Raw genomic sequence first — 56,459 nt, 5'->3', positions numbered from 1 at the left:
GCTGGATCCCTACATCAATGTGGATCCCGGCACCATGAGTCCCTACCAGCATGGAGAAGTGTTCGTCACCGACGACGGCGCCGAGACCGACCTGGACTTGGGCCACTACGAGCGCTTCACCGACACCAACATGTCTAAGCTCAACAACGTCACCACCGGCTCCATCTACCAGGCCGTGATCCACAAAGAGCGGCGCGGCGATTACCAGGGCAGCACGGTGCAGGTGATCCCCCACGTCACCCAAGAGATCAAAGAGCGGATCCGGCGAGTGGCCCGCGAGACCAACCCCGATGTGGTGCTGGTGGAGGTGGGGGGCACGGTGGGGGATATCGAGTCTCTGCCCTTTTTGGAGGCCATTCGCCAATTTCGCAAGGACGTGGGCCGCGCCAATGTCGCCTATGTGCATGTCACCCTGGTGCCCCTGATCAAAGCGGCAGGGGAGATGAAAACCAAGCCCACCCAGCACTCGGTGAAGGAGCTGCGCTCTATTGGTATCCAGCCGGACGTGTTGGTGTGCCGCTGCGAACAGCCATTGCCCCGCGGGATTAAGGAGAAGATCTCCGAGTTTTGCGATGTGCCGGTGGAATGTGTGATTCAGGCTCAGGATGCCCCCAGTATCTACGATGTGCCTTTGGTGCTCGAGCAGGAGGGGTTGGCGCAGCGGGTTTTGGAGATCCTCAACCTGGATCCCCAGCAGCCCGACCTGCGGGAGTGGGAGCTCTTGGTGAAGCGGCTGCACCACCCCCAAGAGCGGGTGGAGATTGCCATTGTCGGCAAATACGTGCGCCTTACGGATGCCTATCTTTCGGTGGCCGAGGCCCTGCGCCATGCCGGGTTGGCCCTCAATGCCGGCGTCACGCTGCGCTGGATCTCTTCTGAGGAGATCGAAGAGCGGGGACCAGAGGCATTGCTTTCCGGCGTGGATGGAGTGGTGGTGCCAGGGGGGTTTGGCAATCGCGGCATCGAGGGCAAAGTGGCCAGTATTTGCTACGTGAGGGAGCGGGGCATTCCCTTTCTGGGCCTGTGTCTGGGCATGCAATGCGCGGTGATCGACTGGGGATGTCACATTGCCCACCTGGAGCGGGCCAACAGCTACGAGTTTGATCCCGATACCCCCCACCCTGTCATCAGCCTGCTGCCGGAGCAGAAAGATGTAGAGGATCTGGGGGGAACCCTGCGGCTGGGCCTCTATCCCTGTCGCATCATGCCCAATACCCTGGCGGCCAAGCTGTATGGCGAGACCATCATCTACGAGCGCCACCGCCATCGCTATGAGTTTAACAATGCCTACCGCAGCCTTTTTCTGGACTCTGGTTATATCATCAGCGGAGTCTCGCCGGATAACCGCTTGGTGGAGATTATCGAGCTGCCCAGCCACCCCTTTTTCATCGCCACCCAGTTCCATCCGGAGTTTCGCTCCCGCCCCAACCGCCCCCACCCCCTCTTTTTGGGGTTGATCGAAGCTGCCCTGCGCAGCCGCCCTCAGCCTCACCCCCTGCAGTTGCAGAAGATGGGCTAGTTGACAGATCCCTTGTCCAAAAGTGGGGGCACGCCTCTGGTCCTGGTTCTGCAGAGCTTTGCTGAACATAAACTGCTGCGGAATCCTGGGTTTCGCCTGTGGAGCAGCCGTGGCCTACTGCCTAAAACGAGGTCATCCAATCTGCCAAAATTTCCTGTCGGCGTGGATGGCGCAGTTTGCGCATGGCTCGTGCTTGAATTTGTCGGACGCGCTCCCGAGAGAGGCCGAAAAGCTGACCAATTTCGGAGAGAGTGTGTAGGTGGCCATCTTTCAGCCCATAGCGGAGCTTGAGAATCTCTTGCTCTCGGGGGCTGAGCTGCTCCAGCATTTCTTCCAGTTGGGCAGACAGCAGGTGCAAGTCCATTTGCGATTCGGGAGTGAGGCTGTTGGCGTCCTCGATAAGCTGCATCAGCTCCGTATCTTCCTCTTTGCCGACCGGAGTATGCAGCGAAAGAGTTTGGCGACCGGCTTCCAAGAGGGTTAAGAGAGCGTCCAGCTTGTCGGGGGAAATCTCCAGAGCTTTGGCAATCTCTGCTTGGGTGGGGCGACGGTTTAGGGCTTCGGTCAGATCTCGCCGGATCCGCTTCACCTGGTTGAGCTTTTCTACCATGTGCACCGGGATCCGCACCAGGCGCCCCTGATTGGCAACGGCGCGGGTGATCCCTTGGCGAATCCACCAGTAGGCGTAGGTGGAAAACTTGTAGCCGCGTTCGTACTCAAATTTTTCTGCGGCTCGGATCAGGCCAATGGTGCCTTCTTGAATCAAATCCAGAAACGGCACACCGCGATTCAAATACTTTTTGGCAATCGAGACCACCAAGCGCAGGTTGGCCCTGACCAATTCCCGTTTCGCCCGTTCCCTGGCAGCTCCCCCCTCTGCGATCAGCCGCCCCAACTTCACCTCCTGCTCGGCATTGAGGAGTGGGTAGCGAGCCATTTCCCGCAAAAATACGCCCACTGAGTCTTCCGAAAGCGAGGCTTGGGTCGCTCGGTTGCCGGGTTTGCTGAGCCGTACCTCAACCCGCTTCAGTGGAGGAGGAGAGTTCTGAACAGCTACATTCGTCCCATTTGGTTGAGATTTCATACAAACTCAAGCTCAAGTTCACAAGCGGGTGTTAAGAACTTTACTCAGTACAGGATGGAGGCGGCTAACCTTTCAGCAAACCCAACTTCCTTCAGGGATCCCTGCAGACACAGGGCAGAGATCTCGCCGGATTTCAAGAGGCTACTCGATTTCTCTAGGTTCAGACTTCAGCTTTTGCTAAGGCGGGGCGCAGACTAAACACTTCCGTGATGGTAACGGTCAGCATCCGGTAGGATTGTTAAACTGACTACAGAGTTGACCTTGTTTTGCAGTGCACCATGCCACGCCAACGGAAGAAATCGGATTTGCCCAGCAAGATTTGTCTCACCTGTCAGCGACCCTTCACCTGGCGCAAAAAGTGGGCCGACTGTTGGTCGGAGGTGAAATACTGTTCTGAGCGGTGTCGCAATCATCGCCCCAAGGGATCCCTGCCTGCTTCCCGGCAAGACGGTTGGGACGGATAATGTTGTCTCAGGATCAGGACATAAGGGTTTGGATCTGTCGGGGTTGGCGATGCGGTTTCTCAAGTGGCTGTTGCACAATCCCCACGAGACGGAAGAGGAGGATCCCTTTTTGCGGGCCATTGCCCGCATCGAAAGCCTGATCTCGAAGCTGCTTTCAATTTTGATGATCGGGCTAATCGTAGTAGCAGTGGTGGACTTGGCCCGGTTCTTGGTGGCAGATTTGTTGACCGAGCCAACTGGGTTTTTCTCCACCACTTTAATCGAGATCTTCGGCCTCTTTTTAAATATTCTGATTGCGCTGGAAATTCTGGAGAACATTACCGCCTACTTGCAAAAGCAGGTGGTGCAGGTGGAGCTGGTGATCGTCACCTCTTTGATTGCGGTGGCCCGCAAGATCATCATTTTCGATTTCGAGAAGCTGGGGGGGTTGGAGCTCATTGGCTTGGGGGCAGCAACGTTGGCCCTCTCGGTAAGTTATTGGCTGGTGCGGCGAGCCAAGCCTCCATCCAAGTCCGGGGAAGATTAAGCTCGGACAGAATCCTGGTACGATGGGGATGGAGCTTTCCTGCAAGAATTGTGCGTGTGCGATCTAAGTTGGCCAGCCTGGTGAAGTTAGCTGTGCTGATGGTGGTGCTTTGGGTGGGGTTGAGTGCTCTCCCTGTTTTGGCCCGCCCGCATTCTTCTCGCGATTTGCTCCTGGCACAACAATTGGGCAAACCCGTGAAAACCTACAACAGTCCCCCGCCGATGGTGATCGACCCGGCCAAGTCCTACACGGCCACGATGGAGACCACCGCCGGCACAATGGTTCTGGAGCTGTTTCCTCAGGAAGCTCCCCTGGCCGTGAACAATTTCGTCTTTCTGGCCAACGATCACTTCTACGATGGTGTCATCTTTCACCGCGTGATCCGCGGCTTCATGATCCAGGGCGGGGATCCCACGGGTACAGGGCGGGGTGGGCCGGGCTACCGCTTTCCCGATGAGCCGGTGCAACGTCCCTACAGCCGTGGCACTTTGGCTATGGCCAACGCCGGCCCCAACACCAATGGCAGCCAGTTCTTCATCATGCATGCCGACTACCCGCTGCCGCCCAACTACACGATCTTCGGGCAATTGATCGAGGGAGAGGATGTGTTGGATAAAATTGCAACTGCGCCCACCGACCCTCAGGATCGCCCCCTGAAACCAGTGGAGATCAAGTCGGTTCGCATCTTGGAATCCAATTAGGTTGGGCCAATCGGGTGGAACAGTTTGGTTAAATTAACTTGGCCTCTGGCCCCATTTTTGCAACTTGCCCTCAGGGGGACTCAGGTATGGAGTTCGCTAGGCCCCGGCGAATGTCCCCCCGCATTCTGGTTCTGGATTTTGATGGTGTGCTCTGCGATGGGCGGGCGGAGTATTTTGCCTCTTCCTGCCGCGTTTGTGCTCAGGTGTGGGGCTTGGCTCCTGCTCAGCTAGAGCCGCTGCGTCCTGCCTTCGACCGTCTGCGCCCGCTGATCGAGACCGGCTGGGAGATGCCTCTGTTGTTGTGGGGGCTACAGGAAGGGATCCGGGAGGAGGACTTGCGCCAAGACTGGCCGGGCTGGCGTCAGCAGTTGTTGCAGCAGTCAGGGATCCCTGCCCTCTCTCTAATCCAAGCGTTGGATCGGGTGCGGGATCGTTGGATTGAAGAGGATCTGCAGGGGTGGCTGGGGCTACACCGCTTTTATCCGGGGGTGGCGGCTTGGCTACGCCAGGTTCAGGCTGCAGGGGAGCCGCGCTTGGCCATCCTCAGCACCAAAGAGGGACGGTTCATCCAGCAGCTCTTGGGCCGAGCAGGGATCCAACTGCCGCGCCACCGCATTCTGGGCAAGGAAGTGCGCGCCCCCAAGGCCACCACTTTACAGCGGCTACTGGCTGCCGCCCAACTGCCGGCTGAGGAGCTGTGGTTTGTGGAGGATCGCCTGCAAACGCTGCGCCAGGTGCAGAGGGTGCCGGAGCTGGAGCAGGTTCTCTTGTTTTTGGCCGACTGGGGCTACAACCTACCAGAGGAAAGGGAAGAGGCCGCTCGGGATCCCCGTCTCCATTTGCTCAGCCTGGAACAGCTTTGCCAGCCCTTTGACCGTTGGATTGCTTCTCCTCCCCCGCCGCGCCTTTCGATTAGTCCCGCCAGCTGGGAAGACTTGAGCCAGACTCGGCCCACCCCTGGCCGGAAACGCCCGGAAGCCGGTTTGGCCTCTCTGGTGCTGACCTTGGTGGAGCTGTTGCGGCAGTTGATGGAGGCGCAGGTGGTGCGGCAAATGGAGGCTGAGCGCCTTTCTGCAGAGCAGCTCGAGCGGGCCGGCAGCAGCCTACAAGCCTTGCGGGAGCAAATTCGACACATCTGCAGCCTGTTGGAGATTGACCCGGCGGATTTAAACCTGGATCTCGGAGATCTGGGCACCCTCCTGCCCCGCCAGGGGGACTACTACCCCGGACAACCCCACCGCGAGGGATCCGTGCTGGAACTCTTGGATCGCCTGATCCACACCGGCATCGTCATCGATGGGGAGATCGACCTGGGGCTGGCGGACTTGGATCTGATCCACGCCCGCCTGAAGTTGGTGCTCACCTCCAGCGCCAAGCTCTACTGAGCCTGTAGATTGAGAGCGCTGATGGAGACGATTGGGAGAAGAGATGCCTGAAGCGGGGAGAGAGACCAGAAATCGCGGTATGCTGGCTGTGGATCCCCTTAATCTCTCTTCATAGTCTTCTCCTATGGATGTCTTTGCCCCAACCGGAAACCTGTATGCCGGTGCCATTTGGCCGGAAGTGGTGGTTACCCTCACCCTCTTGCTCGTCTTGGTGGTGGATTTAATCGGCGGGTCGGCGGCACGCAAAAGTCTTCCGGCCCTCTCCATCTTTGGCTTGATTGGGGCTTTGGTGACCTTGGTGTTGCAGTGGCAGCAGCCCCAGTTGGAGAGCTTCTTGGGCAGCTTTGCGGCGGATCCCATCAGCATTCTCTTCCGTGGCCTGGTGGTGGGGACGGCGGTACTGACCGTGATGATGGCGGAGCGCTACATCTCTCAGTCCGGAGCGCCCACAGGCGAGTTTTATGTGTTGCTGCTCACGGCCACCTTGGGGGGCATGTTCCTCTCCGGGGCGACGGACTTGATCCTGGTGTTTGTATCTCTGGAAACCCTGGGCATTGCCAGCTACCTGATGGCCGGCTACACCAAGCGGGATCCCCGTTCTTCAGAGGCAGCCCTGAAATATCTCTTGATCGGGGCCAGCAGCACAGCCATTTTTCTCTACGGCATGTCGCTGCTCTACGGCCTTTCGGGTGGGCAAACGAAGCTGGAAGCCATTGCCTCCTCTATGGGGGATGCCGGCTTGGCAGGGATCATCGCTTTGGTGCTCTGCATTGGTGGTATCGGGTTTAAGTTGGCGGCAGTGCCCTTTCACCAGTGGACTCCTGATGTCTACGAGGGATCCCCAACGCCGGTGGTGGCCTTTTTGTCAGTGGGATCCAAAGCAGCAGGCTTTGCCTTGGCGGTGCGCTTTCTGGCCACCGTATTTCCGGCCATGACGGAAGAGTGGCGGGCGGTGCTCTCGGTGCTGGCCATTTTGACCATGGTGCTGGGGAATGTGGTGGCCATTGCCCAAACCCGCCTCAAACGGCTGCTGGCCTATTCTTCCATTGGACAGGCGGGCTTCGTTTTGATTGGCTTGGTGGCGGGCACCGAGGCCGGCTATGCCAGCTTGATCTTTTACTTGATGGTCTATTTGGCCATGAACCTGGGGGCCTTTTTGTGCATCACCCTGTTCAGCCTGAAGACCGGCACCGATGAAATTAGCGAGTACAGCGGCCTCTACCAAAAGGATCCCTTCCTCACCCTTTGCTTGAGCATTTGTCTGCTTTCGTTGGGTGGGTTGCCCCCTCTGGCAGGCTTCTTCGGCAAGTTGTACCTGTTCTGGGCCGGTTGGCAGGCAGGGGCCTATACCCTAGTGTTGGTGGGGTTGGTCACCAGCGTCATCTCCATCTACTACTACGTGCGGGTGGTGAAAACCATCGTGGTGAAAGAGCCGCAAGAGATGTCGGTTTCAGTGCAAAATTACCCTGAGACCAACTGGCAGGCGGAAGGCATGCAGGCTCTGCGGGTGGGCTTGGTGTTCACTTTGGTGGCTACCATCTTTGCCGGGATCCTCTCCAATCCCCTCTTTACCCTCTCCACCCAGGCGGTAGAGCAAAGCCCCTTCTTGGGGTTCCCGACTGCACAGGCATTCATTCCGGAGTCGGCGAGCCTTCAGGTGGCAGTCAAGGGATCCCTGGGTTCCTCTCCTCAAGCTGGCGAAGGCTAGTTTTTGAGATGCTCTCCATCCCGAGGTTTTAAAAAGCGACGCTCGGCAGCGCGCGCTTCAGTTGTGCAGATATGGTCATTTCTCCCTCTGGAAGAAGGGCTGCAGCGCGAAACACCTGGGGAGCGTCTCAACCTAGTCTCAATCTAATTTGAAAGGACTCTAATCCAGAAGAGGGTCTCCCCACCCCAAAGGGATCCGGGATCTCTTCAAGGCCTCCGCATTAGCGCCCACCGATTACAGCAATGTAGTTGGTCACCCATTCGTAGTAGGGCACACATCCCTCACGCGGCCATCAGGGTGCGATCACAGCGCATGATGCCCCAGGGAATCAAATGCCCTCTAAGCTGACGTTGAGAAAGCGGGCAATCTCGGCTGCCTGGTTTTCGATCTCCATCAGGGGGGGAGGCTGGCCCACTCCGGTGAGGGGGATGTCACCACGTCCTTTCACCCGCAAGTAAATGGCTCGGCGGGGGTTAAGCCCCTCTCTCAGCTCCACCCGCAGGCTTTGCACCTCGGCAAAGTCATACTCCAGACGAACTTCGCGGTTTTTGCCCGGAAAGCCCTGCCGCACCAGCGTTATCTTTTGGGTACAGCGGTTGAACTCGTTGTAGCCGCCCCCCAGGTTCCAATACAAACTCAGCCACTGGTATAGCCCCGCCAGGGATCCGAGCACCCCGTAAAAGAGCATGGCAATGCCCTGGGGAATAAACACCAGGCTGGCGGGATCGGAAAAGGGAAGCAAATTGCGGTGGAGATAGCTGGAAAGGCCGGCCAAGGTAAAGCCCAGCCCTCCCCCCGTCAGCGCCACCGCCCAAAAGTACACGCTGGGCCGCCGCGACCCAATCACGGTGTAGCGCAGCAGATCGGCAGAACGGATTTCAGGAACAATGGCGGACACAGTTGGGATCCCTGCAGGTTTTCCAAGGCTGGCTTCCCCCATTCTATAGGCTATGGGCGGCAAGGGTTTTCCCCAGCAGAGGGGCGCTCAGGGGACTGGCAAGAGCTAGAGCCGCCTGGGGAATGGGGGCGGAAGTCCTCTGCGCTGTACAGCCCCTCTCCCGAAGGGAGTTAGGGATAGTTTTTATTGTTATGGCTCCTTTTGCTCCTTGTAAGAGCCGTAGCAGGGATCCCTGCTGGGGTTCTGAGGCGTTCTATCTGCTGACAGAGCCCAACAGCATACGCCAATGGGATCCCTCTCACCTCAGGGTTGGGTTTGGCGTGGGGTAACGATCCTGCCCTCCCCTGGGGCAACTTCCGAGGAACGGGGGCGGGCCGGCGCAGAGGGCTCATCAACGGCATTCGAGGGAGAGGCAGGGGTGAGATCCGGCTCGGGAGAAGCCGTCTGCTCCGGTTCTGCGGCAGGGGGAGAAGGCTGAGGCTCAGGGGTTGGGTCTGGCAGGGCTGGCGGCTGGGGTAGGGCGTCTTGGGCCGTTCGTTCCCCAAAAGCCGATAAGGCAATGGCAGCTTCCCCGCGGCTGACCGGCTCGAAGGGGTTGAAGGTGCGGATGGGGCCAAAGGTGCGCAGCACGGTGGAGGCATTCTCCAGACTGCGATCCGCTACCAGAGCAGGAATGGCTTCAGGAGGAATTTGCGCCGCATCGGTGAACCCCCAGCGCTCCTCCAGCTCTGCTCGGGATCCCTTGATCTGGCCGGGAGGTAAGTCCAGAGGCACCTTCATGCGGATCAACTCTGCCCGCGACAGCAGGCTGTTGGGGCGAAACTCTCGATTGGCATCTCCGGCAATTATGCCGGCAGCTCCCAGGGCTTGAATGTAGCGAAAGTTGGGATCCTCTTCCGGCACATCCAAAAAGAGGGGGCGTTCCGAGGGGGATCCCAGGCGGATCTGCCGACTGGGCTCGTCGGCGTGGATGGCGTTGTTGGCCAGCACCAGCCAACGGGCAAATTCTCCGCGACGAACGCTGCGCTGCGGCTGAAATTCGCTGCCGGGGATATCGGCAAAAACTCCCAACCGATCCAGGTATCCCACCGAACGAGCCACCAGAGATCCCGGCTCCAGGTCTGCAAAGCGGCTGCTGTCCGGGCTGGGCAGGGGTGAGGAAGGGGTGGGAGCAGGGGGAGCGGAGATAGAGGGCGGGATGGATCCCGGCAAAGGTTGAGGCGAGGGAGATGCCGGCAGCTCAGGTTGGGCTGTGGGCAGACCTACTGGGCGTACAGCGCGCTCCAGCCGTTCTCCCCACTCGGTTCCCTGACAGGCCGACAACAGCCAGAGCAGCGGAATAAGGCTGCCGAGCTTGAGCCAGGGGCCAGGCCGCATAGGTTTAGACTGATGATGCACCGCTCTACCTTTCTCTATTGGTCTCTATTGGGCCCATTTGCGGCTGAACTCCTCCAGCACGTCCAGCAGGTTAAGCAGGCTTTGCATCGGCAGGAGATCGGCCAGGGACAATTCTTTGCGCCCACCCCCCACTTTCACCGGGATCCCTTGCAAGATCTCTGTGACGGCGTCCTCATCCACCTTGCCTGCCATCACCTGGGGTGCCAGTCGCTCCGCCAAAAGGGTATGCAGGTGGGCATCGCGCAGGTAAAGATGCCAGCGGGCTACATCGATGTAAACTTCCTTGCCAATGGCAGCAGCTAATTGCTCAATGTCTGGGTTGCTGGGCACTTTGGCCATCGCTCAGCTCCGTTGGGGGTTGCGTCTGCCCTTGCTCAATCATAGCCTGAACCCAAGGGATCCTCAGGGAGAGCTGGCAGCCGAGCGGTCGGGTAGAGGTAGGGCGAAGTTCTCTTGCAACTGCCGCAGCATCAACAGGTGCTCTAGGGCCAAGCGATCCCGTTCTGTCCGCAGCCGGCTCAGTTGGGCCTGAATTTGACGAATATCGGCCTCATCGGAGTCCCAGCTTTGCAAGAGGCGGTAGAGGCGCTCTTGTTGGTCGGCAATTTGCCGGTTTAGGCGGGCTAGGCGGCGGCTGAACTCCACATCGATTTCCTCTGCCAGCTCGGAATCCGGCAGCAGGGCCAGGCGATCCCAATGGATGCCCAGGTCGGCCAAGCTTGGCGGGGACGGATCCAACTCCTTGAGAAGGGGGAAGTCCGGAAAGGGCGATAGCTCCGTCTTGGGAGGGGCCCATTGGTTTTGATCGGGGGCAGGGGTGAGACGGGATCCGGGCGAAGGCAGGTTCGTGGGCTGGGGGGCAGGCTCCTGTCCACTGGGAGAGGAGTGCAACTGCTTCGGACTCCGTCCCGCCGGCGCGGACGGCGTTGCCAGATGGCTACTGCTGGGATCTGCCTGGGCCGACAGGGATCCCAGACTGCATAGCCAAAGGCAGACTCCTAGCCCACAAGCCCAGCGAACTGCTTTTTCCACCCTGCGCTCCTCAGTCTTTCTCAAGCCTGCTCAGGTCATTCCCAGCCCACCAAGGACTCCGTCCCGTTGATGCGAACGGCTCCGGTCCCGTTGGCGGAGCGAGATCCACGGTCGGGCATTGCCTCAAACAAAATCGAGTAGGCATCTTGCTTTTGCCCCGGCTCGAAAAGATAGCGTTGGGCAACACGAGCAGAGGCAGGCACGATGGCCACGCGCACCGGCGGATCTTCCAGCGATACCAAAGGCTGGGGATGAGACCAACGCCATCCCACCCAGCCCGCCCCTGCCAAGGCCACTACAGCCGCTGCCACCCGTCCCCAAGGGGTGCCCTTACGTTGCCGCCAGCCCAGGTCGAGCATTGGCCGCCGATCCAGCTCAGCGAACACACGGCTGATCAACAGCTCCGTCTGGGTGGAGTTCAAGGTTGGGGCCTTGAGATTGGCCAAACCGGCCTGCAGAGCTGCCAGTTGGCTGTACAGTTGCCGCGCCTGAGGATCGCTGGCCAGCCAATCTTCCACCTGCCGCGCCTCTTGAGACGACAATTCCCCATCCAAGTAGGCGCTCAACTGTTCAAAGCGCTCATCCACCACCGGCAGCTCTTGTTGGGGATCCCTGGGGTCGAGGTTGGGGTTGCCGCGAACCATGGTCATTCACCATTAAGGTAGGGTTTTAGGGTGGATTGCAAGCGGGCGCGGGCGCGGGCAATGCGAGACTTAACAGTGCCCAAAGACACCCCTGTGATCTCGGCAATTTCCTCATAAGCCATTCCCTGAATTTCCCGCAGCAGGATTGTCTGGCGAAAGGCCTGCGGCAGGTCGCGGACGGCTTGGTGCAATCGCTCGTAGAACTCGCAGGTGGCGAGGTGCTCATGGGGACTGGGGCTCTCGCTGGGCAGCTCCCATTCCATCTCGCTATCCCGCATCTGAATCGGCGCATCCAGAGAAAGGGGCTGCTGCTGTCGTTTGCGCTTGCGCAGCTCGTCGTAAAACAGGTTGGTGGCGATCCGCCCCAGCCAGCTGCGAAATTTTGCCGGCTCCTGTAGGCGTTTCAGGTGGCGGTAGGCCCGGATCCAAACTTCCTGGGCCAAGTCATGCCGGTCCTGCCAGTCCGGGGCAAGATGATAGAGCACCTTGTCCACATGGGCCTGATGGCGACGCATCAACTCGGCAAAAGCCTCCCGATGGGGCTGGGATCCCTGCTGACAGATCAGCACCAGATCCACATCAGCGAGCTTTTCGGGCCGCACAGGCACGTTCTTCACCAAGACCGACCAGCGCTGGCCACTGATGTCGCTGAGGGCAGCATCCATAGGCATCCATAAGTTCTAACAACAACAGCGGAGGGATCCCCTCCCAGACAGAACCTCTGTTGCCCAGACGAAATGGCAGAGTTTGGGTTCCCCCCACCCTCAACCGCAGGGTAGCTCTAGAGGCTCTGAGGGCCATACCGGCAAGACTCCACAGCAAGACCACCTCCTCACTAGATCTTGGCGCACATGGCGGGGTGGTGGATTGCAGGATAGCTCTTGAGTTGGTAACTGGGCTACAGTGGGCTTGCGGTATGGTGAAACGTCCGACCCGCCATGGCTTCCGATGCTCCTGTTGCCCTTCTCTCCGAGCTCAAGGCGGTGCCAATGTTGGCCGAACTTTCGGCGACGTCCTTGCAATGGTTGGGATCCCAGGTCAAGCTGCGGGATATCCCGGCGGGACAGGCCCTCTTCATGCAAGATGCCTGGGGCAGCGTAGTTTATCTGATCCTCGCCGGCTGGGCTAAGGTGCGGCGGGCTTTGCGGGCGCAAGACAGCACCAAAACCCTTGCCTTGCTGGGGCCGGGCGCTTGGGTGGGGGAAATGGCGGTACTGGACGAAGCTCCCCGCTCGCGAGATGTGCTGGCCCTAACCCCGCTGCGGGTGGCCGGGATCCCGGCGGCAACCTTCAAAGCGCTGATGTTGCGGGAGCCGCAACTGTGTTACCAGCTGGCCTGCAGCCTCTCCCGTCGCCTGCGCCTGGCCAACTTGCAGGCGGATCTTGACCAGCAGAGCCCCCCGCTGCGAGTGGTGCATACGCTGGTGCAACTGGCGGAAGCTTTTGGCGAGAAGACCCCCCAGGGGATGCGCATTGTCTACCCTCCCCCCCAGGATTTGGCCGATATCAGCCAAGTTAGCCGGGAGACAGCCCTGGCGGTACTGAGCCGTCTGCAGCAGCAGGGGGTTATTCAGCCGCTGCCGGAGCAACAGTCTTTGCTGCTGATCCGGTACGCCAAACTGCTGGAGGCCACCCGTCTGCTCTAGATATTCCCTCATAGACCTTTTCACTTTCAAAGAAGAGCTGGTTAGCTGGAACGGGTGGGGGCAAGGTGGCGATTCTCAGCGCAGGGATCCCTTTTACCGGGGAAAAGGACTACAGTTAAGTCGATGCGGGTCAGTTGTCCAAGGACTCCGTCCCGCTGGCACGAATCGGAGAGCGCGGACAAAAACCATGACGGTGCGGGTGCCCCTCGACTACTATCGGGTTTTGATGCTGTCGGCACGAGCAGATGAGCATCAGATTGAACAGGCATACCGGGAGCGGATCGATCTCAAGCCGGGCGAGCGCTCCTGGCTGTCGGGGTTCTCGCCACAGGCTGTGGAAGCTCGCGCCCAGATGATCCAAGAGGCGGCTTCTGTGCTGCTGAACCCTGAGGCACGACGAAACTACGACGAACACCTCATGCCAACGGATCCCACCTTGACGGTGGAGGAGGCGCACCTACCGGGAGTGCTGTGCTTGTATTGCGAAGCCGGAGAGTACCAGGCTGCGTTGGACTTGGCTCAACACCTGTTGGAGCAGGGCCACCCTGCTCGTTCCGATGCCATTTTGGCGCGGGCCATCGCTCGTCTGGAACTGGGTCGAGAAGCCTGGCAACAGGGATCCTACGAAGAGGCGGCGCGTTCTTTACAGGCGGGCTTGGCGGAGCTGGAGGAGTGCCAGGCCTTTCCGCAGATGCAAGCGGAGATCCGCATCGATTTGGGCAAGCTGCGTCCCTATCGCATTTTGCAACTCCTCAGCCAAAGTGCTCCCGCCCAAGCTGGAAGACACACCGCTGATGGGAACGGGGAGCGACAGCAGGGACTGGCTCTCCTCAAAGCCATGCTGGACGAACGGGGCGGCATCGAGGGGATGGGGCAAGATGGCTCTGGCCTCAGCACCGAAGATTTCCTGCGCTTTATCCAACGGGTACGTCGCCACCTCACCCTCAAAGAACAGCAGGAGTTGTTCGAGCGGGAGGCTGAGCGTCCCTCGATGGTAGCCGCCTACCTGGCCGTGCAGGTGTTGCTGGCGGCAGGTTATCTGGAAAACCGCCCGGCTCTGGTGCGGCGTGCTCGCGGCTACCTGGCTCGTCTGGCGCAGCGGCAGGATGTGCATCTGGAGCAGGCCATCTGTAGTCTGTTGCTGGGGCAGACCGAAGACGCGCTCGCCCATCTGCGCTCCACCCAAGAAGTAGAGGCCTTGCAGTTTATCGAAGAACACTCCGCCGGTTCTCCCGACCATCTGCCGGGTCTGTGCCGCTTCACAGAAAAATGGTTTCAGGAGGAGGTGTTCCCGGAGTTCCGCGGTCTGGAAGCCGCCCAAGTGACGTTGCAAGCCTACTTCGACAACCCCCAAGTACAAGCTTACCTGGACGAAATGCCCAGCCGCGAGGATCCGCCGGCGGGGATGCTCTCTCCCCAAGTCCCCCATCCCCCACCTCATTTGCCTGCCGTGGTGGGTGGCGTGCGCCCCCCTAATCCAACCCAAGAATTGCAGCGCCCCCCCACCCCTTGGCAACGGGGAGGAGTGATGCCCCCGCCAGAACCCCCGCGCCTCTCGGATTTGCCCTCCTACCGGAGCACCCCCAAGGCGGGCGTCTCTGCTCTTGCGGATGAGAGTTCTAGTGCTCCGCACCGCTGTCGCGAACGCGCCCAAGACCGTTCCCCTCAGGGGGACGGAGTCCAGGGCCTAAGGTCCGCTGGCGCGATCGGTTTGCAGGATGTGGAGCGTTACCGCCGCAGCCGCTTGGGGGGCCGTAAGCGTCCTACCTTTCCCGCTGGCGTTCGTTTGGGCTCCGCACCGCTGGCGCGAATGGCCGGGGTGGTCGGTGTGGGCATCCTCTCCCTATTGGTCATCTGGCAAATGTTGCGGGGCCTCTTCACGCCGCCACCGGCACCGCCGCTGGAGCAGCCCCAGGTGCAAATTGAGCAGCCGCCGGTTGACATATCGCTACGCGACGCCTCCGCGAACGACAATCCCGGCCAGACAGAACCCGCTCCCCCGCCTGAGCTAACCGGCCCTCTGGCGGAGTGGCAAGGAGTACAACAGGTGCGGGTGATCTCCAACGATGGCCTCAACATTCGCCAGCAACCCAGCCTGGCGGGAGCCATTGTCGGGACAGCCCCACGCCAAGCCCTGCTGCGGGTGGTGGAGGTGCAGGCTGGGGAGGGACAGGTGCCCGTCTGGCTGCGCATTGAGCGAGATGGCGCGCCCGGGGGATGGGTCGCCGCCCAGTCGGGCTCCACCCGTCTGGTGGAACGGCTCTAGCTCTCCCTTGCTGCCAGCTGTTATTGCTCCGCAACGCTGCTGCGACCGCGCTACGGGGACGGAGTTCTCGGTCCCGCCCTTTTAAGGGGTATAGTCTGCTTCCTTCTCAACTGTTGTGGATATTCTGCGCAATGCCCCGCTGGGGATTTATCTGGAAGAGCCTCGCACCTGGCTACATTGCCTGGATCCGCGGGTTAAGCTGGCCTGGCTGCTCAGCTTTCTCCTCAGCCCCATTTTGGCCGGCAATGGTTGGCGCTTGGCCGTGGTGGTGGCTCTTCTGCTGCTAACTGTGGCGGCCCGTCTGCCGCGCCGGGTTTGGTCGGGCCAACTCTCCCTGGTGCTGGCCCTGAGCCTGCTCACCTTTGGGATCACCAGCTTGGCGCCGGATGGATTGGGGGTTTTTCCCCAACCGCAACGGCAGGATATGCAGGTGGTGGGCTATGGGCTGACCGGGATCCCCGCTGTTCCCGTTAGCGGTGCAGGGCACTTCGACTTGGCCGTAGAACAGGGATCCCCAGACCGTGCCTGGCGGGCGCAAACCCGTGCCTGGCAAACTCCTTATCGCTACCGCCTGGTTCAGTTTTCCCTATTGGGACGAACCTTTCAGGTCTCCCGCCGTTCTCTATCGGTGGCGCTGCGGCTGGGCACCCTCATTTTTACGTTGCTCTACGCTACCCATTTGTTTTTGTTGACCACGGCCCCCGAAGAAATTGCCGAGGGGATCGGCCAATGGTTGCAGCCTCTCAAGCGTTGGAGATGGCCGATTGCCGAAGTAATTCTCACCCTCACCTTGGCGCTGCGCTTTCTGCCTTTGGTGATGGAAGAGGTGCAAAACTTGGCGCGGGCGGTGCGAACTCGGGATGTGCGCTGGGGATCCCTGAGTTTCCGGGGCGGGATGCAAACCCTGCTGGCCTTGGTGGAGCGCTTTTTTGAAAACTTGCTCCTGCGTGCCGAACAGACGGCTATGGCAATGCAGGCCCGTGGGCTGACCGGCCCAGACCATCCCCTGCGCTGGCACCGCCTACAACTGCGGCGGCTGGATCGCGGCCTACTGGCTCTACTGCCCCTGTTTTGGCTGCTCAGAACCTTGTCCCCCTAAGGTGACCGGCAACACAGCTTTTTCCTACCCAGGGGGATGGGGCTCGTCGCTGCCCATCGGCATGAGCAGCCGAGAGACACAACGCCCATCGGAAGAGAGGTAAAAGGAGAGCTGGCCCCCCATCCGCTGCACCACCCGTTGACACAGGCTGAGTTCCAGACCAGGACTCACCGATAGAGGCGACTTGAGCAGAGGATCCGCGTAGATCACCTGGTTCGGATCCAACTGAAGGGCGGCCATCAGGTGAGGGTCGAAGCTGCCCTGATCCACCACCAGCAGCTCTGCATAGCCAAAGGGCTCCGCATCGCTATCGCGAACGCTGGCTTGGCTCCACAGATCCAGCCGCCCCCCTTCCGGGCTGCGCAAAATAGCGGCTGTCAACACCTCCCAGAGCACCATCTCCAGTCGTTCGGGATCCCCCTGGACGGCAATGCTCATGTCCCCATGGGCCCGCGGCCATAACTTGCATTTTTGGGTCAGGGCCTCCACTCGGCGTAGGCTTTTGCGCACCAAGGTTGCCAAGGGCACCGACCGCAACTGCGGCTGCACCTGCCAAGTTTCCGGCTGCAACAACGGCCTTGTGGAGACGGTCAGATCCCGCAGACCTCTGCCAATTTCCACTACTTTTTGCCAGCGGGTGGCTTCGTCTCCGGGGATCTCCGGCACCTGACCCAGGCGGTGCAGGCTGTCCAGAAGGGCATTCTGCATATCCAGCAGGCGGCGGTGCTTGTACCAGTTCAACTCCCTGAGCACCTCCTGCCGCTCTTGCAAAGTTTGCATCCAGAGCAAGCGCCGCAGCGTCCAGCCGCAGGTCTGGGCGATCAGCATCACAGCCGCCCGCTCGTCGGGATCCCAAACCTTGCCCGCTTCTGCCCCCAAGATCAAAACTCCCAAAGCTCCCGCCTGCGAGGAGTTTGTCTCCCCCAGCGCCACCAGCAGCCAGGATCCCAGGCTGGCAGCAAAGTGCTCCGCACCGCTGCCGCGCCTGAGCCAAGTGCGGCTGGCAGGGGGGATCTGCTCCTGGGTGAGCGGCAGAGGTTCTGCCGACTGCAGCGCGTAGGCCAGAAGGGGATCTTGCAGGTCGATCTCGGTGGAGCCGGTCTCCGTCCCGGCAGCGGTAGTAAAAGGCCCCTGGAGCTGAGCCCGGCTTTCCCCCGGCTGCCAACTGACCACCAGCGCCAGAGGGATCCCCAGCAATTGGGCCGTCTGTCGAGTGGTAGTGGTGTACAGATCTGACAAGGTGGCCGAGTTTTGCAAGGTTGAACAAGTGGCGATCAGGCCCTTGAGCAATTGCTCTTGTCGTTGCCGGCGTTGTTCTGACCGAATTTGCCGCAGGATCACCCCCACCTGTTGGGCGATCCCCCGCAGCAGTTGCCGCTCTTCCCGGCTCCAGGTCCGTAGCTGGGGATGCAACACCAAGAGCAGCCCTTCCACAGGTGTGGTGGCGGTACCGCCGACCCCGGTGTGGGTCAGCATCAAGGAACGAACCCCTGCCAGTTCCTGCCGCCAAGAGAGCAGGCGCAGATCTTGGTCGTAGTTTTCTGCCACGACCACCTCGCTGCGCATGAGATCCTGCCAGTCCTGGTCGCTCAGAGGGCTGAGCTGCTGTGGCAAAGTCTGCTTGCCTTCCCTGCGGTACTCGTAGAAGAGGCGGGGGATGGGGCTGTCGGGATCCACCGTCAACACGGCCACTGCACCGACTTTCAGGCGCTGGGCCAGGCCGACAACGGCTTGCTGGAGAGCCTGTTGCAGCTCCGCCGGGTTGTAAAGCGAGCGGCCCACCTGTTGCACAAACTCTTGGTCATCGGCCAACTGGCGAATGCGGCGATCCAGATTTTCCAGAGGGCTGGCCAGGGCCAACCCATTGGCGGCAGCGGCCACCAACTGTCGCTCAGCGGCTTGCCAGGTACGGGGCACATCCGATTGCACCCAGATGAACCCCAGCAGATCCTTCTCCAGCAAAATCGGGGCCGCCAAAACGGCCTGGGCCCGCAACTGCTGCATCAGCTTGGGGGGAACCTCAGAGCGAGTCGTCCCTGTGCCGCCCACCACCACCTGGCCATCGGCGAGGGTGTAGTACATGTCCCCCAATTCCCGCAGCGAAAGGCTGACCTCTCCTGTTGGCCCTGCTCCGACTTTAGCCCCTTTGGGAACAGGGGGCTGAGAGGACTCCGTCCCCCCGCTGTTGCCAACAGCTTTGGGGGCGCTTCCATGGGGAACGAACTGACCCTGGCCGCGCTCGTGCCAATACACCTGAATGTGGACAGCGCCCAGAAAAGACTGTAACTCCTGCCTCACCAGGCTGACCCGTTCCTGCAGGGATCCCACCTGGCGCATCGCCGTTCCCAACCTCAGGAGCGGATCCTCAAGGCGCTTTTCGGTCTGCTGTTGCCAAGCGTTTTCCAACTCTTGCAGAGAAGCTGCCAACTGCCCCAGCAAAATCCCCAGGAGAGCCTTTTCGTCCTCACGGGTGGTAACCCCCCACATTTGGGATCCCAGCATCAGAATCCCCAAGCAGCGCCGCCGTCCTACTGCCGTTCGCGACAGCGGGCCGTAGGCCGAGAAGGGATAAATGAAACAGCCCTGGATCCCGCCCAGTCGCCTGGCCTCCCGCTGCCAAATGCCCATGCGCGGCTCCTGAGAGAGGTCAGGCAGGCTGATCGGTCGCTGCTCGATCACCACCTGCTCCAGGATCTCCCCCGGCTGTAGAGGATGCACCGCTCGCAGTAGGGTTTGATCCTCAAGAAGGGTCACTCCCCCCTGGCCCACCAACTGGTGATTTGGATAGTCGTAAAAGGCCAGCCAGATCAGCGGCGCCCCAAACGCCGCCTTGACATACTCCAGCGTGAGCTGAACGAGGGTGTTGGCATCGCTCTGCTCCCGCATCTGCTGCAAGGTTGCTTGCAGGGCCACCAGGGGAGATATTGGCCCAGCTCTATCCGAAGAATAAGGGGGAACAGACTGAACCATACCTGTGTGGAGCTATTCTGCGGGTTCCTCTGCAAGTCAATGCCCTCTCAGCCAGATCTCCGTCGGATCTGAGCCTTATTTGTTGCTGGGCAACGCTGAGGCAACAGGTGAGAAGAAGAGAGCCCGGACTTGTTGCTGTTTGGAACAACTTTGGCATACTCTCCGCCCCAAGGGGCAGGGATTCTCGACGTCGGGCGTTCGCCCCATCCTCGACGCAGTGAAAGATTTGGTTTTCATCTCTCACCCAGCCCCAGTGTAGTCTGTCTGCAGCCGTCCTTCATGGCTTCCTAACTTCCCTGGGGTTGGTCGCGGAACGCTTGGAGAGTGTCTCAATCTAGTTTGGAATGACTGTAATTTCAGGAAGGCTTCACCACTGGGATCCCTCGCAGCTTGTGAGTGTGGGTCACCAAGCTCTGGACAAAGTGTTGAAAGCGCTGTTGTAGCTTCTCGTCTTTGAGATTGCCTTGCTCGTCAAAAGCGTTCCAAGCCCGACCGATGGCGATCTGCTCGGGGATTACCCAGCCATGCACCCAACGCACAATCAAGCGCATCTGGTTCAGGGTATTGCTGTTGCTCTCGCCGCCCAAAACGCTGATTAACCCAAAGACCTTACCCTCCAGTTGCTCAAAACTCAACAGATCCAGTGCATTTTTCAGGCTGCCGCTGATGCCGCCGTGGTACTCCGGGCTGGCTAGGATGATCCCATCCGCCCGCTTCATGGTTGCTCGTAGGACTGCCACATCGGGATAATCCGCATAGGACTCCGAGCCATCCACAAAGGGCAACTTCATCTGCCGCAGATCGAGGATGTGCAACGGGATCCCCAACTTCTCAAACTCGCGCCGCGCCACCTCCAGCGCCTGGTACGTCAGGGAATTGGGCCGCAAGCTGCCCCCGATTGCCACGAAACGAGCCGCAGAGGTTTCAGCCATGGTGGTTTGAGGATTGCCAGTGAGGGCTTGTAGAGGAGACATGGGCCGGACTCCCGAGCAGACATCAGTTGCGTTGCAAACAATCATAACTCATACCAACTTCGAGTTGTAAAGATTTCCTTAACTTTTCTGCTCCGCAACGCTAACACGTTTGCCGAAGGGTCGCGTAGCGATAGCAGCCGGATTCCTATCCAGAACTGGGGATCTGGATACCCTTTAGCAAAGGGATCCGGGGCCAACGGATCACCTGCAGCAGGTTGGAAAAATCATCCCGCCAGACGGGATCCCCGGCCTGGGGCAAAAGGGGCTGCCAGGGATCCAGTTCCTGCAGGACTCCAGAGTTTTGGGCCAAAGGGCTCCGCCCTGCTGAGGTGGTCGTCGAAGCGTCGCGCGGCGATAACAGCACCCAGTGGGAAGGGGCCAGCCCCGCCTGGCGTTGCTCAGGGGAGAGATCCCGGTGGTCTTGGTGCCAAGCGTGAAGCTGCAGGGATCCGGCCAGGCCAGCCAACAGCGGGGCCAGGTCGAGGTGGCGGTTGGTGATGTTGAAGAGCAGCCAGCCGTGGGGCTTGAGCTTGCTGAGGTAGAGGGCCAAAGCCTCTTGCGTGAGCAAATGCACCGGCACCGCGTCAGAGCTGAAGGCATCCATCACCATCAGGTCGTAGCTGCCCTCTGGGATCCCCTTGAGGCTGAGCCGGGCATCACCGAGGATGACCTGCACCCGCGCCCGCGTCTGGGCCCACCGGAGATAGGAAAAATAGCGCCCCGCCCAATTGGCCACGGTGGGATCCAACTCGAAAAACGTCCACTCATCCCCTGGCTCGGCATAGGCGGCCAACGTGCCGATCCCCAGCCCCAATACGGCAATGGCGGGCATGGGAGCCACAGCCTGGGCTCCAAACGCCGCAAACACCTGCCCAACGGGCCCAGGCCGAGCGAAATAGGTCAGCGGCTCCAGCGCTTTTTCCGGATCCAAGTTTTGGCTGCCGTGTAGAGTGGTGCCGTGCAGAAGGCCACGAAAGGATCCCTGCTCAGTCCGGTACTCCACGATCCGGTTGAGGCCGAAGGCGCTGCGCTCGCTGTGGATCACCTGCAGTCCCGGCTGCAGCCAGGGTTGCCCCAGCAGCACAACCAACCCCGCCATTGCTCCCACCCAACCGACCTTGGCCTGCCAGCCAGGGGCTCCGCTCTGCTGCTGTGAACGGCTCTCCCCTGACACCAACAGCGCCAGCACCGCCCAGCCCAACGCCAAACCCACCCCAGCGCCCACCTGCAGCAACGCCTGCGGTCGAAAGTGCAACAGCAGCAAGGGCAGGAGCAGCCCCAGCCCCAGCCACAGGCCCACCCGCCCCCCCTGAGCCCCCAGCACTGCCAGCGACATCCCCAGCAACAGGGGATATTCCAGCACTGTCTCAAACACCTGCGGTGCCAAGAGGGCAGAGAACATTCCCCCTAAGCTTCCCCCCAAAGCCAGCCACAGGTAAAACTGCGTCAACTGCTCCACCGGCGGGCGACGGCAAGCCAACCGGCTGTGGCAGCCCCAGCTCACCAGCCCAAAGGTGGTCAGATGCAGCGGCAAAAGCAAAAAACCCGGCCTCACCCAGCCCAAGACCTGTGTCCCCACCGCCCCGCAGGCCAGAAGAGCTGTCGTTCCCAAAACCCCCTTATTGGGGTGGATCCCCCCGAAAGCCAGCATGAATGTCAGCAGATAGATCCCCAGGGGGATGGCCCACAACAGGGGCACCGCCGCCACGTCGGTGGTCAACAGAGTGGTGACCGCCACCAACAGGCCCGCCGGCAAAAAAGCCAGCCCCGCCCAGCGCCAACGCTCTCGCCAGGAAACAGCCCAATTCCCCAGAGCAGCGCTGGATCCCTGGGAATCCGCCCCACGTTCTTGTGGCTCGGCAACGCCGTTGCAACTGAGCAGCAGACCCACCCCGCTCAGCAGCACCAGGGCTGCCACCAGCGCGTAGGATCCCGTCCACAGGAGAGTTTGCCAAGCCAAAGACAGACGAGGCTCCAACACCAGCGGGTACCCCAGCAGCCCGCCCAAGCTGCCGGCATTGCTGGCCACATAGAGAAAATAGGGATCCAAAGCCTCCCGTTGCCCCGCGACCCCTCTTGCCGCCAACCCCCGTTGCAGCAACGGCGTCGTCGCCGACAGGAGAAACAGCGGCACCCCAGCTCCCAAAGTCAAGTTTGCCAACAGAGCGAGAGGGGGCCACCATCCTTCCGGTTGGCCGGGGATCCCCAGCTGAAAGGGCAAAAGCCTCAGACCGGCCAGCAGCAAGATCCCGTGGATTAGCACCCCCATCCTGGGATTGAGGCCGCGCCCCAGCCGATCTGCCCACAGGTAGCCCAAAAGCAGGGTGGCCTGAAAAAAGGCCAGGCAGGTATTCCACACCAGGGGGGATCCCCCCCACAGCGGCAGCAGCAACTTGCCCACCAACAACTGTCCCCAGAAGAGGCAAAAAGCGCTACCAAACAAGCTGAGGCCAACTAGCCAAACCAAAGCCGACCCACCGCAAAACCCTCAACTGCCAGTATTCCCCACTTTCTCCCGGAAGCTTGAGATGGGATGTTGTAGCCGCTTGGTGGTGCCCCTTGGGATCACCCAACTCAGAGGAAGGCCGATCCTTGTTCCTCGATTCAAGTGCGCCAACGGGTGGAAGGGGGCCACCCTCCGCCAGTACTCTCAGTTGCCCCGATCACAAGGACTTTGTCCCGCTGTCGCGAACGGTTAGGATCGCAACGCTGACTCAAACCTACACTGCACCCCCATGTTGCCATGCAGCGCCAACGCGAACACAGAGCATCGCTGGCTCTGGCGTGACCAGCCCATTCGCTACCAACAGTCGGGATCCACAGGCCCAGCCGTGTTGCTCATCCATGGCTTTGGGGCCAGCAGCGACCATTGGCGGAAAAATTTGCCGGAGCTGGGGCAGCACTGTCAGGTGTATGCGGTCGATTTGTTGGGGTTTGGGGGATCCGCCAAGCCCCTGCCGGGATCCCCTTTGCCCTACACCTTTGAGACCTGGGGATCCCTGGTGGCCGATTTTGTGCGGGAGGTGATGGGCCAGCCGGCCTACCTGGTGGGCAACTCGATTGGGGGCATCGTGGCTTTGCAGGCGGCGGTTCTGGATCCGGCCCAGGTTTTGGGGGTGGCGATGTTGGATCCCTCGCTGCGGCTGTTGCACGAGCGGAAACGAAAGCAGATCTCCTGGCTGCGCCGCCGGTTCACCCCTTTGCTTCAATCCCTGCTGGGGTGGCCTCCCTTCGGTCGTTTCTTCTTTGCTCAGGTGGCCCAGGCTAGGGCCATTCGCAATATCCTCCTCCAAGCCTACGGGCGCAAAGAAGCGGTTACCGAGGAGCTGATCCAGCTTTTGCTCAAACCCGCTTTGGAGCCGGGGGCGGCAGAGGTCTTTTTGGCCTTTGTGCGCTATTCTCAGGGGCCTTTGGCTGAAGATCTCTTGCCTCAGCTCACCTGTCCCGTCTTGATCTTGTGGGGGGAAGCGGATCCCTGGGAACCCATTGCTCTGGGGCGGGCCCTGGCAGAGTTTCCTTGCGTGGTGGGGTTCATCCCATTGCCGGGGGTCGGCCATTGCCCCCAGGATGAAGCCCCCGAGCTGGTCAACCCGCTGCTGTTGGACTGGATCCGGGATCCCACCCGAAAACCTGAGAAAGGACTCCATTCTCTCCCCCCAGAAGAGGGGAGCTAGGAAGCGGCGCAGCAAGAGCTTCCCTGGGCTCAAGGATGGCGCGGGCTGCCCTTGGAATTCTCATAATCTACGCCCGACCAAGGTGCTCCAGTTGATCCAGGTTGGGGCCGCTCAGCCGGAATGCCTGGCCAAACCCCTGGATGAAGCTGCCAGCTTTGGGGATGATCTGACAGAAGTGAAAATCCGCCAAGCCCAGGATCATCTCGGCAATCTCGTACTTGGCGCGGTAGAGGGCTTCAAACCCCTGCGCCTGCGCCTCCTCGCGGCTGAGAAACTGGGCTTCTCCGCTCACCATCACCCGCGGCAGGGCGTGGTTACTGCGGGGATCCCCTGGCGTAGGCGGCTCGTGGATGAGTAGCGCGGCCCGGGGATCCGCCCGCAAAGCCTGGGTGTGGCCAGAAAGATCGCTGATGACAATGGCAAAGCGCAAGGGATCCCGCTGCACCACAAAAGGCACCAACGACACCGCCGGGGATCCCTGCTCCAGCACCGCCAAGCTGGCCACCGGCTGGCCATCCAGCAGCATATTTAACTGTTCCAGCACCGACATGGTTGTCCTCCAGTCCCCTTGCTATTATCAGCTCCCCTGTACTGGGACAAGAGCCACAACCCTGCTTACAGGCTGTTCCTGGCCTGGTTGAACTCTGCCCGGCAGCTCGGAACATTGGGCGTCAACAACGTTGTAAATAAAACTTTACAATCCTATGCAAAGCGAGCTACGCTGGTGAAGAAAGCACAAGGAGAACCCTATGACCCGATATCGCTCCGTTGTCGTCGAAGAAGGTGGTCGGCTGAACAACTACGCCATCGAGCCGGAAATGTATGTGGACAGCACCCCCCGCGTGGGCTTCACCGAATATGCAGAGCGCTTGAACGGGCGTTTGGCAATGATCGGCTTTGTTGCCCTGATCCTGTTTGAAGCTCTGTCCGGTACCACCCTGCTCGGCTGGCTGCAATCCCTGGGCCGATAAGCCAAAGAACGCTTCCTAGGAAGAGGGCTGTCTCTAATCGCCGATTGACTGTTCGCGATAGTGGGACGGAGTTCTCACTTTGCTGCACAGTTCTCTACAACCTGATGTGCAAACGCTAGGCAGTTGTGCGAGTGTGCAGAGAGCGGGTGGTTAGGTTTATGTTTCTAGACCCCAGCTACCGTTTGAAATGTACCCCAAGCTCTGGGGGAACTAACGCCTGTGGAGACTCCTCTGGCGGGGTGGTAGGTCTAAAACCTACCGCTAGTCAAGGGTTGCTGAAGCAGGAAGAAAGCAACAGCGCTGAGCAAAAATCTGTTCTGTTCAGTGCTGTGTAGGTCTTTCAGAGCGGCATCTCCCAGTGCAGCTCAACATGGGTATGGCCTTCTGGGGTGCGGGTGCGATGCCAGGATCCCTTGGGTAGATAGCGGGCGATGGTGTTCATGGCCTTGCTGCCGTAGCCGCCGCTGAGGCCGGGAGCGTACTCGATGCCGTCATTGACCACAGAAAGGCAGCAGTGGCGATTCGTTTGGGCCAGCGACACTCTGACAAAGGAAGCATTGCCTTTGGGGGGTTGCACGTGGGCGATGACATTGCCGATGGCCTCTCGCAAGAAGCGCAAGATGTCTTCTCGCTGATCAAACCACTCACCGGTGTTGGGCTCCTGCAGCGGTTGCAGTTGCCGCTCTACAGATAGCGTTAGGCTGCCCGATTGGATCAGCTCGTCCAGATAGATCTCGATGCCGCGATGCAACCCCTCTCGCAAGCTGGGGGAGATGCGCAGCTTGGCAGCTAGGGTGCGCACATCGTTGAGCTGATTCCGGATCCCGCGTCCGATCCTCTCCAGTTGTTCGAGCAGGTGATCGTAGACGGCGGGGTCGGGCGACCTGCCTTGCTGCTGCTGCCATTGCAAGCTCTCCAAGTCGTCCATCACCACCTTCAACTCCTGCAGCTCCCGATCGTGAATGTCGGTGGCTACCCGGTAAAGCAACTTGCGGGCTTGGTCGATAGCTGCCTCCTGTTCGGCCCGACGCAGACGCTCCAATTCCTGCTGTTGGGCCAAGAGCCGCTCCTGATTCTCCACAATGATCAAAGTGAGCAGCAGGCTTACCCCCGTTAGCCCACTGGCCAAGGCTGGCAAGACGAGAGGCCAAACCCAACGCCACAGCAGAAACTGGGCCACAGCCCACCCTTCGTAAACGGCAAGCCCTACCATGGGTCGCAGGAGAAACTGCTGTTGCTTCCAGCCCCAATGGCTCAAAAGTGCTCCGCACCGCTGACGCGAACGTAGGGGGGGACGATAAAGCACCAAAAGCAGTCCCGTTCCCACTCCCAGCAGCAAAACCACCGCAGCCGCCACCCCCTCTGGCACAGATTGGTAGACCTCTCCGGTGAGCAGGCTGGAGAGGATTTGCGCCTGCAACTCCACCGCCGCAATCTGGGATCCATCCGCAGTCCGCACCGGGAAGGTCTCTGGATAGCCGCCCACAAAGCCCACCAGGACAATTTTGTCCCGCAATTGGTCGGCAACTTCGGGGTCAAGGGGAGGGATCCCTTCTTGGCCGCGGCAGGCTTGGCTGGGGTTGATCATCGGGGCAACAGACCCGGATCCTGCCTGGAGAACAGCTGGAGGGCAAACCCGTTCGATGGGGATGATGGGGATCCCGTGCTGGGAGCCGAGGGGGTTGAATTGAATCGGCTGCAAACCCCGTTCTCGAAACCAGCGGCTGGCCCGCTCCGGGTCGTATTTGGCAAAAGCCAGAGCCTCGACCGAGGCGAACATCTGCTCCTCTTGGCTGTCGCGGCGCAGGTAGAGCCCCCGCAGCTGGGCCTGGCGCAGGATCCCGGCACTGTCTACCCGATGTTGCACCACCCCCTGCACATGTTCTGGCGGCACCAAGTACTCCAGCCGCAGGGAAGAAAAGGGCAGGAAATGGTTGTAGATGTTAATCTCGGAGCGGCCAAAGCTCTCGCTGCTGCGGGTGGCCAAGACCAAGCGATCTGGGTAGCGCTGTACCACCTGACGTAGAGGGGCATCTAAGTTCTCGTTGCCCAGGTTTTGAGGTACCACAAAGCTGCTGGGCAGGTTCAGCACCACCACCCTGGCCTTGGCTTCTTCCAATAGACGCAACGTCAGGCCGGCGTAGTTGGCCCGTTCCAGAAGGAAGTCAACTTGATGTTGGCCAAGGTGCTCTGCACCACTGGTGCGTTCACGAAAGTGTTGCAGAGCGACATCATTGCTTTCCCCCTGGCTGCTGATATGACCGTCAATGCCAACGATCACCACCTCTGGAGAAGGCTGCTGGGGGCCACGCCAAGCGTACAGCCACTCCTGGGCGTCGCTCTCCATCCGCACCAACAAAGGATGCTGAGCGGAAAGGTTAAGCAGAGCAGCCCAACCCAAGCCCCAAGCCAAGGCCCAGCCCAGCCGTCGCCGGGAGGGGGATGGTCGAGCCGGAGAAGTAGGGCTTTGGCCAGCGAGCAAGTGGGGGATAGAATCCGGCATACTGCAAAGTGCTCCGCAACCCCGACGCGAACGGCACTGCAGACGCGGAGCTAGTTGCCATTCTGGCAGCTGCCGAGGCCCCCGTTGCTGGGGGAAAACCGCAGCCTCAGTGGTGATGGTTGCGCACCCGCGCTGCTTCCTCAGGGCTAATGCCGAGGCGAGTGAGGTTGATGCGGCCTTTGTGATCGATGCTGCGCACCTTGACCACCACCTCATCTTCCACAGCCACCTCGTCTTCCACCCTGCCGACGCGGTACTCCGCCAGTTGCGAAATGTGGATCATGCCCTCTTTGCCGGGCAAAAACTCCACAAAAGCGCCGATGGGGATGATGCGGGTCACCTTGCCCAAATACACTTGCCCCTCTTCCACCCGCCGCACCAGATTTTCGATCATCGCCCGCGCCGCCTCCGCCTGGCCGCCCACCGAGGAAGACACGGTGATTGTGCCGTCGTCGCTGATGTCCACCTTGGCCCCTGTCGCTTCGGTGATGCCGCGCACGGTCTTGCCACCGGGGCCGATGATCTTGCCGATGTCCTCCGGATCCACCTTGAACGTGAGCAGACGGGGAGCCGTTTTGGCCAACTGGGGTCGAGGGGCGGCAATGGTCTCCAGCATCTTGTCGAGGATGAACTCGCGCCCGGCCTTGGCTTGCCGAATGGCCTGCTCCACCACGTCAACGGTGATGCCGGTGATTTTCATGTCCATTTGCAAAGCAGTGATCCCCGCCCGCGTACCGGCCACCTTGAAGTCCATGTCCCCCAGAAAGTCCTCGATCCCCTGGATGTCGGTGAGGATGCGCACCTCGTCCCCCTCCTTAATAAGGCCCATGGCCACCCCGCTGACCGGCGCTTTGATCGGCACCCCGGCATCCATCAGAGAAAGGGTAGAGCCACAGACGGATCCCATCGAGGTGGAACCATTGGAGGAGAGCACTTCCGACACCACCCTCACCACGTAGGGAAACTCCTCTTCCTTGGGCAGCACCGGCACCAAGGCCCGCTCCGCCAGCGCCCCATGACCGATCTCCCGCCGTCCCGGGGAGCGTGAAGGCCGCGTTTCTCCCACCGAAAAGCCCGGAAAATTGTAGTGGTGCATGTAGCGCTTCTCATCCACCGGGTGCAAGTCGTCCAGCTCCTGGGCATCGCCGGGGGTGCCGAGGGTGGTAATGGAAAGGACTTGGGTGAGGCCGCGATTGAACAGGGCACTGCCGTGCACCCTTGGGATCAAACCCACCCGGCAAGAGACCGGTCGCACCTCGTCCAGCTTGCGCCCATCCACCCGCACCCCCTCTTGCAGGATTTGCTGGCGCATCAGCTTCTTGAGCAGAGCCTTGAACTGGTTGTCCAACTCTTTGGGGTTTTCCAGAAGATAGAGCCGCAAGGGATCCCCCTCTGGCCGTTCCTGGATTTGGGCCTCCAGCTTGGCCTTGAGCTCCTCCAGTTGCTGTTCCCGGCTGGTCTTGTCCAAAAACTGCCTGAGAATGGAGCGAATGCCCTCCTGAGCCTGCTCTTCTACAAAGGCAATCAGCTCCTCGTTTTTGGGGGGAGGGGGCAGCTCTACCGGGGTGATGTTGAGATCCGCCAGGACTTGCTGTTGGGCTTTGAGCAGCTCCTGGATGGCCTCAAAACCAAACTCGATGGCCTCCACCACATCCTTTTCCGGCAGTTGGTTGGCCCCGGCTTCCACCATGATCACGCCATCGGCACAGCCGGCCACCACCAAATCCAGATCGCCCGCCTCAATTTCGGCATAAGTGGGGTTGAGGATAAATTCATCCTTGACCAAGCCCACCCGCACCGCCGCCACCGGGCCGTTGAAGGGGATGCGAGCACCGTGAATGGCCAACGAGGCTCCCAAAATACACAACACATCGGGCGGCACCGTATCATCTACAGAGAGGGTGGTGGCCACCACCTGCACATCATCCCGCAGCCATTCTGGGAACAACGGACGAATGGGTCGGTCTATTAAGCGAGAGATCAAAGTGGCCCGTTCCGGTGGCCGGCCTTCTCGCCGCAGATATCCCCCTGGGATCCGCCCCGCTGCGTAGAGGCGCTCTTCGTAATCGACCAACAAGGGCATAAAATCAACGCCAGGCCGGCCTGGCTGCCGTGTGGCGGTAACCAAAATCGAGGTTTCGCCCGAAGTCAGCCAAACCCCACACCCTGCCTGGGGGGCCATCAGCCCAATATTGATGTCAATTTCCCGCCCATAAAAGGAAATCGACCGAGTGTATTCTGCCATGTAACGCTTCGCCTTCTTTTTTTCTTGCCGCTATCGTAGCATTCTCCTTTTGCTCCTTTTCAGCCCCCGCTGACCGGAGGGATCAGAACGACTTCGTCTCCCGCCGATAGGGGAGTGTCGGCAGCTACAAAATTGAGGTTGAGACCGAAGCGCGTTTGGGAGCGCCAAGGAGCCAAGCTGGGGTAGCGCTGGATCAGTTGATCGCACAGTTGCCCGACGGTGGTACCGGGGCTCACCTGCAGGCACATTTCAGTTTGTCCGATCACTTCTTGATAGATGGCAAAGAGCTTCAGCGTGATGGAAAAAAGCTCATCGGGGGCTGGATTTTGGGCAGCAACCATCGACAGTGCTCCCACCTGCTTTGAACGATCTTGTGGACAATCTTGGGCAATCTTTGGCCGGTTTGTCCACCAGAATCCTCTACCCATATCCTGGCCATCAGGGATCCCTACAGCCACAGAAAAATCGGCTCCGGGGAAAAGATGCCGTCTTTCAGATTCCGGTGAACTGTTCTTCTGGCTCTGGCCGGGGATCCGGGGCAAGGCTAGGGTAGGTCAAAAGCTTGCTTTGCAGTTTGCAGCCAACCGGTTTCTGTGCTGATGCTAGAGCCACTGACCCCCTCCCAAATCAGGGCCTACTTGGATCGGATCGGCTACGTTGGCTCCACCCAGCCCACCCTGCAAACCCTCCGCCAGATCCACCGAGCCCACCTGCTGCGGGTGCCGTTTGAAAATCTGGACATTCATCGGGGTCGCGCCATTCGCCTGGAGCGGGATCCCCTGTTTCACAAGATTGTCCGGGAGCGGCGGGGTGGGTTTTGCTTCGAGCTGAACAGCCTGCTGGCCGCTGCCTTGCAGGGAATGGGGTTTTCGGTACACCTGCTCTCAGGACAGGTGAGCCGCGCCGTTCGCGCTACTCCGACGGAGTCCGATGTCCGCTTTGGACCTGAGTGCGACCACTTGGCTGTGCAGGTGAACATTGGCGATACAGCCTGGCTGGCAGATGTGGGGTATGGGGAGGCCTTTCGCGAACCGCTGCGGCTGGGGGATCCTGGGGTTCAAGCCCAGGCTGAAGGACGCTACCGCCTCACCCCTTGGCCAGGGGATCCCACTGCTTGCCGTTATTGGCTCATTCAGCAGGAACAGCCGGATCGCACCTGGAAAACTCTATTTCTTCTGGATCGGATCCCACGCTCCCTGCAGGAGTTCGAGCCCATGTGCCACTTTCACCAAACTTCGCCAGAATCGATGTTTACCCGGCTGCGCCTTTGCACCCTGGCCACTCCGACCGGACGGGTCACCCTCACCGCCCGCGCCAATGGCTCTTTTAAGTGGATCGAGACCACCCCAGAAGGCCGCTGGGAACGCCCTCTCAGGGATGAGAAAGAGTATGAACAACTGCTCGCCTGCGCCTTCGGGATCTGCCTTCCCCCATCTCCTGCCGCCGCTGGGGATCCCAGGGGAAAGGTTGCAAGACCCAAGCCCAATGACGTCTCAACAGAGCCCACCCAAATCTTCCCCAAACAAGGCTAGAACCCCTGCCAGTTAATGTCCCAGTTAATGTCAGAATAATGAGGTAGTGTTTCGTTATCCCAGTAACCGTTATGGATGCTGCCGCGGTCGCCGGGTTTGATGGCCAAGCTTTGGATCATGTACTCATTTTCGACACCACCCTGCGAGACGGGGAGCAGTGCCCCGGCGCCACCCTCAACACCGAAGAGAAGCTGGCCATTGCCCGGCAGTTGGCCCGGCTGGGCGTCGATATCATCGAAGCGGGGTTTGCCTATGCCAGCCCCGGTGACTTCGAGGCTGTGCAGAAAGTGGCCGAGCAGGTGGGAACGCCCGATGGCCCCGTGATTTGCAGCCTGGCCCGCGCCCTCAAGCCGGACATTGAGGCAGCCGCTGCAGCCCTAAAGCCCGCTGCCAAGCCCCGCATCCACACCTTCATCTCCACCTCCGACATTCACCTGAAGTATCAGTTGCGCAAAACCCGCGCTGAGGTGCTGCAAATTGCCGAAGAGATGGTGGCCTACGCCAAGTCCTTCGTGGAGGATGTGGAGTTTTCCATGATGGATGCCACCCGCTCTGACCCAGAGTTCCTATACCAGGTCATCGAGGCGGCCATTCGGGCGGGGGCTACAACCATCAACATCCCCGATACCGTCGGCTACGTCATGCCGGAGGAGTTCGGCCAACTGATCAAGGGCATCCGCGAGAACGTGCCCAACATCAAGCAAGCGATCCTTTCCGTGCATGGCCACGACGATCTGGGGGTTTCGGTGGCCAACTTCTTGGAAGCGATCAAGCAGGGCGCCCGTCAGGTGGAAGTGACGGTCAACGGCATTGGTGAGCGGGCCGGCAACACAGCCCTGGAAGAGTTGGTGATGGCCCTGCACGTGCGGCGCAGCTACTTCAACCCCTACTTCGGCCTGCCGGTGGACTCCGAGAAGCCCCTCACCCACATCAAAACTCAGGAGATCTATCGCACCTCGCGCCTCGTCTCCAACCTCACCGGCATGTTGGTGCAGCCCAACAAGGCTATCGTCGGCTCCAACGCCTTTGCCCACGAATCTGGCATCCACCAGGACGGCATGTTGAAGAACCGCCAGACCTATGAGATCATGGATGCCCAGACCATCGGCCTGCAATCGAGCACCTTGGTGTTGGGCAAGCACTCGGGCCGCAACGCCTTTCGCACCCGCCTCAAAGAACTGGGGTTCGAGCTGTCAGAGCAGGATCTGAACAAGGCCTTCTTGCGCTTCAAAGAGCTGGCTGACAAGAAAAAAGAAATCTCCGACCTGGATCTGGAAGCGATTGTTAACGACGAAACTCGCCCGGTGCCCGAACTCTACCGCCTGGAGCATGTCCAAGTGGTGTGTGGCAATCGAGAGACTCCCACTGCCACGGTGCGCCTGGTAACCCCGGAAGGGGAAGAGCGGGTGGACGCTGCTGTGGGCACAGGCCCGGTGGATGCGGTGTACAAGGCCATCAACCGCATCGTCAATATCCCCAACAAGTTAATCGAGTTTTCTGTCCAATCGGTTACTGCCGGCATCGACGCCATTGGGGAAGTCACCATCCGCCTGCGCCACGAAGACCGCATCTTTTCCGGCCATGCCGCCAACACCGACATCATCGTCGCTTCGGCCCAAGCCTACATGAATGCCCTCAACAAGCTCTACTCTGCGCTGCACGCGGCACGCTCGACGGCTGACCAGCGCGAGGCTGCTGCCCAGAAGATCTGAGGGAAGGGTTAGGGAATCCCAGTCGTTTCCAACAAAGCTGGGATCCTTCGCTGCTGACCCTCACCCCCAGCCCCTCTCCTCTTGGGGAAGAAGGGAGCCCACGCTCAACCTAACCCTGTTGCAAATGACCCTATGGGCTGGCCGAAGGGATCCCATCCGCAAACACCCGCCCGATCACTTCCTCGATGGGCGGGTCGGTTACCGTTAGATCCAGCACCTCCAGCTCTGCCAAGAGCTTGGCCACCGTTTGGGTGAGCTGCTCCCGCTGCACCCACAGCCGCGCCTCACAGCTGCCCGGATCCCCGTCCGTGCGCACCTCTCCATAGAGCTGCAGTTGGGCCACAGGGCAAGGGCGAGCCAATTTCAACCTCACCTCTCGGTAGGGGGCAAAGCGCTCCAGCAATGCCTCGAGGTCGCCATCGTACATGAGCTGCCCCGCGTTGATGACCAGCACCCGTTGGCACAGCGCAGTAATATCGGCCATGTAATGGCTGGTCAACAGCACCGTTGCTCCATAGCGGCGGTTGTAATCCCGCAGAAATTGCCGCACGCCGGCCTGGGCGTTGCCATCCCACCCCAAGGTGGGCTCGTCCAAAAACAAGATCTGCGGGCGGTGCAACAGAGCCGCCAACAGCTCCGCCTTCATCCGCTCCCCCAGCGAGAGCTTGCGCACCGGTTGCTTCAGCTTGCTTTCTAGGTCGAGCAGCTCTGCCAGCTCCCCCACCCGCTCCCGAAACTCCTTCTCAGGGATCTCGTAAACGGCAGCGTTGATGCGCAAAGAGTCCATTGCCGGCAGATCCCAAATGAGCTGCTGCTTCTGCCCCATCACCAGGGTGATCTGCCGCAAAAACGCCGGCTCCCGGCGGTAAGGCACATGGCCGACCACCTGCACCGTGCCGCCGGACGGATAGATCAAACCAGTCAACATCTTGAGGGTAGTGGTCTTGCCCGCCCCGTTGGGCCCCAAAAATCCCACCATCTCCCCCGGCTGAACTTGAAAGCTCACGGACTGCACTGCCGGGATGTGGCGATAGGTGCGGCGAAAAAAGTGGCGCAGGGTGCCAACCACTCCGGGATCCTTGACGGCCACCGGGTAAACCTTGCTCAGGTTGTGGGCAGCGATGATTGGCTCCAACCGGGTCGGCACATCAGTTGACATCTGTCCTTACCCCCACGAAATAGCCAGACCCGCTACCCCAACCCCAAGAGCAAATCTTCTGGAGCTGGGCATACCGGATCTGGAGAGGGCTATTCTCAGTATCTGAGGGAAAGGAACGACTGGATAGGGGAACTACAACAGTCCTACATCCATCCCGGGCTTACCCGTGGCCAGCTCCACCTTCAGGATGCGGCCACCCGATTTCTGGATGCGCTGCTGCTCCCGAAACCAGTTGTCGTAGGGCACCAGCTTGGTGAAGTAGGTATTTTGCAGCTCCCGCTGAGTGCGAATCCGGGTTTGGCTGGGCACACAGGCCGTGATCTTAAACATGCGCATGATATGGGATCCCCGCTCAACAACAAAATGGGCTATCTTGACCAGCAAAACAGGCGACTCACCCCAGAAAGCTCGCGTACTTCAGCTAGCACACCAGATCCCTGTGGCAAATCGCCCGCCGTGCTCGTTGAAGAATGCACCTCCCCTGAGGCAATGACGCCGGGAGTTAGCTCAGGCCAGAGCAGATGTAATCGAAGTACACCCCCATTTCCTTGCCGGCCTCAGCACCCACCAGAGCGGCAGTTACCTCTTTCATGGCTTGGATGGCCTGGATGGTTGCCCCAATGGGCACTCCCAGGGAATTGTAGGTCTCCTTGAGCCCGTTCAGCACCCGCTCGTCCAGAATGGAGGGATCCCCGGCCAGCATGGCGTAGGTGGCGTAGCGCAGGTAGTAGTCCATGTCGCGGATGCAGGCAGCATAGCGACGGGTGGTGTACATGTTGCCGCCAGGACGGGTGAGATCAGAGTACAGCAACGCCTTGGCAGCAGCATCCTTGACGATGGTGGAGGCATTGGCCGCGATGGTGGCAGCCGCCCGCACCCGCAGCTCGCCTGTGGCGAAGAAAGCTTTCAACTTCTCCATGGCCGAGCTGTCCAGATACTTGCCTTGAACATCGTAGCTGTTGATTACAGCAGTAATTGCGTCTTGCATGATGAGCTTCCTAAATCCAAATCGACGAACAGCAAAGGGTTGTGCGGCAAAAACAATGAGGGATTAGCTCATTGCCCCCACCACAAAGTCGAAGTAGTAGCCGGCTTCAGCCGCATCGTCAGGAGAGAGCAGACCCATGGCCACCTGCTTCATTTGACGAATGCTCTCGGCCACCGCCGGAATGGGTGTGCCCAGGGAGTTGTACATCTCGCGAACACCCACCAGGCCGATCTCTTCGATTGGGGTGACATCGCCGGCAATGACACCATAGGTGATCAGGCGCAGGTAGTAGTCCATATCCCGCAGGCAAGTCGCCGTCATCTCTTCCCCGTAGGCATTGCCCCCCGGAGAGACAATGTCAGGGCGCTTCTGGAAGAGCTGGTCGGCAGCTTGTTTGACGATGCGCTCACGAGACTCGGTCAAGACTTGAGCAATGCGCAACCGCTTCTCGCCCGAGGTGACAAAGGACTTGATCCGATCCAGTTCCCCCGGGCTGAGGTAGCGGGCCTCCGCGTCCGCGTTCACAATCGATTTCGTAACAACACTCATGGATATCCATCCTCAAGTCGATTTTTTAAAGAGTATGACGAGCATACCCGCAAGCTATTTTCCGATATGCTTGCCGTCTGCCATCTCAGATCTTCACACTTCTTAAAATCTCTCCCAGAAAAGGGCCGTCCCGCTGGCGCGACCAGTGTTGCGTAGGTCTTTCAGAGCGGACAGTCTCATTCCCGCCCCGATGGGACAGTTCCTTCCCCAAAGTCCGGCAAGAGAGGGATACAATCTTAACGTTAGAATAAAGGAGAATGAAGGTTGAGTTGCCAGGGGATCCCTGCAGGCTTGACTTAAGACATGCGTTGAGGTTGCGATGACGGATGCCTCTGGGTCAGAACGATTGAAGCGAGCGAAAAGCATTTCTGAGGGTACGCCCTCATCTCTTCCGGATCACCTGATCCGGGCCACGGCGGCAGAAGGCAAAATTCGGGTGGTGGGCTTGGTGTCTACCCAGGCGGTACAAGAGGCACGGGAACGGCACAAGCTGTCCTATGTCGCGACGGTGGCTCTGGGGCGGGCCATGAGTGCAGCCCTGTTGCTAGCGGCCAACCTGAAGCGGCGCCAGGCGCGGATTAACCTGCAACTGAAAGGAAATGGCCCCTTGGGCAACATCTGGGTAGATGCCGGCTTGGATGGCACGGTACGCGGGTATGTGAGCAACCCCGCCATTGAGCTTCCCCTCACTGCCGAGAGCAAGTTGGATGTGGGCCAAGCCGTTGGTCGCTATGGCTACCTCCATGTGCTGCGGGATCTGGGGTATGGCCAGCCTTACACCAGCGCGGTGGAGCTGGTTTCGGGAGAGGTGGGAGACGACATCACCTACTACCTCTCCTCCTCAGAGCAGATTCCCTCGGCAGTCCTTCTGGGAGTAAATCTCGACTCACAGCGGGTACGCGCCGCCGGCGGAGTGTTGTTGCAGCTGATGCCAGGGGCGCCGGCCAGTCTGATCCCAGAGATGGAAGCCCGTTTGGCCAAAGTGGAAGAATTTAGCCCGATGTTGGCTGGTGGCGGCGGCTTGCGGGAGCTGTTGCAAATCTGCCTGGGCGACTTGGATCTGAAAATTGCGCCGGAAATGCGCACCATCCGCTTCTACTGCAAGTGCAATTCCGACCGGGTGAAGGGGGCTCTGCGCATGTTGGGGCGGGACGAATTGCTCGATATGATCCACACCGATAAGGGGGCAGAGGCAGTTTGCCACTTTTGCAACGAGGTTTATCGCATCTCAGAGGATGAGCTGCGCTCGATTGTGGCGGAGATGTCGGCCACCCCCTGATGGCACAATGATGGCTAACTACGGGATCCTCATTGTTTTCTGACACCTCTCGATGTTGTCTGAGCCCCCGGTTGAGTTGGTTGAATTATCGGTTGTTGTCCCCTGCAAAAATGAGGCGGACAACCTGGAACACCTGTTCGAACGCCTGCAACTTACCTTGGAGCCGCTGGGGATCCCCTACGAGATTATCTGCGTCAACGATGGCAGCCAAGACAACACGCTGGAAAAGCTCATTGCCTTCCATCGTCGGGATCCCCGTATCAAAGTGGTGAACCTTTCCCGTTGCTATGGCAAGGAGATCGCCCTTACTGCCGGCCTCGATCACGCCTCTGGCAACGCTGTCGTTCCCATCGATGCCGACTTGCAAGATCCGCCGGAGCTGATCCCGGAGATGCTGCAGCAGTGGCGGCAGGGCTATCAGGTGGTTTATGCGGTGCGTCGCAGCCGCCGCGGGGAGAGCTGGCTAAAACGCTTTACAGCCAACGGCTTCTATTGGTTGATTGATCAACTCAGCCAGGTGCGGATCCCGCGCAATACGGGGGATTTTCGACTGCTGGATCGGCAGGTGGTGGAGGCAGTTAAACAGCTGCGAGAGCGCACCCGCTTTATGAAAGGGATCTTTGCCTGGGTGGGCTACCGGCAAACGGCCATTTTTTACGATCGCGCCCCCCGCTTTCGCGGCAAAACCCAGTGGAACTACTGGCGGCTGTGGAACCTAGCCATAGAAGGCATCACCTCTTTTAGCTCTTGGCCGTTGCGGGTGTGGAGCTACATAGGGTTGGCGATCTCGGTTCCAGCCTTTTTGTATGGCCTTTTTCTCATCATCCGCACCTTGCTCTTTGGCTCCGATGTACCTGGCTATGCCTCTTTAGCGGTGATGATCTTGTTTTTGGGCGGGATCCAGCTGATCAGCTTGGGCGTGATTGGCGAGTATTTAGGCCGCGTTTTTGAAGAAGTGAAAGGCCGCCCCCTCTACCTGGTCGATGGCACCTTTGGGTTTGAGACCCCACGACCTTCCCCTGCCCTAGATTCAGTACCTACGCAAAAGCTAGGATGAAAAGTCATCTTTCAGAGTTTTGGATCCCGAGGCAACATAACTTTGGTACTCGCGTATAAAGATATCTTTCATCTCTTCTGGAGATAGCTGGATCCCTTGGATTTTGGCGCGGGCGATGGCCTTCATCAGCTCGATATAGGCCAGGCCCAGAGAGAGAGTGAGGGTGGCTGCCGTAGTGGATTGGATAGCGCTGCCTACAATCCCCGGGCCGGGAATCATCTTCAGCAAGTTGGACACAATCGTTCGCCCGATTGCTGTTGTAATTGTAGTGCCTGCCAAAGCGGCTATCAAAGAGTAGTAAAAAGAAGGGGAAGCCTCGAAGCCAAAAATAAAGCTGATATTGGCAATCATGCCTGCTTGGGCTGTAACCAACAGGGGGGCATCTGCAAAGGGAAGGGGCACTGCCCCGATAAACGCTGCACTGGCCACATAGCCTGATACGTACTTAAAGGCAGCCTCGGCTTTGAGATCCACCCGCAGCAATTGCTGGCGGATAAAGGCAAGGCGAGCCACTTCCGGCAAAAGCTCTAGCGTGCAGCCAATTAGGTGCTCCAGCCCGTGGGCAGGAATGGTAATTTGCCGGTTAATCGCCTTGTTGCGGGCCAAAACGGGAACAATGTAGCGGACAGGCAAATTTTGATGCTGCAAATACCGGAAAAACTCGCTCTCTTCAGGATTGGGATATTCCAAGCATTGGGTTAAGACCAAGATGACGGGAACGTCTTTGAGTTCCAACTCCTTTAGCCATTTGCGTTCAACTTCCTCCAACCGCTTCAGTTCGTGGTGGAGGCAGTACCAAACAACATGGATGTGATGTTCAGGATCCTTAAAGCGCAGCTCCTCGATAAGCTGGGAAACCTCCAGGCGAACTTGCTGACTCTGTTCACCGTCTAGTTCCATGCCAGGTGTATCGTAGATGGTGATTGGGCAACCTGGCTTGGAATACTGACGAATGTGGCGGGTGACGGGGCTGCCAACACCGGTACGGGCCAGCTCATCTCTAAACACTGCATTGATCAAGGTGCTCTTGCCCACCCCGCTTTTGCCAATGACCAGGATGTTGCAGTGGCCCAACTCTGTCTGCGCCTCTAGGAGGTCCTTCTGTAGTATCTGAGACACCGAATTCCAGAAAGACTTAAAGGCTTCTGGCTTCTCGAGAGATTCAGAAGCTTCTGGGATGCCTCGGGCACGGTCAACAATTTGGCGGGTTAGGTCAGTCAGTTTCTCTAAGAAGGATGGGCTTTTCTGAGACATGCTTCTTGCTTCTTCCCCTAAGGCCGATAGCCCCACAAAGGTAGTTCAGGGCGGATCCTACTGCCAAGTTTCTTCCGATACCGGAGACTGACCTAGCCAAGAGCCAATCTGTCTGCGCCCTGATCCCACTCCAAAGGGATCCGCAACAACGGGTTTATTGAGAGTTATTCACAAGAGCCATTTTCTGCACTATGCTAGATTTGGAGGCAAACACCCAGGGATCCCAGGCCCGTTGTGGCGGGCGCTCTAGGATTCACAGCTCCTTTTAACTTGTGCTGGAGAGTTTTATGTCCGAAACTTCAACCCTGCGCCAGTCTTTCAACAGCGTGCGCGACAATCCTGTCTTGCTTGGCACTGAGATAACCCAGCCGGTTTGCGAGGGGATGAACGCCCTGCTGGCCAGCTTCCAGGGGCTGTACTTGCAGTACCAGAAGCATCACTTCGTGGTAGAAGGCACTGAGTTCTATCCGCTGCACCAACTCTTCAAAGATCACTACGAGCAGGCGAGGGAGCATGTCCACGACCTGGGAGAACGCCTAGAAGGGCTGGGAGGTGTGCCGGTAGCCAGCTTTGCCACCTTGGCCCAGCTTTGCTGCTTTACCCCTGAGCCGGATGGAGCTTTTGGGGCGCGGCAAATGTTGATGAACGACCTGGCGGCAGAGCAGGCCATCATCGATCTGCTGCGGCGACAGGCAGCCCAGGCGGAGAGCCTTGGGGATCGGGCCACCCGCTACCTCTACGAGCAGATCCTGTTGAAGACAGAGGATCGCGCCTTCCATCTCCATCACTTCCTGGCCAACGACAGCCTGGTGTTCGGCTTGATGAACGGCAGAGCCTAGCCAGAAGGTCCACAGGTGGGCTTGAGCCTGCCTAGCTTCCGGCCTCTGGCTTTTTTTTGAAAGGCTATTGAGAATTTGTTTCATCTCTTCACTATTCTTTACTCTGAGGTGCTGATCCCGGCCATGAACCCCGTCTTTCTGGACTCTGAGCGCGGCTATCTCTTGAACATTCCTCTGGGCGAGCGCTGGCGCGTTGGTCGGCGGTTAGTGGAATTGGGGATCCCGGCGATTTGTACAGGAGATGGTCGTCTGCGGGTGGAGGTGAGTACTCCATTGGCTGTTCTACAGGTGCGCAGTGTGATCCGTCAGCACACAGCGCGGCGACAGGAGTTATTGGATGGCCTAGAGGTTTGTTGGCAGCTCAACACGGAGGCTGGGGGTCAAGATGAGCAAGTTCCCTAAGCAAGGAATCCCGTTTGAGTCGGAGGGCCAGTTTTTGGGATTTCTTCCCGATAAAGACGGCAAGCTCAAGTACCTGCGTTGGCAAGCCGGAGCGGACGTTTTTTCCGGCAAGATCCCCAAGCCCCTGCGTTCTGCCCTTTACCGCACCCTCAAACCTGGCGATGCGGTGCAGATCTCGGGGGAGCGAGAAGTGGATCTGCACAAAGGGCGAGAAAAATGGGTGCTTTACCGGGTGGTTCCCCTCGGAGAGAAGGCGGAGGGTATGTCTTTGACGACAGCTCCAGCTTCCGGGGGTGAGACGGAGCCGGTTGTCCCAAAGGTCAAAGGTAAGGTGCTGGTCTGCCAGAAATCCGACTGTTATCGGCGTGGGGCCGGAGCGGTGATGCAAGCCCTGAACGCCCACTTGGCCGCCTACTCTGGTTCGATTTGCGTGCAGGGGGTGGGCTGCATGAAAGATTGCAAACGGGGCCCCCATGTGGTGTTTATGCCCGACAAAGCCCGTTATAGCGGCGTTTCCCCCCAGGGGATCCCGGCTTTGTTGGAGCGGCATTTTCCGCTTTCCTCGCCGCAACCCCAAGAGGTTGAAGCAGCAGCTTCTTCCTAACGCCCATGGGATCCCCACCGGCGAACAGCTCTGTGAGGTAGGCACAAAATCAAAGGGTGCAGCAGGAGTTTTCCAGCAAACCTAGGCGGAGCGAGATCCGGATTGCCGGGTGGTACAAAGGATCCCTCCTGTGTGATGCTACAGACAGAGGCAGGCTAGGGGAGGGAACAAACCTTGCGGGTGGGGATCATCGGCACCGGCTACGCAGCTCGCTCACGGGCCGAGGCCTTGCGCAAAGATGGGCAAGTGCAGATTGTCGCTGTTGCCGGTCGAGCTCCCGACCGGAGCGATGCTTTTGCCGCCGAGTTGGGGGCCGTCGCCTATTCGGACTGGTCTTCTCTGTTGGGCGAGCAGCGGCTGGATCTGGTTTTTGTCAGCACCATCAATCGGGATCATGCCGCCATTGCCCGTGCTGCTCTGGAGGCAGGGATCCACACCGTCGTGGAATATCCCCTCGCCCTCAGCGCTGCCGAAGCGCGTTCCTTGGTGCAATTGGCAGCCGAGCGGCAAGTGCTGCTGCACGTCGAACACATCGAGCTAATTAGCGGCGTTCACCGGTTGCTGAAACAAGAGCTGGAAGGGTTGGGCAAGCTGTTTGCCGTTCGCTACATCACTCTCACCGCCACCCACCCCGCCCCCGATCGCTGGACCTATCGGCCTGAGTTGTTTGGCTTCCCCCTCATGGGGGCCGTTTCTCGCATCCACCGCTTGGTGGACTTGTTGGGCAGGGTAGAACGGGTGAGCTGCCAACTGCGCTACGACGGGCCGGATCTGCCCCACCGCTACAGCAGTTGCTACTGCACAGCCCAGCTGAGTTTTGCCAGTGGGTTGCTGGCGGTGTTGACCTATGGCAAGGGGGATTCCCTGTGGTGCTCGCAGCGGCTACTGGAGTTCCACGGTCAACGGGGGGGCCTATTGATCAACGGCGAAGAGGCAACGTTGCTGCGGCCCGGCAGCGCCCACCCTCTAGAGACGGGATCCCGCCACGGCCTGTTCGAGCAAGACACCCGCATGGTGCTGGATCACCTGCGCCACGGCAGACCCCTCTATATCCATACTGAAAACATGCTCCACGCCCTGGCGGTGGCCGAGGCAGCCGAGCGATCTGCCCAAACCCAGCAGGTGGTTTGCGTTCAGGATTGGCCCTAAGGGAAGTCCCTCTCCCCTTGAGAGAGGGGAGCTACGCAATGGGGAGTTTCACTGGGATGTTATGGTCATTTCAGGTTAAGGTGAGACGCCTGGGCTGCTGATCGCGCCAGCGGGACGGAGTCCTTGAAAAGCCCTATAGCCTGCTGCACTCAGAGTTTTAGGTGTGGGTGCAGTGCCCTAGGTTGTGTTGATCTTTCATTTGAGCCAAAAGAGAGCACTGACGAGATAGAGAAAACTCAAGAAGTTCCTGGCCAATTTGTCAAAACGAGAAAATAGATGCCGGTACTGCTTTAACTTATGAAAAAAGCATTCGATTAAATGCCTCTCTTGATACAGATGCTTGTCATAATGCCGCTGCGTCTTTCTATTCCTTTTAGGTGGAATAACCGCTTGAGCTTCCCCTATCTTCTTAATCAACTTATCCGCATCATATCCTTTATCCCCAATTACTTTGGTATCCTTTCTCTGCCAGCCCTCTATCAATTCTTCCCCTTGAGTAATATCGCTCTTTTCTCCGCCAGTTATTCTCAATTCCAGCGGATTTCCCAACCCATCTACACTCACATGAATCTTGGTGCTGTATCCGCCTCGGCTTCTCCCCAAAGCTTGCTCCCCTTTTTTCCGGCAGCACAGGAGTGCGCTCGAACCGTGGTTGAATCAATAATGAGATGCTCTAAATCAGGGTCGTCAATAAAATACTTGAACATCCGTTCCCACACTCCAACACGACTCCACCGGTGAAATCTTTGATAGATGGTGTACCATTTGCCATATCCTTCTGGGAGGTAGCGCCAAGGAGCACCGGAACGGGCTATCCAAAGAACTGCTTCAATAAACTGTTTGCAGTTTGCTTCTTTCCCAATGTTAACTCTCTCTTCTGTCTGTAAAAAAGCTAATATCTTCTGCCATTTGTTTTCATCTAAAAAAACCAACTTCATCCTCTTTCCTCTATAAATTACTCTCTCTATCCTAACATAAGATCAACACGACCTAGTTTAATTGAAATGACCATACTGGCAATACAGGGATCCCTGAAAATAGACAGGATGGCGGGGAGGGCTAGTCATGATTGAGGCGGGGGCAAGCGTCTTGAGGCGGATGTTGGGCGTCTACGGCAGCTCTAAGATGGGCGTTCTGCTGCTGTTGGGGTTTTCTTCGGGTTTGCCGCTGCTGCTGATCAACACCACCTTGAATGCTTGGCTGACCCAAGCGGGCTTGACCACCATTGCCATCGGCTTGTTTAACCTGCTCAATTTGCCCTACTCCTTTAAGTTCTTGTGGTCGCCTGTTCTGGATCGATTTCTGTTGCCGGCACCGGGATCCCTGCGGGGCAGTCGGCGGCGGGGGTGGATGGCCCTGACCCAGGTGCTGTTGCTGCTCAGCATAGGGCTACTGGGTTTTCAGGATCCGACCCAAACCTGGCTGGAAGCCTTGGGATGGGAAGAGCTGTCCCAGACTTGGCCGGGCATCACAGTTTTCACCCGCCCGATCTTTCTGGTGGGGTTGCTGGTGGCTTTTTTGAGCGCCTCTCAGGACATCGCGGTGGACGCTTACCGTACCGATATCTTGGCAGAGCGGGAGATGGGGGCAGGGGTAGCCATTTTCGTATTCGGCTACCGCATCGCGCTGTTGGTCAGCAGTGGCGTGAGCTTGATCTTGGCGGACTATTTGCCCTGGTGGCAGGTGTACGGGATCATGGCGCTGCTGATGTTGATCGGGTTGATTACCTCGTTTTTGGCCCCTGAGCCGGAAAACAGCGCCCTCAAGCCTACCTCTTTGCGGTCGGCCATCATCGAGCCATTTCAATCTTTCTGGCGGCACCGCTTGGCCTGGGCGATCCTGCTGTTTGTGGTCTGCTTCAAGTTGCCGGATAGCTTGGCAGGGCAAATGACCCCCACATTTTTGTTGCAGACGGGGTTTAGCACCAGCGATCTGGGCATTATCCGCAGTTGGATAGGCTTGTTGGCCACCTTGGCTGGGGCTTTTGTGGGGGGGGAGTGGGTCAGCCGCATCGGCACCTACCGCTGTCTGTTCATTTTCGCAGCCTTGCAAGGGATCGGCAATTTGGGCCTGGGAGCGATTGGGTTGGTGGGGCAAAACTATCCGCTGCTGCTGGGGGCAACCATTTTCGACAACATGGCCGGGGGCATGGGCACGGCTGCTTTTCTGGCTTTTTTGATGAGCCTCTGCGACCGGCAATTTAGTGCCACCCAGTATGCTTTGCTCACCAGTGTATTTGCCGTGGGGGGAACCTTGGCCGGGGCTGTGTCAGGCTATTTGGCGGCTGCGGTCAATTGGCCTTTGTTTTATCTGATCACGGCGATGACAGCCGCTCCGGCAATGGTGATCCTGCTGTGGCTCGGCCCCCCTTCATCGACTGCAGCCCTGGCCACGGCTGCAAAAGGGGAAGCCTCTGAACCGTAGCTGCCCCTCCAGCCGTCTGTGTCTACCGTTGGCCTTTCCACCCCATGGTGGCGAATGAGCAGCCCGTTATCTCTGCCCTGCTTTCTTCGCTGCTGACGGTAGCCTTGCCTTGAACGCAACGGGGATGGTTGCCTACAGCGCAGCCCCGATTTTGGCCGCCAGATCCACCAGCCGCGCGGCATAGCCGTACTCGTTGTCGTACCAGGAGAGTACCTTTACTGTGCGATCCCCTAAGGTCAGGGTGGATCCCAAATCCACAATGGAAGAGTGGGGATCCCCGACGATATCCGCCGAGACGATCTCCGGTGGAGCAATGGCCAGGATGCCGCGCAGCGGGCCTTCTGCAGCCTCGATAAAGGCTTGGTTGACTGCTTCTTTGGTGATGGGCTGCTCGGTACGCACCACAAAGTCCACGATCGAGCCCGTCAGGGTGGGTACCCGCAACGCCAGGCCATCCATCTTTCCTCTCAGGGCGGGCAAAACCTCGGCCACTGCCGTGGCGGCCCCGGTGGTGGAAGGCACAATCGACACTGCTGCTGAGCGGCCCCGCCGATAATCTTTGGGATCCGGGCGATCCACAATTGCCTGGGTGGCGGTATAGGCATGGCAAGTGGTGAGAAAGCCGGTCTCGATGCCGAAGCGATCCAACAAGACCTTAGCCAGCGGCGCCAAGCAATTGGTGGTGCAGGAAGCATTGGAGACGATGTGATGCCGCTCCGGGTCGTATTGGTCGTCGTTGACCCCCATCACCACCGTCAAGTCGGGGCCTTTGGCGGGAGCAGAGATGATCACCTTTTTGGCCCCGGCTTCCAGGTGTTTGGCCGCCCCCTCTCGTTTGGTGAACAAGCCGGTTGATTCCACCACCAGGTCAACTAGATCTTTCCAGGGCAGTTGCGCCGGATCCCGCTCTGCCAAAACCCGGACTTTCAGGTGGTTGCCGATTTGCAGATGCCCGTCCACCGCGCTCACGGTTTGGGGAAGGCGCCCATAGGCCGAGTCGAACTGGAGCAGATAGGCCAAGTTGTCGGGTTCGGTCAGGTCATTGACTGCTACCACCTCCAGCTCCCGAGCTGGCTGAGACAGCAGCACCCGCAAGAAGGCCCGCCCAATGCGACCAAATCCGTTGATGGCTACCCGTGTGGTCATCGCAATCCTCCAGTGTCAGTTCATACCGTGGGTCGAGGGACGCGGCATGGGAGACGCTACCCCCTATGGATAGGGTAGAAGAAGAACGGGATCCACATCGCCTTTGCACCCAAGATCTCCAGATTTGCCACTGGGACTTGCAAAAGGACTCACCCAAGAAGTTGCCGGCAGAAGGGAAAAGTAGGAATGAAGGTATTGCTGACCAACGATGACGGCATCGAGGCTGCCGGGCTGGCCAACCTCAAGTTGGCCCTCAACTCTCTCATCCCGGAAGAACACTGTTGGATTGTGGCCCCCCACCAACCGATTTCCGGCTGCAGCCACCAGGTGACAACGGGGCGACCTTTTCGAGCCTTGGCCCGCGGCGAGCGCACCTTTGCCGTCGAGGGATCCCCTGCCGACTGTGTGCGGGTGGCCCTATTCAAGCTGGCCCCAGCGGTGGATTGGGTGCTTTCCGGTATCAACGAGGGGGGAAATCTTGGATCGGATGTGTATCTGTCGGGAACGGTGGCGGCGGTACGGGAAGCAGCGATGCGCGGGATCCCGGGAATTGCCATTTCCCAATACCGAGCAGGGGGCCAACCCATCGACTGGGAGCAAGCCCAGCGGTGGACGCGGGAAATCTTGGCGGAGCTGATGGAACAACCCCTGCCCAGGGGGGCGTTTTGGAATGTGAACCTGCCTCACTTGCCCGCCGGATCCCCTCTGCCGGAGCGGGTCTATTGTCCCCTCTGCACCCAACCCCTGCCGCTCGATTATGCAGTGGAAGCAGAGGGAAATGGGGCAGAGTCGCTGTGGTTTCGCTATCAGGGCCGCTATGCGGAGCGCGCTCGGGATCCCCAAACCGATACCGACATCTGCTTCTCCGGTCGGGTGGCCATCACCCAAGTGCAACTGGCCTCAGGCGTTTCCGCTGGGGGGGGTAGAAGCCAGGTTGCGGGCAATGGTTCTCAGCCGTTGCAGCCGTAGCGCCGTCAGGATAGATGCTTCGCCGCTGTCGCGAACGGTGGGATCCAGCTTCAGAACCTGTTCTATGGCATCTGCCAGGTGTTGAGCGGCCTCCTGTCGGGTGTAGCCGCGAAACTGAGCACGGCGCAGGGCAAATTCATCGGCGTCGAAATGGGCGCTCTCCCGGTTCAGGTTTTGCCAGATCTGCCGGACGGAGAGAGCTGTAATGCCACCTGCCAACAGAGCGGAAAAAGGGTGCTGCAAAGAGAGCTCCGCAACAGTGGTGATGCCCCCCATCAAGGCCAGCGATTGGTAAAACCCCGGCTGCAACCAATTGCGGTTGCCCAGCCATCCCACCTCCCGCAGAAACAACAGATCCCGCTGCGGCTGAGGGATCCCTTGCCAACGGCGAAAATCGATGGCAATTGTGCCCTGGGGCTGCCAAGGGGCTTTGCGGCGGGAGATGAGCAGGGCTTCGCCCCCGAAGTGGGGAACAATGGTAATCAAGGGTCGGAAAGAAGCGGGGAGCAGATCCCGCAACCGTTCGGTTTCTTCTTTTTCGAAGGGTTGGAAATCTGGGCGGCTGGTCATGGCCTCACCTGTTGGGGGGGTTGGGGTGGGGAGCCCGCCTAAAAACAGGCCCTGTTCCGGCCCCCGACACCACAGCCCTGTGTAGAACCAATGCGAGGTTAGTCTATCGCATCTCCAGGCTGGCCGTGGAACTCTATAGGTGGAACCCTGTAGGTTTCAAAGATCCCAATCCTAGGTTGCGTAGACTGGGAAGGCGAGCCTACCCGTCTTACCTACTCGTCTTAAATCCGAGACCATGACCTTCCCAGCTCAGCCAGAACCCCAAGTGCTCCGTACTGCTGACGGGAATGAGCAGAGTATCAACAGCCCCCTTTACACCTACGCCTTCTTCCCGCAGCCAGCTCCAGAACTTTTGCCCTTCATCCGGCAAACCGAGGGGATCCATCGGTCGGTGCAGGTGTTCTCCCCGGCAGGCAGCCGAATTGCCGCTGCTGTGGAGCCGATGCCGGATCCGGAGTCGCTGGAAGTGTCGGATGAGGTGTTGGTGCGTTCTGCCCTGCGCCACGATCAGGTGATCTGCCGGCTGTTCGCCCAGATGCCGGTGCTGCCCCTGCGCTTTGGCACCTGCTTCCTCTCAGCAGAAAAGCTGGGATCCCACCTGCTGTCCCGGCAAGCGGAATACGAACAAGCCCTGGCAGCCATTGGGGGGCGGGCCGAGTATTGTCTCAAAGGAAGGGTTCGACCTCAGCCCCAACCGGAGCCACAGTCCTCCCTGAGCGGAACAGCCTATCTTTTGGCCCGCAAGCAAGCTTATCTCCAGCAACGACAAGCCCAAGAGCAGCAAGAGCAGGAGCAGCAAGCCCTACAGCAGCTTTGGCCTTCCACCTGGCCTGTGCAAAGGGTGGATCCCCAACCGGGAGAGGCCTTGCGGCTCTACTTTTTGCTCACCCCTGCCGAGTGGGAAGCCGCCCTTCAGCTCACCCAAACCTGGCTGGCTCAGCACCCCCATTGGCAACTGGATTGGAGCGCCCCTTTGCCCCCCTATCACTTTGTCCGTGCCTTGCGGGATTCTCTGGCGGACAAGTGTATAGATCCCAACTAAGGACGCCGTCCCGCTAGCGCGAACAAAGTGCTCTGCATGCGGATCATGGTCGCGTTAGCAGAGCGTGGATCCAAGCGTGATAATGGTGAGGGGATCCCGTCCGCTTCCTGTTTGCATTGGCGAGGCGGAGCCCTCACAGGGCAAAGGACTCCGTCCCGCTAACGGGAACAGCAGGCAAAAGGAAGAGTTGTGGTCTAAAGCGCTATGCGCCGCTACCGCGAACGAGTTGGGCTATTGGGGCTGGGCACGGTTGGCACGGGTGTTGTGCAAATTCTGCAGCAACCCCGGCATCCTCTCTTGCAGTCGGTTGAGATTGCGGCGGTGGGGGTGCGCTCTTTGGACAAGCCACGGCAAGTGCGGATCCCGCCTGAGCGCCTGACCACCAATCTGGAGCAAATCGTGTCGGATCCGGAAATCGACGTGGTCATCGAGCTGATGGGGGGCTTGGAGCCGGCCCGCACCTTGATCTTAAAAGCCCTTGACCACGGCAAACCGGTGATCACAGCCAACAAAGCGGTGATCGCCCGCCACGGGGAGGAGATCTTTCAGGCGGCAGCCCAAGCCAAAGTCTCGGTGCTCTTGGAAGCGGCAGTCGGGGGCGGGATCCCGATTCTGCAGCCCTTGCAACAGTCCCTGCAGGCCAGCCACATCCAGGCGGTCTGGGGCATTGTGAACGGCACCACCAACTTCATTCTCAGCCAGATGACCCAGGCGGCCAGCTCATTTGAGGAAGCCCTGGCCCTGGCCCAGGCCCACGGCTACGCCGAAGCGGATCCCAGCGCCGATGTGGAAGGGTGGGATGCCGCCGACAAGATCGCCATTTTGGCCAGCCTTGCTTTCGGGGTGTCTGTGAAGCGGGAAGCCATCCCCTGCGAAGGGATCCGCGGCATCAGCCCCACCGACATTCGCTATGCCCGCGAGTGGGGCTACACCTTCAAGCTCTTGGCCATCGCCCAAAGGGCCAACTCTGGCGGGGAGGCAGCGAAGATGGCTTTGGATATCCGGGTTCACCCCACCCTTCTGCCCTCTACCCACCCCTTGGCCAACATCAACGGTGTGGACAATGCCGTCCTGGTGCAGGGGGATCCTTTGGGGCAGGTGGTGCTGTCGGGGCCGGGGGCGGGGCGGGGGCCGACTGCCAGTGCCGTTGTTGGCGATCTGCTGACCCTGATTGCCCACCGGCAAACGGGGGCTGATGCCCCCAATCCGCTGTGGGGATTCTCCTGCTTCCCCGCTGCCGCCTCTTTGATCCCTCTCTCGGAATTGGAGTCGGAGTTTTACGTGCGGGTGTTGGCTCAGGATCAGCCGGGGGTAATGGGGGCGATTGGCACCTGCTTCGGTCGCCACCGGGTTAGCCTGGAGAGCATTACCCAAAAGGAATGTCACCAAGAGCAGGCGGAGATTGTGATTCTCACCCACACCGTCCGGGAGGCCGACTGCCGGCAGGCGCTGGCCGAGATCCAACAACTGCCCCAGGTAGCCGGGATCCCCAGCCTATTTCGGGTGCTGCGCTAGCTGCGTAGACCCGCGAGCGGCGCAGAGCACATTTGTTTGACCCTTATGAGGATCGGAAAACCCGTTGGAACCCAAAAGATGAACCCTTCTGTTCGCGTTCGCGATAGCGGTGCGGAGCACTTTGGTAGGACGCAGTCCTTGCAGGCTGAGGTGGTGGTGGTGGGGGCGGGCATCAGCGGCCTAACGTTGGCCTTGCGATTACAACAGGGCTTATCCCCCAAGGATGAATCCACCCAGCCGCTGCTCCTGGCCGAGGCCAGCTCCCGCGTGGGGGGCTGTATCTCCACCCAATCCAAAGACAGCTATCGCTGGGAAGAGGGCCCCAACAGCTTTACCCCCGTCCCCGCCCTGCTTAACCTCATTGCCGAGGTGGGCTTGGCGGAGCACCTGGTGCTGGCCGATGCCAAGCTGCCCCGCTACGTTTACTGGGAGAAAGCGCTGCTGCCGGTGCCCCTGAGCCCTTCTGCGGCAATTGGCTCGCGGCTGTTGAGCGTGGGCGGCAAGTTGCGGGCCTTACGTGGGTTGTTGGGGTTTGTCGCGCCACCGCCGGGCAAAGAGGAAACGGTGCGGCAATTCTTCCGGCGGCAACTGGGATCCGAGGTGGTAGAGCGGCTGGTCGAACCTTTCACCTCAGGGGTGTATGCCGGGGATCCGGATCAGCTCAGCGCCTTGGCAGCCTTCCCCCGCATTGCCGGCTTGGAAGAACGCTACGGCAGCCTCTTTGCCGGTGCTGTGCAGGCTTTGCGCAGCCGTTATCGCTACGCGACGCTCCCGCGAACCCGTCACCAGGACAGCGGCAACTCCCCTATCCAACCTCCTCCCAAGCGGGGCCAACTGGGTAACCTGCGGCAGGGGTTGCAGCAGCTACCTGAGGCGATTGCCCAGAAACTGGGCAGTGCGCTGCGGCTGGGCTGGCGGGCTGTGCATCTCAAGCGGGATGAGACGGGCTACCGGGTGGGCTTCGTCATACACGACAGCGGTGCAGAGCACACGGCCCCAGAAGAAATCCACTGGGTGGCGGCTCAACAGGTGGTGCTCGCCCTCCCTGCCTACGCTGCTGCCACCCTCCTGCAGGATCTCAACCCCCAGGCCAGCCGGCTGCTGAGGGAAATCCCCTACCCGCCTGTGGCGGTGGTGGCTTTGGCCTATCCAGAAGAAGCCCTCCCCCAACCGCTGCGAGGGTTTGGCCATCTGATCCCTCGCTCTCAGGGCCTGCGCACCCTGGGCACCATCTGGGCCTCCTCCCTCTTCCCAGAGCGGGCTCCTCAGGGCTATCACTGCCTGATCAGCTTCATCGGGGGAGCTACCGATGCGGCTTTTGCCCGCCAGAAAGGGATCCCGCCCATTACGGCGCTCTCCCCTGACGAGCGGGCCCAAATTGTGCATGCAGAACTCAGCCAGATCCTGCTCACCCGCCCTGTCGAACCCATCCGCCTGGGAGAGCGCCTGTGGCCCCAGGCTATCCCGCAATATACGCTTGGCCACCGGCAGCGGATTGCCCAATTGCAGGCCAGCCTGGCCGACCAAACCCCAGGGGTGTGGGTGTGTGCCAACTACCTGGATGGCGTGGCCTTGGGAGATTGTGTGCGGCGGGCCGAGGCCCTAGCCCAGCAGATCCTGTCCGTCCGGCGTTAGCGGTGCGGTTCCCGTTCGCGTGTAGCAGCATAGAGTGCTGTAGACATAGCAGCATGAGCCATCCCTACACCAGCCTCCTGGTCATCCCCACCGGCATTGGTGCCCGCATCGGTGGTTTTGCCGGGGATGCCCTGCCTGTTGCCCGCACCCTGGCAGCAGCCGCAGAGCGGGTCATTACCCATCCCAACGTGTTAAACGGAGCCAGTTTGTTTTGGCCGATGGGGAACGTGTTGTACGTGGAAGGGTACGGCCTGGATCAGTTCTGTGCGGGGGTGTGGAATTTGCGGCCAGTGCGCCAAAACTGTGTTGGGGTGGTGCTGGATGCCGGGATCCCCCCCGATCTGCAACAACGCCACCTGCAGGTGATGCAGGCTGCTCAGGCCACCTTGGGGCTCAACATTGGCCCCTGGCGCTTGACCCGCCAACCCTTGGGCGTTTCCGTCGGCTTCTCCCCCTCAGGAGCCAGCCAGGGATCCCTGGCCCAGCCTGATGCTCTCTTGGAGACTGCCCAGGAGCTGGTTCGCCTGGGGGCAGAGGCCATTGCCGTGGTGGCCCGCTTTCCGGATGACTTGGACTTCAGCCAGTACGAGCAGGGAAGGGGGGTGGATCCCCTGGCCGGCGTCGAAGCCCTGATCAGCCACCTGGTGGTGCGGGAGTTGCGGATCCCTTGTGCCCATGCCCCCGCTTTCTACCCTGAGACTTTCCCCAAGCCGGTTCACCCCCGCGCTGCTGCTGAAGAGGTGGGGTTTACCTTCTTGCCTTCGGTTTTGGTGGGCCTCAGCTACGCTCCCCAGTTCGTCAAGAGCGGGGATCCCGCCCAACCGGGCGACCTGACAGCAGAGCAGGTGGACAGCGTCATTGCCCCGGCCACTGCCTTTGGGGGGCCTGGCTTGCTGCACCTGGCCAGCCGTTATTGCGGCGCAACGCTGTCGCGACTGCGCCACAATGCTCCGCCGCTGACGCGAACGGACGGAGTCCTTGCCCGTCCTCCGCTTTTCATTGCCGTCGAGGAAAACACCACCGTGATGCAGGTGCATCCCCGCCAGTTGGGGATCCCTCATGTATCGGTAACCTCCTATCTAGAGGCGATTGGAGTGGTGGTGGCCCATCGAGCAGGAGTGGCCTGGTCGTCGCTACGGCTCTCCCCCTCCACCCCGGAAAAGCTGGGATCCCACACTTGCGCCGTTCGCGGTCGCGGTGCGGAGCACTTGAGCGGGACGGAGTCCCAGTAGGCTACCGGTCGCGTTAGCGGGACGGAGTCCATGAGCAGATGGGAGCCGGCAGGGGATCCGCCGGGTTTAGGCCGGCAAACCACTCCGACAGGGCGGCCGGCAAGCAGAGGCCGGGGTTTCCCTCGATGTGCAGCCGCTCCAGTCGGGGCAGTTCTGCCAAAAAGGTCGGCAGTTCTCCCGTGAATTGGTTACGTGCCAGGCGCAGATCCCGTAACTGATTCAGCTGAGCCAGCTCGGGGGGCAGGGATCCGCTGAGGCGATTGTCCGACAGGTAGAGGTTTTCCAGGTGGCGCAGTTGCCCCAGTTGGGGGGGAATAGGCCCAGAGAGCTGATTGCGATCCAAAAACAGGCCCTTGAGGGAGCTCATCTGGCCCAGTTGGCCGGGAAGGGTGCCGCTGCGGCGGTTGTTTTGCAGGATGAGGTTTTCCAGGTGGCGCAGTTGCCCCAGCTGGGGGGGAATAGGCCCAGAGAGCTGGTTTGTGATCCAAAAACAGGCCGCGCAGGTTGCGCAGCTGCCCCAGCTCGGATGGGATGGAGCCGGAGAATTCGTTGTAGTCGAGAAACAGGTTTTCCAACTGGCTGAGTTGCCCCAGCTCGGGCGGCAGGGGGCCGGAAAGTTGGTTGTGGCTGAGGGACAAGGCTCGCAACCGGCGAAATTGGCCTATTTCGGGCGGCAAGGAGCCGCTCAACCCCTGGCGATCCAACACCAGTTGGACAAGACACTGATCCGGATCAAAAAGGGCCACCTCCTCTACCTTCACCTCCGGACGGCCCAGAGCTGCCAAGATCTGCCGCAGCAAGAGGGGATCCCGACAAAGGGGAGCAGACCAGGCCCCCATCCCCCAGCTCAGCCAAACCCAGATCGCCAACAGGCCCACCGCCCACCTCTCGTGCCGAGCCATTCCCCTCTGCTGCTTCATCCCTGCTCTCCAAAGGATCTTTGCCAAGGTAGCATCCTACTCCGTCCCGCCTCCGCCGGGGTTGTTGCTATGGGCAGGGGAACCGCGACGTAGAAGAGTTCTGGCCCGGAACCGGCTAAGGGCTCCGTCCCGCTAGCGCGAACAGCTACACTGAAAAGCCGATGACCTCCTCTTCGGCAAACCTCCATGGCCAGGATCAACGACCACTTCCTCAAGCTCAAGACCGGCTATCTCTTTCCCGAGATCGCCCGGCGGGTGCAGGCTTTTGCCACCGCCCATCCCGAAGCTCAAATTATCAAAATGGGCATTGGCGATGTCACCGAGCCGCTGCCGGAAGCCTGTCGAACGGCCATGATCCGGGCGGTGGAGGAAATGGGGGAACGGGCCACCTTTCGCGGCTATGGGCCAGAGCAGGGCTACGAGTGGCTGCGCCAGGCCATTGCCCGGCACGACTTCCAGGCCCGCAACTGCGATATCGACGCTTCCGAGATCTTCGTCTCCGATGGCTCCAAGTGCGATTGCGGCAACATCCTGGATATCCTCGGCCACGACAACACCATCGCCATCACGGATCCTGTCTATCCGGTTTATGTGGACACCAACGTGATGGCGGGCCATACGGGGCCGGCCAACGAACGCGGCGAATACGAGGGCCTGGTCTATCTGCCCATCACTGCCGAAAATCACTTCACCGCCAGCCTGCCCAGCCAAAAGGTGGATGTGATCTACCTCTGCTTCCCCAATAACCCCACAGGCGCAGTGGCCACACGGGAGCATCTGCAAAACTGGGTGGACTATGCCCGTGCCCACGGCTCCCTGATCCTGTTCGATGCCGCCTACGAAGCCTATATCACCGAGCCCGGGATCCCCCACTCCATTTACGAGATTCCAGGGGCGCGGGAATGTGCCATCGAGTTCCGCTCCTTTTCCAAAACCGCTGGGTTTACCGGCACCCGCTGTGCCTTTACGGTGGTGCCCAAGTCTTTGCGGGGGCAAGCTGCCGATGGATCCTGGGTGGATCTGTGGAGCTTGTGGTATCGCCGTCAATCCACCAAGTTCAACGGGGTGTCCTACATTGTGCAGCGGGGGGCGGAGGCGGTCTATTCCGAAGCGGGGCAAGCGCAGGTGCAAGGTCTGGTGCAGTTTTACCTGGAAAATGCCCGCATCATTCGCCAGCAGTTGGCCGAAGTGGGGATCCAAGTCTATGGCGGCGTGAATGCCCCCTACGTCTGGGTGAAAACACCCGATGGGCTGAGCAGTTGGGAGTTTTTTGACAAGCTGCTGCACACCTGCCATGTGGTGGGTACCCCTGGCTCTGGCTTCGGCAGCGCCGGAGAGGGCTATCTGCGCCTGTCCGCTTTCAACAGCCGCGCCAACGTGGAAGAGGCAATGCGCCGCATTGGCAGCGTGTTTGCGGGGGCTGGAGCCGTTGGTTAATTGAGTCTTGACCCAGAGGGCGAGGATTCTTTCAAGCGCTCCCCGCCGCCAGAGGCGAACAGCTTGGGCCCGACAGGAAAGATGACGAACCAGTCGGCGATACCGCCGCGAACCCTTTTGCCTGCAACGCAGCAACTGGGCCAGCTTCCCCTTCGGCTTTCCGGGTACTGCCGCTTCGACTGCAGCTCGTAAACTACCCGGCTCCGACCGCTAAGCGGTACGGAGCGGGCTTTCAGTAGCCCTGAGCCTGTTCTGCTCTACCAGAGAACAAAACAAGCCCGGACCTCTAGGCTGGTTTACGACAGCCCCCAAGAGCGCAATCACATTCGCACCATTCAAATCCGCATCCCCTTCCCATCCACAGTGCCCACACTTGAACGACTTGCCACTGCGGTAGGATTGCGCAGGGTCGGGATGGATGTGCAAACACTTGTGGCAGGTCTGCGACGTGTAGGCGGGCGGCACAAGAATCAGAGAAACCCCTGCAACCCTCGCCTTGTATTCCAGAAATTGACGTAGTTGGTAGAACGCCCAACTGTTGGCCCTGCGCCGCTCGGCTTTGCTGCGTGGCTGTTGATTGACTCTTTTCCGGATCCCTGTCAGGTCTTCCAGGGCAATAGCGCTGTTTGTGGTCTTTGCCCTAGAGACAATAGCTTTGGAGATGCGATGATTGACCCACGTTTGAAAGCGTCTCTCCTTGCCAGACAGCCGTTGCAACAGTTCTCTGCATCTGCGCCGCGAACTGCGGGTGCCCTTACTGGCCTTGCGCTGAAGAGACGCTCTTAACCGACAGTAGTGATCTCGGACTTTGTTCAGCTGCTGTCCATTCCAGTTGTCTCCTTCGGAGGTATGTGCAATGTCTCGCCGTCCCAGGTCAACACCAATCACCTTGTCGGTGTTCTGTTGCTTGGGGGGCTCTGCCTCGACACAAATCTGGATGGAGTAGGAGCCGTCCTTCCGCTGGACTAGGGTGGCCGATTTGGGGTTAGAGCCAGCCAGCATTCCCCTCTGGTAGTTGCCAATGGCTAGCTCAAAGCGTTCTCTTCCATCAACCGTGGCAAGCGACACTGTCCAGTCTTTCTCGCGAAACGAGAAGATACGTGCATCGTAGGTAACGAACCTACGCTTGAACTCTTTAACTGGACGGTTGCGCTGTCTCGCCACTTTGCGAGCGCCTGCCACCCGTCTGCAGACCTGCTGGGCCAGATTACTGGACAAGCCAAACCGAGCGCGAATCTGGTAATAGCAAAGGGATTGGAGTTTGACTGCGTTGACTACTTTTTCTGGTGTGTTTTGGTTGACCCAGTTCAACGCCTGCACAAAGGCATCCATTGTCGC

At 59.7% G+C, this 56,459-nt stretch carries 50 protein-coding genes and 1 pseudogene (1 of these 51 only partly in view); 26 read left to right on the top strand and 25 right to left on the bottom strand.

Annotated elements, in window-relative coordinates; genetic code table 11:
• On the top strand, nt 1-1,519 hold the 3' portion of the coding sequence (locus tag NW805_RS09005; protein WP_414422295.1) for a CTP synthase. Its footprint begins 116 nt before the window's first position; only the last 1,519 of its 1,635 coding nucleotides appear in the window; its start codon lies off the left edge, out of view; the stop codon is at nt 1,517-1,519.
• 121 nt (nt 1,520-1,640) lie between these two features.
• On the opposite strand, the gene NW805_RS09000 is transcribed toward NW805_RS09005, so the two are convergent.
• The gene (locus NW805_RS09000) at nt 1,641-2,603 is read right to left on the bottom strand and encodes an RNA polymerase sigma factor RpoD/SigA (protein WP_414422294.1); all 963 of its coding nucleotides are present in this window, start codon (nt 2,601-2,603) and stop codon (nt 1,641-1,643) included.
• A gap of 278 nt (nt 2,604-2,881) precedes the next feature.
• Here NW805_RS09000 and NW805_RS08995 point away from each other — a divergent pair, with 278 nt between their 5' ends.
• The 5 genes from NW805_RS08995 to NW805_RS08975 all read left to right on the top strand — a co-directional run bounded on the left by NW805_RS08995 (nt 2,882) and on the right by NW805_RS08975 (nt 7,387).
• Entirely contained in the window at nt 2,882-3,067 is a 186-nt protein-coding gene (locus NW805_RS08995) for a DUF2256 domain-containing protein (RefSeq protein ID WP_041437321.1), read from the top strand.
• Nucleotides 3,068-3,116: 49 nt separating this feature from the next.
• On the top strand, nt 3,117-3,593 hold the full coding sequence (locus NW805_RS08990) for a phosphate-starvation-inducible PsiE family protein (protein WP_414422293.1): 477 nt from the start codon (nt 3,117-3,119) through the stop codon (nt 3,591-3,593).
• Between the two features lie 221 nt (nt 3,594-3,814).
• Nucleotides 3,815-4,294: a peptidylprolyl isomerase gene (locus tag NW805_RS08985; protein WP_414382189.1), complete on the top strand. Its 480-nt coding sequence runs from the start codon at nt 3,815-3,817 to the stop codon at nt 4,292-4,294.
• A gap of 110 nt (nt 4,295-4,404) precedes the next feature.
• Entirely contained in the window at nt 4,405-5,679 is a 1,275-nt protein-coding gene (gene gvpJ, locus NW805_RS08980) for a gas vesicle protein GvpJ (RefSeq protein ID WP_414422292.1), read from the top strand.
• Between the two features lie 124 nt (nt 5,680-5,803).
• Complete coding sequence (locus NW805_RS08975; protein WP_414422291.1) at nt 5,804-7,387, top strand: NAD(P)H-quinone oxidoreductase subunit N; 1,584 nt, start codon at nt 5,804-5,806, stop codon at nt 7,385-7,387.
• A gap of 328 nt (nt 7,388-7,715) precedes the next feature.
• Here NW805_RS08975 and NW805_RS08970 read toward each other — a convergent pair whose 3' ends face one another.
• The 6 genes from NW805_RS08970 to NW805_RS08945 form a co-directional block, all read right to left on the bottom strand.
• A complete protein-coding gene (locus NW805_RS08970) occupies nt 7,716-8,285 on the bottom strand; it encodes a photosystem I assembly protein Ycf4 (RefSeq protein ID WP_414422290.1) in 570 nt (189 codons plus the stop codon).
• A 303-nt stretch (nt 8,286-8,588) separates the two neighbouring features.
• Complete coding sequence (locus NW805_RS08965; protein WP_414422289.1) at nt 8,589-9,662, bottom strand: S-layer homology domain-containing protein; 1,074 nt, start codon at nt 9,660-9,662, stop codon at nt 8,589-8,591.
• Between the two features lie 45 nt (nt 9,663-9,707).
• Nucleotides 9,708-10,022 (bottom strand): DUF3181 family protein, encoded by a 315-nt coding sequence (locus NW805_RS08960; RefSeq protein ID WP_414422288.1) that lies wholly within the window; start codon nt 10,020-10,022, stop codon nt 9,708-9,710.
• A gap of 63 nt (nt 10,023-10,085) precedes the next feature.
• Nucleotides 10,086-10,715, bottom strand: a complete 630-nt coding sequence (locus tag NW805_RS08955; RefSeq protein WP_414422287.1) for a hypothetical protein — start codon at nt 10,713-10,715, stop codon at nt 10,086-10,088.
• Between the two features lie 35 nt (nt 10,716-10,750).
• Entirely contained in the window at nt 10,751-11,365 is a 615-nt protein-coding gene (locus NW805_RS08950) for an anti-sigma factor family protein (RefSeq protein ID WP_414422286.1), read from the bottom strand.
• A complete protein-coding gene (locus NW805_RS08945) occupies nt 11,362-12,024 on the bottom strand; it encodes a sigma-70 family RNA polymerase sigma factor (RefSeq protein WP_414343224.1) in 663 nt (220 codons plus the stop codon). The genes NW805_RS08950 and NW805_RS08945 overlap by 4 nt, the downstream gene beginning before the upstream one ends.
• 273 nt (nt 12,025-12,297) lie before the next feature.
• Here NW805_RS08945 and NW805_RS08940 point away from each other — a divergent pair, with 273 nt between their 5' ends.
• The 3 genes from NW805_RS08940 (at nt 12,298) to NW805_RS08930 (ending at nt 16,370) form a co-directional block, all read left to right on the top strand.
• Nucleotides 12,298-13,005, top strand: a complete 708-nt coding sequence (locus NW805_RS08940) for a Crp/Fnr family transcriptional regulator (RefSeq protein WP_414382146.1) — start codon at nt 12,298-12,300, stop codon at nt 13,003-13,005.
• Nucleotides 13,006-13,192: 187 nt separating this feature from the next.
• Nucleotides 13,193-15,271 carry an SH3 domain-containing protein gene (locus NW805_RS08935; RefSeq protein ID WP_414422285.1) on the top strand — a complete coding sequence of 693 codons (2,079 nt, stop codon included), beginning with the start codon at nt 13,193-13,195 and terminating at the stop codon, nt 15,269-15,271.
• A 115-nt stretch (nt 15,272-15,386) separates the two neighbouring features.
• Nucleotides 15,387-16,370: an energy-coupling factor transporter transmembrane component T family protein gene (locus NW805_RS08930; RefSeq protein ID WP_414357909.1), complete on the top strand. Its 984-nt coding sequence runs from the start codon at nt 15,387-15,389 to the stop codon at nt 16,368-16,370.
• A gap of 24 nt (nt 16,371-16,394) precedes the next feature.
• Here the strand turns inward: NW805_RS08930 and NW805_RS08925 are convergent, their stop codons facing one another.
• From NW805_RS08925 to NW805_RS08915, 3 genes are all read right to left on the bottom strand, one after another.
• Entirely contained in the window at nt 16,395-19,283 is a 2,889-nt protein-coding gene (locus NW805_RS08925) for a GAF domain-containing protein (RefSeq protein WP_414422284.1), read from the bottom strand.
• 413 nt (nt 19,284-19,696) lie between these two features.
• Nucleotides 19,697-20,314: an NADPH-dependent FMN reductase gene (locus tag NW805_RS08920; RefSeq protein WP_255344535.1), complete on the bottom strand. Its 618-nt coding sequence runs from the start codon at nt 20,312-20,314 to the stop codon at nt 19,697-19,699.
• Between the two features lie 145 nt (nt 20,315-20,459).
• Nucleotides 20,460-22,781: a fused MFS/spermidine synthase gene (locus tag NW805_RS08915; RefSeq protein ID WP_414422283.1), complete on the bottom strand. Its 2,322-nt coding sequence runs from the start codon at nt 22,779-22,781 to the stop codon at nt 20,460-20,462.
• 268 nt (nt 22,782-23,049) lie between these two features.
• On the opposite strand from NW805_RS08915, the gene NW805_RS08910 reads away from it, so the two are divergent.
• Nucleotides 23,050-23,988, top strand: coding sequence for an alpha/beta fold hydrolase (locus NW805_RS08910; protein WP_414422282.1), 939 nt, complete (start codon nt 23,050-23,052; stop codon nt 23,986-23,988).
• 67 nt (nt 23,989-24,055) lie between these two features.
• On the opposite strand, the gene NW805_RS08905 is transcribed toward NW805_RS08910, so the two are convergent.
• Entirely contained in the window at nt 24,056-24,538 is a 483-nt protein-coding gene (locus NW805_RS08905) for a pyridoxamine 5'-phosphate oxidase family protein (RefSeq protein WP_414422281.1), read from the bottom strand.
• Between the two features lie 199 nt (nt 24,539-24,737).
• On the opposite strand from NW805_RS08905, the gene NW805_RS08900 reads away from it, so the two are divergent.
• A complete protein-coding gene (locus NW805_RS08900; protein ID WP_414349692.1) occupies nt 24,738-24,959 on the top strand; it encodes a high light inducible protein in 222 nt (73 codons plus the stop codon).
• Between the two features lie 340 nt (nt 24,960-25,299).
• On the opposite strand, the gene NW805_RS08895 is transcribed toward NW805_RS08900, so the two are convergent.
• From NW805_RS08895 to NW805_RS08885, 3 genes are all read right to left on the bottom strand, one after another.
• Complete coding sequence (locus NW805_RS08895; protein ID WP_414422280.1) at nt 25,300-27,462, bottom strand: CHASE2 domain-containing protein; 2,163 nt, start codon at nt 27,460-27,462, stop codon at nt 25,300-25,302.
• 106 nt (nt 27,463-27,568) lie between these two features.
• Entirely contained in the window at nt 27,569-29,707 is a 2,139-nt protein-coding gene (locus NW805_RS08890; protein ID WP_011433060.1) for a polyribonucleotide nucleotidyltransferase, read from the bottom strand.
• Nucleotides 29,708-29,766: 59 nt separating this feature from the next.
• Nucleotides 29,767-30,048 carry a MoaD/ThiS family protein gene (locus NW805_RS08885; protein WP_414408120.1) on the bottom strand — a complete coding sequence of 94 codons (282 nt, stop codon included), beginning with the start codon at nt 30,046-30,048 and terminating at the stop codon, nt 29,767-29,769.
• A gap of 258 nt (nt 30,049-30,306) precedes the next feature.
• Between NW805_RS08885 and NW805_RS08880 the strand changes: the two genes are divergently transcribed.
• Nucleotides 30,307-31,239: an arylamine N-acetyltransferase family protein gene (locus tag NW805_RS08880; protein WP_414422279.1), complete on the top strand. Its 933-nt coding sequence runs from the start codon at nt 30,307-30,309 to the stop codon at nt 31,237-31,239.
• 71 nt (nt 31,240-31,310) lie between these two features.
• The gene (locus NW805_RS08875) at nt 31,311-32,951 is read left to right on the top strand and encodes a 2-isopropylmalate synthase (protein WP_414422278.1); all 1,641 of its coding nucleotides are present in this window, start codon (nt 31,311-31,313) and stop codon (nt 32,949-32,951) included.
• A 130-nt stretch (nt 32,952-33,081) separates the two neighbouring features.
• On the opposite strand, the gene NW805_RS08870 is transcribed toward NW805_RS08875, so the two are convergent.
• The 4 genes from NW805_RS08870 to NW805_RS08855 form a co-directional block, all read right to left on the bottom strand.
• Complete coding sequence (locus NW805_RS08870; protein ID WP_414422277.1) at nt 33,082-34,110, bottom strand: ABC transporter ATP-binding protein; 1,029 nt, start codon at nt 34,108-34,110, stop codon at nt 33,082-33,084.
• Nucleotides 34,111-34,242: 132 nt separating this feature from the next.
• Entirely contained in the window at nt 34,243-34,446 is a 204-nt protein-coding gene (locus NW805_RS08865) for a phycobilisome linker polypeptide (protein ID WP_414373364.1), read from the bottom strand.
• Between the two features lie 166 nt (nt 34,447-34,612).
• Complete coding sequence (apcB, locus tag NW805_RS08860; protein WP_011433054.1) at nt 34,613-35,098, bottom strand: allophycocyanin subunit beta; 486 nt, start codon at nt 35,096-35,098, stop codon at nt 34,613-34,615.
• A 63-nt stretch (nt 35,099-35,161) separates the two neighbouring features.
• Nucleotides 35,162-35,647 (bottom strand): allophycocyanin, encoded by a 486-nt coding sequence (locus tag NW805_RS08855; RefSeq protein ID WP_414382175.1) that lies wholly within the window; start codon nt 35,645-35,647, stop codon nt 35,162-35,164.
• A 319-nt stretch (nt 35,648-35,966) separates the two neighbouring features.
• Between NW805_RS08855 and hslO the strand changes: the two genes are divergently transcribed.
• Nucleotides 35,967-36,926, top strand: a complete 960-nt coding sequence (gene hslO / locus NW805_RS08850; RefSeq protein WP_414422276.1) for an Hsp33 family molecular chaperone HslO — start codon at nt 35,967-35,969, stop codon at nt 36,924-36,926.
• Between the two features lie 52 nt (nt 36,927-36,978).
• Nucleotides 36,979-37,983 carry a glycosyltransferase family 2 protein gene (locus NW805_RS08845; RefSeq protein ID WP_414382178.1) on the top strand — a complete coding sequence of 335 codons (1,005 nt, stop codon included), beginning with the start codon at nt 36,979-36,981 and terminating at the stop codon, nt 37,981-37,983.
• Here the strand turns inward: NW805_RS08845 and NW805_RS08840 are convergent.
• Nucleotides 37,975-39,102: a YcjF family protein gene (locus tag NW805_RS08840; RefSeq protein ID WP_414422275.1), complete on the bottom strand. Its 1,128-nt coding sequence runs from the start codon at nt 39,100-39,102 to the stop codon at nt 37,975-37,977. The genes NW805_RS08845 and NW805_RS08840 overlap by 9 nt on opposite strands.
• A 422-nt stretch (nt 39,103-39,524) precedes the next feature.
• Between NW805_RS08840 and NW805_RS08835 the strand changes: the two genes are divergently transcribed.
• From NW805_RS08835 to NW805_RS08820, 4 genes are all read left to right on the top strand, one after another.
• A complete protein-coding gene (locus NW805_RS08835) occupies nt 39,525-40,076 on the top strand; it encodes a Dps family protein (RefSeq protein WP_414343201.1) in 552 nt (183 codons plus the stop codon).
• Between the two features lie 123 nt (nt 40,077-40,199).
• A complete protein-coding gene (locus NW805_RS08830; RefSeq protein ID WP_414422274.1) occupies nt 40,200-40,478 on the top strand; it encodes an Asr1405/Asl0597 family protein in 279 nt (92 codons plus the stop codon).
• Entirely contained in the window at nt 40,462-41,082 is a 621-nt protein-coding gene (locus NW805_RS08825) for a (2Fe-2S) ferredoxin domain-containing protein (protein ID WP_414422273.1), read from the top strand. Before NW805_RS08830 ends, NW805_RS08825 begins: the two co-directional genes overlap by 17 nt.
• Before the next feature lie 180 nt (nt 41,083-41,262).
• Nucleotides 41,263-42,231, top strand: coding sequence for a Gfo/Idh/MocA family protein (locus NW805_RS08820; RefSeq protein WP_238376973.1), 969 nt, complete (start codon nt 41,263-41,265; stop codon nt 42,229-42,231).
• A gap of 195 nt (nt 42,232-42,426) precedes the next feature.
• Here the strand turns inward: NW805_RS08820 and NW805_RS08815 are convergent.
• Nucleotides 42,427-43,169, bottom strand: a protein-coding gene (locus tag NW805_RS08815; RefSeq protein ID WP_414421590.1) for an IS5-like element ISSoc13 family transposase whose coding sequence is annotated in 2 segments (ribosomal slippage) — nt 42,427-42,851 and nt 42,851-43,169 — 744 coding nt in all. Because the reading frame shifts where the segments join, the coding sequence is not laid out codon by codon here.
• A 187-nt stretch (nt 43,170-43,356) separates the two neighbouring features.
• Between NW805_RS08815 and NW805_RS08810 the strand changes: the two genes are divergently transcribed.
• Nucleotides 43,357-44,655 carry an AmpG family muropeptide MFS transporter gene (locus NW805_RS08810; protein WP_414422272.1) on the top strand — a complete coding sequence of 433 codons (1,299 nt, stop codon included), beginning with the start codon at nt 43,357-43,359 and terminating at the stop codon, nt 44,653-44,655.
• 132 nt (nt 44,656-44,787) lie between these two features.
• Here NW805_RS08810 and gap read toward each other — a convergent pair whose 3' ends face one another.
• On the bottom strand, nt 44,788-45,801 hold the full coding sequence (gene gap / locus NW805_RS08805) for a type I glyceraldehyde-3-phosphate dehydrogenase (protein WP_414422271.1): 1,014 nt from the start codon (nt 45,799-45,801) through the stop codon (nt 44,788-44,790).
• Between the two features lie 186 nt (nt 45,802-45,987).
• Here gap and surE point away from each other — a divergent pair, with 186 nt between their 5' ends.
• Nucleotides 45,988-46,770: a 5'/3'-nucleotidase SurE gene (gene surE / locus NW805_RS08800; protein WP_414342104.1), complete on the top strand. Its 783-nt coding sequence runs from the start codon at nt 45,988-45,990 to the stop codon at nt 46,768-46,770.
• Here surE and NW805_RS08795 read toward each other — a convergent pair.
• On the bottom strand, nt 46,702-47,340 hold the full coding sequence (locus tag NW805_RS08795) for a DUF3318 domain-containing protein (protein ID WP_414422270.1): 639 nt from the start codon (nt 47,338-47,340) through the stop codon (nt 46,702-46,704). The two genes, surE and NW805_RS08795, sit on opposite strands and share 69 nt — an antisense overlap.
• Nucleotides 47,341-47,575: 235 nt before the next feature.
• Between NW805_RS08795 and NW805_RS08790 the strand changes: the two genes are divergently transcribed.
• The 4 genes from NW805_RS08790 to NW805_RS08775 all read left to right on the top strand — a co-directional run bounded on the left by NW805_RS08790 (nt 47,576) and on the right by NW805_RS08775 (nt 52,764).
• The gene (locus NW805_RS08790) at nt 47,576-48,382 is read left to right on the top strand and encodes a GvpL/GvpF family gas vesicle protein (RefSeq protein WP_414422269.1); all 807 of its coding nucleotides are present in this window, start codon (nt 47,576-47,578) and stop codon (nt 48,380-48,382) included.
• Nucleotides 48,383-48,586: 204 nt separating this feature from the next.
• Entirely contained in the window at nt 48,587-49,897 is a 1,311-nt protein-coding gene (locus NW805_RS08785) for a homoserine dehydrogenase (RefSeq protein WP_011433040.1), read from the top strand.
• Nucleotides 49,898-49,975: 78 nt separating this feature from the next.
• Entirely contained in the window at nt 49,976-51,532 is a 1,557-nt protein-coding gene (gene hemG / locus NW805_RS08780; protein WP_414422268.1) for a protoporphyrinogen oxidase, read from the top strand.
• A gap of 53 nt (nt 51,533-51,585) precedes the next feature.
• Entirely contained in the window at nt 51,586-52,764 is a 1,179-nt protein-coding gene (locus NW805_RS08775) for a DUF3326 domain-containing protein (protein WP_414422267.1), read from the top strand.
• Between the two features lie 13 nt (nt 52,765-52,777).
• Here the strand turns inward: NW805_RS08775 and NW805_RS08770 are convergent, their stop codons facing one another.
• On the bottom strand, nt 52,778-53,140 hold the full coding sequence (locus NW805_RS08770; protein ID WP_414422300.1) for a hypothetical protein: 363 nt from the start codon (nt 53,138-53,140) through the stop codon (nt 52,778-52,780).
• A gap of 235 nt (nt 53,141-53,375) precedes the next feature.
• Nucleotides 53,376-53,603: pseudogene (locus NW805_RS08765) on the bottom strand (hypothetical protein); the annotation flags it as partial.
• A 267-nt stretch (nt 53,604-53,870) separates the two neighbouring features.
• On the opposite strand from NW805_RS08765, the gene NW805_RS08760 reads away from it, so the two are divergent.
• The gene (locus tag NW805_RS08760; RefSeq protein WP_011433036.1) at nt 53,871-55,121 is read left to right on the top strand and encodes an LL-diaminopimelate aminotransferase; all 1,251 of its coding nucleotides are present in this window, start codon (nt 53,871-53,873) and stop codon (nt 55,119-55,121) included.
• A 210-nt stretch (nt 55,122-55,331) separates the two neighbouring features.
• Here NW805_RS08760 and NW805_RS08755 read toward each other — a convergent pair.
• A partial coding sequence (locus tag NW805_RS08755; protein WP_414422266.1) for an RNA-guided endonuclease InsQ/TnpB family protein occupies nt 55,332-56,459 on the bottom strand: 1,128 nt, incomplete at its 5' end.

The organism is Synechococcus sp. W60.1 (assembly GCF_047461575.1).
Classification (GTDB): domain Bacteria; phylum Cyanobacteriota; class Cyanobacteriia; order Thermostichales; family Thermostichaceae; genus Thermostichus.
Note: the sequence above shows the minus strand (reverse complement) of the source record. Positions and strands in the feature narration are given on the sequence as shown.

What these genes read in the sequence shown, in the direction of transcription:
- NW805_RS09000 (WP_414422294.1), bottom strand. Translation starts at nt 2,603, where the DNA reads ATGAAATCTCAACCAAATGGGACGAATGTAGCTGTTCAGAACTCTCCT.
- NW805_RS08995 (WP_041437321.1), top strand. Translation starts at nt 2,882, where the DNA reads ATGCCACGCCAACGGAAGAAATCGGATTTGCCCAGCAAGATTTGTCTC.
- NW805_RS08990 (WP_414422293.1), top strand. Translation starts at nt 3,117, where the DNA reads ATGCGGTTTCTCAAGTGGCTGTTGCACAATCCCCACGAGACGGAAGAG.
- NW805_RS08985 (WP_414382189.1), top strand. Translation starts at nt 3,815, where the DNA reads ATGGTGATCGACCCGGCCAAGTCCTACACGGCCACGATGGAGACCACC.
- gvpJ (WP_414422292.1), top strand. Translation starts at nt 4,405, where the DNA reads ATGTCCCCCCGCATTCTGGTTCTGGATTTTGATGGTGTGCTCTGCGAT.
- NW805_RS08975 (WP_414422291.1), top strand. Translation starts at nt 5,804, where the DNA reads ATGGATGTCTTTGCCCCAACCGGAAACCTGTATGCCGGTGCCATTTGG.
- NW805_RS08965 (WP_414422289.1), bottom strand. Translation starts at nt 9,662, where the DNA reads ATGCGGCCTGGCCCCTGGCTCAAGCTCGGCAGCCTTATTCCGCTGCTC.
- NW805_RS08960 (WP_414422288.1), bottom strand. Translation starts at nt 10,022, where the DNA reads ATGGCCAAAGTGCCCAGCAACCCAGACATTGAGCAATTAGCTGCTGCC.
- NW805_RS08950 (WP_414422286.1), bottom strand. Translation starts at nt 11,365, where the DNA reads ATGACCATGGTTCGCGGCAACCCCAACCTCGACCCCAGGGATCCCCAA.
- NW805_RS08945 (WP_414343224.1), bottom strand. Translation starts at nt 12,024, where the DNA reads ATGGATGCTGCCCTCAGCGACATCAGTGGCCAGCGCTGGTCGGTCTTG.
- NW805_RS08940 (WP_414382146.1), top strand. Translation starts at nt 12,298, where the DNA reads ATGGCTTCCGATGCTCCTGTTGCCCTTCTCTCCGAGCTCAAGGCGGTG.
- NW805_RS08935 (WP_414422285.1), top strand. Translation starts at nt 13,193, where the DNA reads ATGACGGTGCGGGTGCCCCTCGACTACTATCGGGTTTTGATGCTGTCG.
- NW805_RS08920 (WP_255344535.1), bottom strand. Translation starts at nt 20,314, where the DNA reads ATGTCTCCTCTACAAGCCCTCACTGGCAATCCTCAAACCACCATGGCT.
- NW805_RS08910 (WP_414422282.1), top strand. Translation starts at nt 23,050, where the DNA reads ATGTTGCCATGCAGCGCCAACGCGAACACAGAGCATCGCTGGCTCTGG.
- NW805_RS08905 (WP_414422281.1), bottom strand. Translation starts at nt 24,538, where the DNA reads ATGTCGGTGCTGGAACAGTTAAATATGCTGCTGGATGGCCAGCCGGTG.
- NW805_RS08900 (WP_414349692.1), top strand. Translation starts at nt 24,738, where the DNA reads ATGACCCGATATCGCTCCGTTGTCGTCGAAGAAGGTGGTCGGCTGAAC.
- NW805_RS08895 (WP_414422280.1), bottom strand. Translation starts at nt 27,462, where the DNA reads ATGCCGGATTCTATCCCCCACTTGCTCGCTGGCCAAAGCCCTACTTCT.
- NW805_RS08890 (WP_011433060.1), bottom strand. Translation starts at nt 29,707, where the DNA reads ATGGCAGAATACACTCGGTCGATTTCCTTTTATGGGCGGGAAATTGAC.
- NW805_RS08885 (WP_414408120.1), bottom strand. Translation starts at nt 30,048, where the DNA reads ATGGTTGCTGCCCAAAATCCAGCCCCCGATGAGCTTTTTTCCATCACG.
- NW805_RS08880 (WP_414422279.1), top strand. Translation starts at nt 30,307, where the DNA reads ATGCTAGAGCCACTGACCCCCTCCCAAATCAGGGCCTACTTGGATCGG.
- NW805_RS08875 (WP_414422278.1), top strand. Translation starts at nt 31,311, where the DNA reads ATGGATGCTGCCGCGGTCGCCGGGTTTGATGGCCAAGCTTTGGATCAT.
- NW805_RS08870 (WP_414422277.1), bottom strand. Translation starts at nt 34,110, where the DNA reads ATGTCAACTGATGTGCCGACCCGGTTGGAGCCAATCATCGCTGCCCAC.
- NW805_RS08865 (WP_414373364.1), bottom strand. Translation starts at nt 34,446, where the DNA reads ATGCGCATGTTTAAGATCACGGCCTGTGTGCCCAGCCAAACCCGGATT.
- apcB (WP_011433054.1), bottom strand. Translation starts at nt 35,098, where the DNA reads ATGCAAGACGCAATTACTGCTGTAATCAACAGCTACGATGTTCAAGGC.
- NW805_RS08855 (WP_414382175.1), bottom strand. Translation starts at nt 35,647, where the DNA reads ATGAGTGTTGTTACGAAATCGATTGTGAACGCGGACGCGGAGGCCCGC.
- hslO (WP_414422276.1), top strand. Translation starts at nt 35,967, where the DNA reads ATGACGGATGCCTCTGGGTCAGAACGATTGAAGCGAGCGAAAAGCATT.
- NW805_RS08845 (WP_414382178.1), top strand. Translation starts at nt 36,979, where the DNA reads ATGTTGTCTGAGCCCCCGGTTGAGTTGGTTGAATTATCGGTTGTTGTC.
- NW805_RS08835 (WP_414343201.1), top strand. Translation starts at nt 39,525, where the DNA reads ATGTCCGAAACTTCAACCCTGCGCCAGTCTTTCAACAGCGTGCGCGAC.
- NW805_RS08830 (WP_414422274.1), top strand. Translation starts at nt 40,200, where the DNA reads ATGAACCCCGTCTTTCTGGACTCTGAGCGCGGCTATCTCTTGAACATT.
- NW805_RS08825 (WP_414422273.1), top strand. Translation starts at nt 40,462, where the DNA reads ATGAGCAAGTTCCCTAAGCAAGGAATCCCGTTTGAGTCGGAGGGCCAG.
- NW805_RS08810 (WP_414422272.1), top strand. Translation starts at nt 43,357, where the DNA reads ATGGGCGTTCTGCTGCTGTTGGGGTTTTCTTCGGGTTTGCCGCTGCTG.
- gap (WP_414422271.1), bottom strand. Translation starts at nt 45,801, where the DNA reads ATGACCACACGGGTAGCCATCAACGGATTTGGTCGCATTGGGCGGGCC.
- surE (WP_414342104.1), top strand. Translation starts at nt 45,988, where the DNA reads ATGAAGGTATTGCTGACCAACGATGACGGCATCGAGGCTGCCGGGCTG.
- NW805_RS08795 (WP_414422270.1), bottom strand. Translation starts at nt 47,340, where the DNA reads ATGACCAGCCGCCCAGATTTCCAACCCTTCGAAAAAGAAGAAACCGAA.
- NW805_RS08790 (WP_414422269.1), top strand. Translation starts at nt 47,576, where the DNA reads ATGACCTTCCCAGCTCAGCCAGAACCCCAAGTGCTCCGTACTGCTGAC.
- NW805_RS08785 (WP_011433040.1), top strand. Translation starts at nt 48,587, where the DNA reads ATGCGCCGCTACCGCGAACGAGTTGGGCTATTGGGGCTGGGCACGGTT.
- hemG (WP_414422268.1), top strand. Translation starts at nt 49,976, where the DNA reads ATGAACCCTTCTGTTCGCGTTCGCGATAGCGGTGCGGAGCACTTTGGT.
- NW805_RS08775 (WP_414422267.1), top strand. Translation starts at nt 51,586, where the DNA reads ATGAGCCATCCCTACACCAGCCTCCTGGTCATCCCCACCGGCATTGGT.
- NW805_RS08760 (WP_011433036.1), top strand. Translation starts at nt 53,871, where the DNA reads ATGGCCAGGATCAACGACCACTTCCTCAAGCTCAAGACCGGCTATCTC.